Annotated in this window: 52 protein-coding genes and 2 pseudogenes (1 of these 54 running past the window's edge); 17 read left to right on the forward strand and 37 right to left on the reverse strand. The window is 65.5% G+C overall.

The genetic code is table 11. The annotated features are described in order from the left end of the window. The first annotated feature begins 132 nt into the window (after window positions 1-132). The 3 genes from HMPREF1316_RS13645 to HMPREF1316_RS04560 all read left to right on the forward strand — a co-directional run bounded on the left by HMPREF1316_RS13645 (window position 133) and on the right by HMPREF1316_RS04560 (window position 1773). Complete coding sequence (locus HMPREF1316_RS13645; protein WP_021725768.1) at window positions 133-942, forward strand: radical SAM protein; 810 nt, start codon at window positions 133-135, stop codon at window positions 940-942. 179 nt (window positions 943-1121) lie between these two features. Beyond that, window positions 1122-1376, forward strand: coding sequence for a hypothetical protein (locus HMPREF1316_RS14390; RefSeq protein WP_198009588.1), 255 nt, complete (start codon window positions 1122-1124; stop codon window positions 1374-1376). Continuing rightward, window positions 1369-1773, forward strand: coding sequence for a hypothetical protein (locus HMPREF1316_RS04560; protein ID WP_040651419.1), 405 nt, complete (start codon window positions 1369-1371; stop codon window positions 1771-1773). Before HMPREF1316_RS14390 ends, HMPREF1316_RS04560 begins: the two co-directional genes overlap by 8 nt. 155 nt (window positions 1774-1928) lie before the next feature. Here the strand turns inward: HMPREF1316_RS04560 and yedF are convergent, their stop codons facing one another. The 7 genes and pseudogenes from yedF to rsxC all read right to left on the reverse strand — a co-directional run bounded on the left by yedF (window position 1929) and on the right by rsxC (window position 7396). After that, the gene (gene yedF, locus HMPREF1316_RS04565) at window positions 1929-2534 is read right to left on the reverse strand and encodes a sulfurtransferase-like selenium metabolism protein YedF (RefSeq protein ID WP_021725820.1); all 606 of its coding nucleotides are present in this window, start codon (window positions 2532-2534) and stop codon (window positions 1929-1931) included. Between the two features lie 161 nt (window positions 2535-2695). Then, window positions 2696-3526, reverse strand: a complete 831-nt coding sequence (locus HMPREF1316_RS04570) for an RnfABCDGE type electron transport complex subunit B (protein WP_021725941.1) — start codon at window positions 3524-3526, stop codon at window positions 2696-2698. 9 nt (window positions 3527-3535) lie between these two features. Next, window positions 3536-4126, reverse strand: a pseudogene (locus tag HMPREF1316_RS04575) (electron transport complex protein RnfA). Continuing rightward, on the reverse strand, window positions 4126-4623 hold the full coding sequence (locus HMPREF1316_RS13650; RefSeq protein ID WP_021725894.1) for an Rnf-Nqr domain containing protein: 498 nt from the start codon (window positions 4621-4623) through the stop codon (window positions 4126-4128). The pseudogene HMPREF1316_RS04575 and the gene HMPREF1316_RS13650 overlap by 1 nt, the downstream one beginning before the upstream one ends. Next, window positions 4620-5183, reverse strand: coding sequence for an FMN-binding protein (locus HMPREF1316_RS04585; protein WP_021725810.1), 564 nt, complete (start codon window positions 5181-5183; stop codon window positions 4620-4622). Before HMPREF1316_RS04585 ends, HMPREF1316_RS13650 begins: the two co-directional genes overlap by 4 nt. Then, window positions 5176-6159, reverse strand: a complete 984-nt coding sequence (locus tag HMPREF1316_RS04590) for an RnfABCDGE type electron transport complex subunit D (protein WP_021725862.1) — start codon at window positions 6157-6159, stop codon at window positions 5176-5178. The genes HMPREF1316_RS04585 and HMPREF1316_RS04590 overlap by 8 nt, the downstream gene beginning before the upstream one ends. A 1-nt stretch (window position 6160) precedes the next feature. Then, window positions 6161-7396 carry an electron transport complex subunit RsxC gene (gene rsxC, locus HMPREF1316_RS04595; RefSeq protein WP_021725929.1) on the reverse strand — a complete coding sequence of 412 codons (1236 nt, stop codon included), beginning with the start codon at window positions 7394-7396 and terminating at the stop codon, window positions 6161-6163. A gap of 24 nt (window positions 7397-7420) precedes the next feature. On the opposite strand from rsxC, the gene HMPREF1316_RS14030 reads away from it, so the two are divergent. From HMPREF1316_RS14030 to HMPREF1316_RS04615, 4 genes and pseudogenes are all read left to right on the forward strand, one after another. Continuing rightward, window positions 7421-7885 (forward strand): NusG domain II-containing protein, encoded by a 465-nt coding sequence (locus HMPREF1316_RS14030; protein WP_021725878.1) that lies wholly within the window; start codon window positions 7421-7423, stop codon window positions 7883-7885. A gap of 1 nt (window position 7886) precedes the next feature. Then, window positions 7887-9098, forward strand: a complete 1212-nt coding sequence (locus tag HMPREF1316_RS13150; RefSeq protein ID WP_021725833.1) for a Gx transporter family protein — start codon at window positions 7887-7889, stop codon at window positions 9096-9098. Next, window positions 9095-10147: pseudogene (locus HMPREF1316_RS14690) on the forward strand (FAD:protein FMN transferase). Before HMPREF1316_RS13150 ends, HMPREF1316_RS14690 begins: the two are co-directional and overlap by 4 nt. A gap of 64 nt (window positions 10148-10211) precedes the next feature. Next, window positions 10212-11366 carry a toxic anion resistance protein gene (locus tag HMPREF1316_RS04615; RefSeq protein ID WP_021725849.1) on the forward strand — a complete coding sequence of 385 codons (1155 nt, stop codon included), beginning with the start codon at window positions 10212-10214 and terminating at the stop codon, window positions 11364-11366. Window positions 11367-11385: 19 nt separating this feature from the next. On the opposite strand, the gene HMPREF1316_RS04620 is transcribed toward HMPREF1316_RS04615, so the two are convergent. From HMPREF1316_RS04620 to HMPREF1316_RS04650, 7 genes are all read right to left on the reverse strand, one after another. After that, window positions 11386-12477 (reverse strand): 5-bromo-4-chloroindolyl phosphate hydrolysis family protein, encoded by a 1092-nt coding sequence (locus HMPREF1316_RS04620; RefSeq protein WP_021725791.1) that lies wholly within the window; start codon window positions 12475-12477, stop codon window positions 11386-11388. Window positions 12478-12647: 170 nt separating this feature from the next. Continuing rightward, the gene (locus tag HMPREF1316_RS04625) at window positions 12648-14162 is read right to left on the reverse strand and encodes an IMP dehydrogenase (RefSeq protein ID WP_021725808.1); all 1515 of its coding nucleotides are present in this window, start codon (window positions 14160-14162) and stop codon (window positions 12648-12650) included. Window positions 14163-14322: 160 nt separating this feature from the next. Further along, a complete protein-coding gene (locus HMPREF1316_RS04630; RefSeq protein WP_021725854.1) occupies window positions 14323-15612 on the reverse strand; it encodes a glycosyltransferase family 2 protein in 1290 nt (429 codons plus the stop codon). 20 nt (window positions 15613-15632) lie between these two features. Then, on the reverse strand, window positions 15633-16667 hold the full coding sequence (locus HMPREF1316_RS04635) for an RluA family pseudouridine synthase (protein ID WP_084620856.1): 1035 nt from the start codon (window positions 16665-16667) through the stop codon (window positions 15633-15635). After that, window positions 16661-17152 (reverse strand): signal peptidase II, encoded by a 492-nt coding sequence (gene lspA, locus HMPREF1316_RS04640; protein ID WP_040651464.1) that lies wholly within the window; start codon window positions 17150-17152, stop codon window positions 16661-16663. The genes HMPREF1316_RS04635 and lspA overlap by 7 nt, the downstream gene beginning before the upstream one ends. A gap of 125 nt (window positions 17153-17277) precedes the next feature. Then, window positions 17278-20085: an isoleucine--tRNA ligase gene (gene ileS / locus HMPREF1316_RS04645; protein ID WP_021725892.1), complete on the reverse strand. Its 2808-nt coding sequence runs from the start codon at window positions 20083-20085 to the stop codon at window positions 17278-17280. 403 nt (window positions 20086-20488) lie between these two features. Further along, complete coding sequence (locus HMPREF1316_RS04650; protein WP_156901005.1) at window positions 20489-21565, reverse strand: hypothetical protein; 1077 nt, start codon at window positions 21563-21565, stop codon at window positions 20489-20491. A 207-nt stretch (window positions 21566-21772) separates the two neighbouring features. On the opposite strand from HMPREF1316_RS04650, the gene ftsH reads away from it, so the two are divergent. Then, a complete protein-coding gene (gene ftsH, locus HMPREF1316_RS04655) occupies window positions 21773-23671 on the forward strand; it encodes an ATP-dependent zinc metalloprotease FtsH (RefSeq protein WP_021725901.1) in 1899 nt (632 codons plus the stop codon). 65 nt (window positions 23672-23736) lie between these two features. Here ftsH and HMPREF1316_RS04660 read toward each other — a convergent pair whose 3' ends face one another. Continuing rightward, complete coding sequence (locus HMPREF1316_RS04660) at window positions 23737-24567, reverse strand: TrmH family RNA methyltransferase (RefSeq protein ID WP_021725844.1); 831 nt, start codon at window positions 24565-24567, stop codon at window positions 23737-23739. A gap of 101 nt (window positions 24568-24668) precedes the next feature. On the opposite strand from HMPREF1316_RS04660, the gene HMPREF1316_RS04665 reads away from it, so the two are divergent. Further along, the gene (locus HMPREF1316_RS04665; RefSeq protein WP_021725835.1) at window positions 24669-26225 is read left to right on the forward strand and encodes a L,D-transpeptidase family protein; all 1557 of its coding nucleotides are present in this window, start codon (window positions 24669-24671) and stop codon (window positions 26223-26225) included. Between the two features lie 77 nt (window positions 26226-26302). On the opposite strand, the gene ffh is transcribed toward HMPREF1316_RS04665, so the two are convergent. From ffh to HMPREF1316_RS04710, 9 genes are all read right to left on the reverse strand, one after another. After that, window positions 26303-27694: a signal recognition particle protein gene (ffh, locus tag HMPREF1316_RS04670; RefSeq protein ID WP_021725896.1), complete on the reverse strand. Its 1392-nt coding sequence runs from the start codon at window positions 27692-27694 to the stop codon at window positions 26303-26305. A 3-nt stretch (window positions 27695-27697) separates the two neighbouring features. Then, window positions 27698-28603, reverse strand: coding sequence for a signal recognition particle-docking protein FtsY (gene ftsY, locus HMPREF1316_RS04675; protein ID WP_021725804.1), 906 nt, complete (start codon window positions 28601-28603; stop codon window positions 27698-27700). Then, window positions 28603-32133 carry a chromosome segregation protein SMC gene (smc, locus tag HMPREF1316_RS04680; RefSeq protein WP_021725767.1) on the reverse strand — a complete coding sequence of 1177 codons (3531 nt, stop codon included), beginning with the start codon at window positions 32131-32133 and terminating at the stop codon, window positions 28603-28605. The genes ftsY and smc overlap by 1 nt, the downstream gene beginning before the upstream one ends. Next, window positions 32115-32885, reverse strand: coding sequence for a ribonuclease III (rnc, locus tag HMPREF1316_RS04685; RefSeq protein WP_021725888.1), 771 nt, complete (start codon window positions 32883-32885; stop codon window positions 32115-32117). Before rnc ends, smc begins: the two co-directional genes overlap by 19 nt. A gap of 7 nt (window positions 32886-32892) precedes the next feature. Next, window positions 32893-33132 (reverse strand): acyl carrier protein, encoded by a 240-nt coding sequence (locus HMPREF1316_RS04690; RefSeq protein WP_040651471.1) that lies wholly within the window; start codon window positions 33130-33132, stop codon window positions 32893-32895. 65 nt (window positions 33133-33197) lie between these two features. Next, window positions 33198-34196, reverse strand: coding sequence for a phosphate acyltransferase PlsX (gene plsX, locus HMPREF1316_RS04695; RefSeq protein ID WP_040651473.1), 999 nt, complete (start codon window positions 34194-34196; stop codon window positions 33198-33200). A 103-nt stretch (window positions 34197-34299) separates the two neighbouring features. Next, the gene (gene rpmF / locus HMPREF1316_RS04700) at window positions 34300-34479 is read right to left on the reverse strand and encodes a 50S ribosomal protein L32 (protein WP_021725761.1); all 180 of its coding nucleotides are present in this window, start codon (window positions 34477-34479) and stop codon (window positions 34300-34302) included. Window positions 34480-34637: 158 nt separating this feature from the next. Then, window positions 34638-35213, reverse strand: a complete 576-nt coding sequence (locus HMPREF1316_RS04705) for a YceD family protein (protein WP_021725840.1) — start codon at window positions 35211-35213, stop codon at window positions 34638-34640. A gap of 5 nt (window positions 35214-35218) precedes the next feature. Further along, entirely contained in the window at window positions 35219-35716 is a 498-nt protein-coding gene (locus HMPREF1316_RS04710; RefSeq protein WP_021725781.1) for a hypothetical protein, read from the reverse strand. A 241-nt stretch (window positions 35717-35957) separates the two neighbouring features. On the opposite strand from HMPREF1316_RS04710, the gene HMPREF1316_RS04715 reads away from it, so the two are divergent. Together HMPREF1316_RS04715 and HMPREF1316_RS04720 are read left to right on the forward strand one after the other, a co-directional pair. Next, window positions 35958-36584 (forward strand): DUF47 domain-containing protein, encoded by a 627-nt coding sequence (locus HMPREF1316_RS04715; protein ID WP_021725843.1) that lies wholly within the window; start codon window positions 35958-35960, stop codon window positions 36582-36584. Then, window positions 36577-37566 (forward strand): inorganic phosphate transporter, encoded by a 990-nt coding sequence (locus HMPREF1316_RS04720; RefSeq protein ID WP_021725795.1) that lies wholly within the window; start codon window positions 36577-36579, stop codon window positions 37564-37566. Before HMPREF1316_RS04715 ends, HMPREF1316_RS04720 begins: the two co-directional genes overlap by 8 nt. A gap of 50 nt (window positions 37567-37616) precedes the next feature. Here HMPREF1316_RS04720 and coaD read toward each other — a convergent pair whose 3' ends face one another. From coaD to HMPREF1316_RS04745, 5 genes are all read right to left on the reverse strand, one after another. Beyond that, window positions 37617-38129, reverse strand: coding sequence for a pantetheine-phosphate adenylyltransferase (gene coaD / locus HMPREF1316_RS04725; protein ID WP_021725825.1), 513 nt, complete (start codon window positions 38127-38129; stop codon window positions 37617-37619). Beyond that, a complete protein-coding gene (rsmD, locus tag HMPREF1316_RS04730) occupies window positions 38122-38697 on the reverse strand; it encodes a 16S rRNA (guanine(966)-N(2))-methyltransferase RsmD (protein ID WP_040651475.1) in 576 nt (191 codons plus the stop codon). Before rsmD ends, coaD begins: the two co-directional genes overlap by 8 nt. A gap of 5 nt (window positions 38698-38702) precedes the next feature. Then, a complete protein-coding gene (recG, locus tag HMPREF1316_RS04735) occupies window positions 38703-40862 on the reverse strand; it encodes an ATP-dependent DNA helicase RecG (RefSeq protein ID WP_021725816.1) in 2160 nt (719 codons plus the stop codon). 17 nt (window positions 40863-40879) lie between these two features. Beyond that, window positions 40880-42541: a DAK2 domain-containing protein gene (locus HMPREF1316_RS04740; protein WP_021725868.1), complete on the reverse strand. Its 1662-nt coding sequence runs from the start codon at window positions 42539-42541 to the stop codon at window positions 40880-40882. 77 nt (window positions 42542-42618) lie between these two features. After that, complete coding sequence (locus HMPREF1316_RS04745; RefSeq protein WP_021725837.1) at window positions 42619-42966, reverse strand: Asp23/Gls24 family envelope stress response protein; 348 nt, start codon at window positions 42964-42966, stop codon at window positions 42619-42621. Between the two features lie 262 nt (window positions 42967-43228). Between HMPREF1316_RS04745 and rpmB the strand changes: the two genes are divergently transcribed. Next, on the forward strand, window positions 43229-43429 hold the full coding sequence (gene rpmB / locus HMPREF1316_RS04750; protein ID WP_021725919.1) for a 50S ribosomal protein L28: 201 nt from the start codon (window positions 43229-43231) through the stop codon (window positions 43427-43429). Window positions 43430-43575: 146 nt separating this feature from the next. Here rpmB and HMPREF1316_RS04755 read toward each other — a convergent pair whose 3' ends face one another. Further along, window positions 43576-44928, reverse strand: coding sequence for a thiamine diphosphokinase (locus HMPREF1316_RS04755; protein WP_021725863.1), 1353 nt, complete (start codon window positions 44926-44928; stop codon window positions 43576-43578). A 144-nt stretch (window positions 44929-45072) separates the two neighbouring features. Between HMPREF1316_RS04755 and HMPREF1316_RS04760 the strand changes: the two genes are divergently transcribed. The 5 genes from HMPREF1316_RS04760 to HMPREF1316_RS04780 all read left to right on the forward strand — a co-directional run bounded on the left by HMPREF1316_RS04760 (window position 45073) and on the right by HMPREF1316_RS04780 (window position 49890). Next, complete coding sequence (locus HMPREF1316_RS04760) at window positions 45073-45255, forward strand: FmdB family zinc ribbon protein (RefSeq protein ID WP_021725897.1); 183 nt, start codon at window positions 45073-45075, stop codon at window positions 45253-45255. Window positions 45256-45562: 307 nt separating this feature from the next. Then, window positions 45563-47008: a DASS family sodium-coupled anion symporter gene (locus tag HMPREF1316_RS04765; RefSeq protein WP_021725794.1), complete on the forward strand. Its 1446-nt coding sequence runs from the start codon at window positions 45563-45565 to the stop codon at window positions 47006-47008. Between the two features lie 79 nt (window positions 47009-47087). Beyond that, window positions 47088-48719 (forward strand): NAD-dependent malic enzyme, encoded by a 1632-nt coding sequence (locus HMPREF1316_RS04770; protein WP_021725889.1) that lies wholly within the window; start codon window positions 47088-47090, stop codon window positions 48717-48719. Window positions 48720-48957: 238 nt separating this feature from the next. Further along, window positions 48958-49479 carry a LysR family transcriptional regulator gene (locus HMPREF1316_RS04775; RefSeq protein WP_021725883.1) on the forward strand — a complete coding sequence of 174 codons (522 nt, stop codon included), beginning with the start codon at window positions 48958-48960 and terminating at the stop codon, window positions 49477-49479. A gap of 3 nt (window positions 49480-49482) precedes the next feature. Beyond that, window positions 49483-49890, forward strand: a complete 408-nt coding sequence (locus tag HMPREF1316_RS04780) for a LysR family transcriptional regulator substrate-binding protein (protein ID WP_021725869.1) — start codon at window positions 49483-49485, stop codon at window positions 49888-49890. 53 nt (window positions 49891-49943) lie between these two features. On the opposite strand, the gene HMPREF1316_RS04785 is transcribed toward HMPREF1316_RS04780, so the two are convergent. The 7 genes from HMPREF1316_RS04785 to malQ all read right to left on the reverse strand — a co-directional run. Further along, complete coding sequence (locus HMPREF1316_RS04785; RefSeq protein ID WP_021725773.1) at window positions 49944-50165, reverse strand: hypothetical protein; 222 nt, start codon at window positions 50163-50165, stop codon at window positions 49944-49946. Window positions 50166-50275: 110 nt separating this feature from the next. Beyond that, window positions 50276-51187, reverse strand: a complete 912-nt coding sequence (gene fmt, locus HMPREF1316_RS04790; protein WP_021725823.1) for a methionyl-tRNA formyltransferase — start codon at window positions 51185-51187, stop codon at window positions 50276-50278. An 11-nt stretch (window positions 51188-51198) separates the two neighbouring features. Continuing rightward, window positions 51199-51747 carry a peptide deformylase gene (gene def, locus HMPREF1316_RS04795; RefSeq protein ID WP_021725923.1) on the reverse strand — a complete coding sequence of 183 codons (549 nt, stop codon included), beginning with the start codon at window positions 51745-51747 and terminating at the stop codon, window positions 51199-51201. A gap of 376 nt (window positions 51748-52123) precedes the next feature. Then, a complete protein-coding gene (priA, locus tag HMPREF1316_RS04800) occupies window positions 52124-54457 on the reverse strand; it encodes a replication restart helicase PriA (protein ID WP_021725925.1) in 2334 nt (777 codons plus the stop codon). Continuing rightward, window positions 54454-55902 (reverse strand): glycoside hydrolase family 32 protein, encoded by a 1449-nt coding sequence (locus HMPREF1316_RS04805; RefSeq protein ID WP_021725853.1) that lies wholly within the window; start codon window positions 55900-55902, stop codon window positions 54454-54456. Before HMPREF1316_RS04805 ends, priA begins: the two co-directional genes overlap by 4 nt. 122 nt (window positions 55903-56024) lie before the next feature. Then, the gene (locus tag HMPREF1316_RS04810) at window positions 56025-57215 is read right to left on the reverse strand and encodes an ABC transporter ATP-binding protein (RefSeq protein WP_021725800.1); all 1191 of its coding nucleotides are present in this window, start codon (window positions 57213-57215) and stop codon (window positions 56025-56027) included. Further along, window positions 57203-57671: the end of a 4-alpha-glucanotransferase gene (malQ, locus tag HMPREF1316_RS04815; RefSeq protein WP_021725789.1), read on the reverse strand. Its footprint extends 1034 nt past the window's final position; 469 of the gene's 1503 nt are visible here — the last part of the coding sequence; the start codon falls outside the window, past its right edge — the gene reads right to left on this strand; it ends in the stop codon at window positions 57203-57205. Before malQ ends, HMPREF1316_RS04810 begins: the two co-directional genes overlap by 13 nt.

Below are 57671 nucleotides of genomic sequence, written 5' to 3' on the forward strand. Positions count from 1 at the left end.
GGAATATCACCGATCTCTCGACCTTCACGGCAAACGAGATGCCTCATATCCCCCTCTGTCTTGCCTATGCCCTTGGGATCGCAGTACTCAACATTCTTGTAATTCTCTTATTGAAAAAGAGGTGGCTTGAAAATGGTATTCGATAGCGTGGGACTCGTGCTAACCGATGACTGCAACGCACGATGCAAGATGTGTTGCGCTGGTAAGCCGGAGCTTCAGGAGCAACATCACACTCTTACGCATCAAGAACTCACGGCAGTGCTCAGTCAGATAAAAGAGGTAAGGTCGATCACATATGTTGGTATCACAGGTGGTGAGCCAATGATGCATCCAGATCTCGTACAAGCTGTGTGTGACTACGACTTCGGCCGCCCTATGAGAATATCACTCAAAACAAATGGCTTTTGGGGAAGAGACCCAAAAAAAGCAAGCTCGTTTCTTACCAGGAATAGTCAGCGAATCAAATATATATCGTTTAGCTATGACGAATTCCATTGCAAATACGTCGACCTAAATAGCATCAAAACGCTCATCGATCTCGCTTGGAACAAAGGAATACCCACAGATATCGTAGGATGCTTCCTGAAAGACTCCATGAGTGTTATTTTTCCCACATTCTATGTAGACACATCAGATAGCTATTTACTACCTACCTACAAACGTATGGCCGTATATCTCGCTGGCAATGCTGCTAATGCAGCACTCTTGCTCATAGTTTGCTTGGGAAAGCTCAGACTTGGGGGCGCATCAGATTTTGTTTTGCTCACGATGATTACGAATCTTGCACCAATCATGAAGAGCGACGGTTACTATGCAATAGCTGCAGCAACCAAACGCTACAATCTCTGTCAGGAAACTCCAAGGAGAATCCTTGAAGATTGCATCCGAGGCTTGGCGATCTTGTTGATCTCCTGTGTAGTCCTAAGGCTCCTTATCGGATAGAACCGCATGCTAGATAAGTTACATTCATCTTGATCAACGACCTAACGTACGGGTATACGAGTGTACATCTGATGGCATTTTGGACTAGGAATTCAGCTCGATGTGTCATCAGACGACACATCGCCCCTGGTTTTCAGCTATATGCCCAAAACAAGGGCACACTTGTGACAGGGCAGACCGTGTCCAAGCCATCCTTCGAAGACTTCAAGCAACAGGTTGCTGCAGGCCGGAACAGCATAGTATCAGCCATTTTCTACGGAAGCCCCATAGGACACTCGATGTGTGCACAAGGCTATGCAATCGCCACCAAGAAGGCAACCGGCCAAGCCATCAATACCCTTGTAGTCGCTGATGGATGGTATGATTCAGTAATGTACCTCTCATACGTTCCATCGGACTACAGTACGACCTACGGGGCTTTTGTCTATGCGTAGCGCACTCAAGTGGATCGTGTTGCTATCGGTTGCCCTCGCCGCTCTGGGGCTGGTAGCCTACACCCTCTATGAGCAGCCCCCCGACAAAGGGTTGGTGGGAGGCAACGTGTGGGTGCTCTACGAGTGCAGGGGGACAGTCCTCTCGATCGATCAGGAGAGGGGTCTCGTCACAGTGCACGTGGAAGAGACGAGTATGAGTTCCGAGGAAGACTTCGGGGTGGGTGACACCGTACTCTTCGACGTGGCTGCCTGGGGGATAGAGGATAAGCTGGATGACGTGGTAGTCGGCGACACAATCGCGATTGATTTCTTCAGATATAAGGATGAGCAGGGAGCCTACCAGGCTAGTAGAATCACCCTCGCTGCACAGGAAGAGGGTGAGGACACCCCGCGCTAACTTCCGACCATATCACATCCCACGACGCCACCCCTAGCCAAGCGTGCGTCTCAGCGACAGAACTGGCACTGAGACGCACGCTTTTGTCATACACACGCCCGACCAAGGTAGGGGAGACCGCCGTCTCGTGAACAACCGATACGATGGTACCGACCCTACAGCATGACGACGTTGGTGCGGCTCACGAGGATCTGCGCGATGTTGTACGGCTGGATGATGTCACCGACCTCCACCTGCTCCGTCAGGCCATATCCGTCAAGGCTCACGGCCTCGGAGTGGATGTCCGCCCCCAGCGCCTCGATCATCTTGAGCTGGTCGATGATGTCGCTACCCGTGGTGGTGAGCTTGACACCGCTGTTGACGAAGACGAGCTCCTGTGGTGCCACCTCCTGCAAGGCCATGTCGTAGATGATCTCGCCCATGAGAATGCGGCCGAGCTCCTTGTCGCCACAACCGACGGCCTCCGACCCAATGATGACCGTCGGCTGCTGATCGATCACATCCATGAGGGCAACGGCCCGCTCGATGGGCTTGTTCGTGACGATGGGCTCCGTGGGGGCAAGCGTGACCACCGTGTAGTCGCCCTCGTCTTCGCGCATGAACTTGCAGTGCTGCTCGTCGGCAAGCCTCACCAGGCTCTCCACCGCCATGCCATCATTGACGGAGACGGCGAGCGTCTCGCCCTCCCTGAGCTCCGACAGCGCCTCGAGTGCCATGATGACCGGCTTGGGGTTGAAAAGATCGCGTGCATCGACTTGCATGGCTCCTCCATCTCCGGCTTGGATGTGGCCGTTCCCCTCCTCTGACATTCACATGTGACTTGTACCTTAGTGCAGATGCGGCACAGCCATTGTTAACACTTACGAACGGCCCCGTTTTCGCTGTTTGCGGTCGGCCAGCGGAGCTGCGGGGCACGCGGGACCTAGACGAGAGCCCCCTTCTCCCGGCGCGAGAGGTCGATGGGACGGATGGCCTTCGCGGGGCACACCTCGATGCAGCTGCCACAGCCCGTGCAGCATGCGTCGTTGATCCGGGCGACGTGGTCCATGACCGTGATGCATCCCTCGGGGCAGGCCCCCACGCAGCGTCCGCAGCCGATGCAGGCGTTGGCACAGGCCTCCTGGGCGCGCTTGCCCATCATGGTGTTGCGGCACAGGACGACGGAGGAACTGTCCGTCTGCGAGCGCTCGTGAATGGCGATGACATGGCGCGGGCATACGTCCACGCAGATTCCACAGGCCGTGCAGCGCCCGACGTCGATCGCGGCGACGTGGTTCCCGTTGATGCGGATGGCGTCGAAGGGACACGACGCCACGCAGTCGCCGAGCCCCAGGCAGCCATAGGTGCACGACTCCGTCATGTACCCCATGAGGTCGAAGACGCGGCAGCTGGGGTCGCCCTCGTAGGCCTCCACAGAGCGCAGGCGGTCGGCGGCGCCGTTGCAGGTGACGACGGCCTTCCTCACCGTGGTGTGACCGGGATCCCTGCCGAGGTAGAGCGCGATGGCGTTGGCCGTGGCCTCCCCTCCCGGCCCGCAGAGGTCGCAGGGGGCGCCCGCGAGGATGGCGCTGGCGTAGCCCGCACAGCCCGGGTTGCCGCACGAGCCACAGTTAAGGCCGGGCAGCATGTCTATGACGTGCCACAGCCGCGAGTCCACCTCCACGGAGAAGAGCCTGGACCCTATCACGAGGATGACGCCGCCCACGAGACCGATGACGACGATGAGGAGGACGGAGTGGATGATCGTCTGCATGCCCTCCCCCTAGACGCCGAAGAGGTTCTCGATGACGCCCGCGAAGCCCATGAAGGCCATCGCCACGATGGCGGCGGCCATGAGTGTGATGGGCATGCCCTTGAAGGCCTCGGGAGGGTCGGCCTCCTCCACCCGCCGCCGCACGCCACAGAAGAGGACCATGGCAAAGAGGAACCCCAGCCCCCCGCCGAGCGCCGCCACGAGCGACTCCAGGTAGGTGTAGCCGTCCTCGATGGCAAGGATGGTGACGCCCAAGACGGCGCAGTTGGTGGTGATGAGCGGCAGGTACACACCGAGCGACGTGTAGAGCGGCGGGAACTGCTTGCGGATGGCCATCTCCAGCAGCTGCACGAGGATGGCGATGACGAGGATGAAGGCGATGGTCTGCAGGTATCCGATGCCCCAGAGGTCCAGGAGCTGCTAGATGGGCCAGGTGACCGACATGGCGACGACCATCACCAGCGTGACGGCCGCCCCCATGCCCACGGCGGAGTCAAGCCGCTTCGAGACGCCCAGGAAGGGGCACATGCCCATGAACTTCGCGAGCACGAGGTTGTCCGAGAGGATCATGCCGAAGAGAATCGCCGCGTAGGTCGCCATCAGGCCTCGCCCCCCTCCCCACTTCCGGCGAGCGCTCCCTCGGCCCGCACGAGGGAGGCCCCCACGTCAGGCCCGACGCACTCGCTGCCAGCCGTCGTGCAGCCCAGGCCGCATGACGCGCAGACCTCCTCCGCCGTGCGGGACGGACGGGCGGCCAGGCCCGCCCGGCGCTGCCGGGCCTGCTCCAGCCAGATGGAGGCCGCCATCACGACGGAGAGGGTGACGAAGCTCGCGACGATGGTGATGTAGGCCGGCAGGCGCACCGTGGTGGGGATCACCCGCCTGAGGAGCGACACCACGACCCCGGAGCACACGAGCACGAAGGTGGTGGCCGCCCCCATGCCGATGCCGTTCGTGACCGCCGTGGTGATGGCCAGCGTCGAACAGAGCCCGAGCATCTGGCGCAGGACGGGGTTGTCCTTGAGGATCCCCTGGGAGAACACCCCTGACAGGGCCGGTGTCCGCCCGTCTTTGGCCCCCTCGTTCCTCTCGCTCATCCCTGCACCTCCTGGTATGCCTCGATCGCCCGGTTGAACGCCAGGACGTATGCCTTCGAGGAGATAGTCGCCCCACTGATGGTGTCAACGTCCGCGAGGGCGACCTCCTCGGCGGGACGTCCCACGAACTGGTCGGAGAAGTCGGGCTCTGCGACCCGCTTGCCCAAGCCCGGCGTCTCCTCGTTGTCCATGGCAACGATGCTCCCGACGCTGCCATCGAGGAAGAAGGAGACGGCGATGGGAAGCTCCCCGCCATAGCCCTGAGCCTCGGCCACCACCACATAGCCGATGGGCGCGCCCGTCGCATCGAGCGCGCGCAGCGCCGTGGTGACGCCCTCGACCTCGCAGGGGACCTCCTCGAAGCGCGCAGCGTCGGGCATGAGAGAGCGGTAGGTGGCCTGGGCGCGCTCCCGCGCCGCATCGGCGATGACAGGGGCCGTCAGGGCATTGACGAGGGCGAGCAGCACGCTCGCCACGAGACAGATGGCAACGAGCACGAAGACAGGCCGGCCCGCCTTGAGGACGAGGGGGAGGATCGCCCCCTCCCGTGGCCTACTCATGGGTCTCACCTCCCCGGTCCCGCAGCCGCACGCGCAGGCTGGGCCTGGTGCCGCCGAGGGGCGTGTCCACCGTGAGCTCGTTGATGTAGGGGGCGAGGAGGTTCATGAAGAGGATCGCGTAGGCGCAGCCCTCGTTCATGTTGCCCCAGAAGCGGATGAGGCAGGTGATGAGGGCGAGGCCGATGGCATAGGCCACCTTGCCCTGGGGCGTGATCGTGGCAGTGGGATAGTCCGGCGCCATGAAGACGGCGCCCAGCATGAGGCCGCCCGAGAGCACCTGGGCCGGGGCGTCCAACCCCATGAGGGCCGAGAGGACGAAGACGAGGCCCACGTAGACGACGGGGATATGCCAGATGATGGTGTGGGTGGCCAGGAGGTAGGCGAGTCCCACCAGGATGGCCAGGGCGCTCGTCTCTCCGAGGGTGCCCATCTCGGTGCCCACGAACATGTCCCAGAGGGGGATCCTGGTCGCCGAGGGGGCGAGCATGGTGGCCGAGCTCACCGCGTCGACGGAGGAGAGCGTGACGCGCGGGACCACCCAGGTGGTCATGGCCGCGGGGAAGGCTATGGACAGCACGATGCGCCCCATGATGGCTGGGTTGGCGAAGTTGCAGCCGATGCCTCCGAAGAGCTCCTTGGTGAGGATGATGGCCACGAAGGCACCGACCACGACCATGTAGGTGGGCATGCCCGCCGGTATGTTGAAGGCCAGAAGGACACCCGTGACCGCGGCCGAGAGGTCGCCCACGGTGCTCGGGACCTTCCTGAGACGGCACCACAGCCACTCGAGGAGCACGCACGCGACGACGGAGGTCGCCGTGACGCGCAGGGCATCGAGGCCGAAGAGGACGAGGGACGCCACGAGGCAGGGTGCCAGGGCGATGAGGACGTTCCGCATGATGGTGCGCGTGGTGACGGGCGTCACGAGCTGGGGTGCCGGCCCCAGCGAGAGCGTTACGTTGGGTTCCCTCGACATGTCAGCCCCTCCCTTCCCTGCGACGCTCCGCCTTGAGCATCCTGCGGGCGAGCCCCACGGAGGGGGTGAGCGGCTGGTGGGAGGGGCACACATAGGAGCAGGTACCGCACTCCACGCAGAGGTCCACCATGAGGGCGTCGAGGGCGGCCACGTCCCTGCACCGATAGGCCCGCTGTATCTCCATGGGCGAGAGCATCATGGGGCACGAGTTGATGCAGGTCCCGCAGCGGATGCAGGCGGTCGTACGGGCGCTCGTGGGCGTGTGGTCGCCGAAGGCCAGAAGGCCGCTCTCCTGGCGCACGATGGGGGCATCGAGGTTCACCTGGGCCTTGCCCATCATGGGTCCACCGATGATGACCTTCGTGGGCTCGCGTGCGATGCCACAGTGCGCGAGCACCTCGCGGATGGGCGCACCGATGCACACCTCGAGGTTCTGGGGGCGCGCGACGGCATCGCCCGTCACCGTGATGCGCCTCCGTATGAGGGGCATGCCCGTCTGGAGGAACCCGCCGATGGCCGACATGGTCGTCACGTTGAAGAGCATGACGCCCACGTCGGTGAGATGGCCACCGCGCGGCACGGCACGGCCCGTGACCGTGCGCACCAGCACGCGACTGGCCCCCTGTGGGTAGCGGGAGGGCAGCACGTGGACGTCGATCTGGGGCCTGTCCGCGCAGAGCCGCCGCAGGAGCTCGATGGCCTCGGGCTTGTCGTCCTCGATGCAGATGAGCGCGCGGGGAACGCCCGAGAGGTCGAGACAGGTCTGGATGCCCAGGAGGATGTCGTGGGGGTGCTCGAGCATCTCGCGAAAGTCGCTCGAGATGAAGGGCTCGCACTCGGCGGCGTTGACGAGCCAGAGGTCGATGTTGGCGAAGTCGGCGTCCATCTTGAGGGCGGTGGGGAACCCCGCACCGCCCAGGCCGACGATGCCGCTGTGCTTGAGCGCCTCGACGAGGCTGGCATAGTCCGTCACCTGGGGCCTGCGCACGGACGCATCGACGGTCTGCCCGCCGTCCGGCTCGATCACCACCACCTTGTCCGCCCTGCCGTTGGCGTAGAAGGCGTCGCGGACCTCCATCACGGTGCCGGAGACCGGCGAGAAGATGTCGGCCGTGGTGCGCGCCTGGGAGTGGCCGACGCGGGTGCCCACGTCGACGTGCGCCCTGCGCTTGACGAGGGGCTCGCACTGGGAGCCCACATGCTGCTGCATGGGGAGCACGACCGACGAGCGCGCCATCCCACCACAGGGGGGGTATCCATCGTGAGGGCAGTCCATGTCGTTAGGACCTACTGGGCCACGTTCGTGGTCGGCATCGCCGTGACGGCCCTGCTCGTGGGTTCCCTCGTCGCGGGGGGCCAGGCTCGCCTCCCCACGGGAAGCGCCCCCGTCGCCGTCGTGCATGATGCGGACGGACACGTCTGGCGGCTCCCCTTGGACACGCCCACCACGCTGGAGGTCACCTCGTCCCTCGGATCCAATACCATCATGGTCGCAGACGGTGCCGCACGCATGACGGACGCGGACTGCCCCCACGGCTCGTGCCTGCGACAGACCCCCATCAGCGAGACCGGCCAGCAGCTCATCTGCCTTCCCCACCAGCTGTGGGTCGAGGTCGTGCCCGCGCGAGGCGAGGACACGGCACAGGACGGCACGCAGGCCGACGTCGACGCCGTGGGCTGGAAGGACGAGAGACAGGCCTCCGACGTGGATGTGACGGCCCGCTGACATGGGAAGGCACCGACAGAGGGAGGTCACGGACCATACGCTTCCCTGGGAGCGCGTGGGTGCCCTCGTCGCCCTCGCGCTCGTCCTGGGGTACCTCGAGTCCTTCGTCCCCCTGCCCATCCCCGGTGTCAAGCTGGGCCTCGCCAACATCGCCATCCTCGTGGCCCTCTATGAGTTGGGGGCGCGGGCGACCCTGTGCGTGTGCGTGGTGAAGGTGCTTGCCGTGGGACTCCTCTTTGGCAACCCTCTCATGATTGCCTACTCCGCCCTGGGGTCGCTCCTCGCCCTGGGAGGCATGGCCCCGCTCTCCCGCCTGCGGACGCTGCATCCCGCCATGACCTCGGTCGTCGGTGGCATCCTCCACGAGCTGGGACAGCTCTGCGTGGCCTGGTGGCTGCTGGGGACGTCCCTCGTGTGGTATGGTGCACCGCCGCTGTTGGTGGTGGGTGCGCTCACCGGGGGGCTGACGGGCATCCTGGCCGGTTGGGTCCTCGAGGCACTCGGGGACATGACGGAGCCTGGTGCCAGACCGGCGTCCTCGGCCTTGCGGCCCCCCGAGCGCCATGTCGCCCTGGCGACGGGCGCCGCACCCGCCCGGCATGCGGGCGCACGCCTCGCCCTGCTTGTCGCCTATGCCGTCGCTCTCGTGCGCCTCGGGTCACTCCCCCTGCTCCTTGCGGCCACCGGCGCCACTCTCGTGGCCTGCCTGGTCGCCCGCGTACGGCCGCGCCTGGCGGCGCGAGGCCTCGTCCCCCTGCTCCTCCTGGCGTTGCTCACCTCTGCCCTGCAGGTTGCCACGGTGAGCTCCGGCCTGGTGCTGGCCTCCCTGGGGCCCGTCCTCGTCACGAGCGATGGCCTGGCGCAGGCCGCTGCCATGACGCTGCGCATCCTTGCCATCACGCTCGCGAACGTCGCATTCGCCTCGCATGTTGGCCTGGAGGATCTCGTCCCCACCGTGCGGTGGGCCCTCTCACCCCTCGACAGGTTGGGCTTCGATCTCGAGGGGCCGCTCCTGGCGCTCTCCATCGCCACGGGCCTCGCCCCCCTGCTCGCCGATGATTTGGTCTCCTGCTGTGCCGACCGGGGGGCGCGCATGCTGTCGTGCACGTTCTGGCAGCGGGAGGTCGCCTCCCGCGTCGCCCGCGCCTACCTGCATGCCAACGGCGCGCCGCCGCTGACGGCCTCGCGTACGGATGGAGGTGCCCTCGGATGACCAGCCATGACGGCGAGCGTGCCCCGCGCGTCTGCTCCCGACGCGCGTTCCTGCGGTCCCTGGCCCTACTCCCCTTCGCGGCCAGCCTCCCCGCTTGCGCGGGGGGCCTGGCCACCCCGGGCGCGCCCCAGGAGCTGCAGACCACGACCTTCTGCTTCGATACGGCCTGCACCCTGCGTGGCGTGATGACCCAGGACGTGCTCGACGGGGTGGTCGAGCTCTGCCGGACCTTCGAGCGGCTCCTCTCGCGTACCATAGACGGGAGTGACGTGGGGCGCATCAACGCCACAGCCGGCACCTCCGTGGAGGTCGATCCCAGGACGGCGGAGCTCATCCGCCTGGCGCTGGGCTACTGCCGGGAGTCGGACGGACTCTTTGACATCACGATCGGCAGCGTGAGCGAGCTTTGGGACTTCAAGGGGGGCATCGTGCCGGACCCCGCCCAGATAGAGGCGGCGCTCCCCCACGTGGACTACACCAAGGTCCAGGTGGAGGGGAACCTGGTGACCCTCCTCGATGCCGACGCCAGGTTGGATCTCGGCGGCATCGCCAAGGGCTACATCGCCGATGCCCTCATCGCACAGCTGCGTGAGGCAGGCGTCACGAGCGCCTTCGTGAACCTGGGCGGTAACGTCATGGTCATGGGTGGCAGGCCCGACGGCAGTCCCTGAACGATTGGCGTCCAGGACCCTGCGACAGACGCCGGCGAGGGGATCGTCGCCGAGGTCTCCCGCAGCGATGCGTCCGTGGTCACGAGTGGCCTCTACGAGCGTTGCTTCGAGCGGGCCGGCATCACCTACTGGCACATCCTCGACCCCAGGACGGGCTACCCCGTACGCGGTGACGTGGTGGGGGCGACCATCCTCTCCGAGCGCTCCCTCGATGGCGACGGGCTCACCAAGCCCCTCTTCATGCTCCCCGTACCCGATGCCCTCGCCTACCTCGAGTACCACGGTGTCCAGGGGCTCCTCGTCACCGGCGGGGGCGACATCCGCACGACCGGGGCGAGCGACTTCGGGCTGGTGGGCAGCCGCACGCGGAACGAGTGATGACCAGTCGCGAACCTGCGCTAGAATTCCCTTGTATGTGCACCCGACCACGGTGGGAGGAACCATGGCAGACGGCATGCAGGACCTTGGGATGGAAGCGCCCGAACCACAGCTCGAGTTTGGGGATCTTGCCCCCCAGGCACCCGAGCCCTCCCCCATCACCGAGCCCGCCCCCACCGACGCGGCTGCGACGCTCACGTCCCAGGAGCGCGAGCAGGTCTCCGCCTTCGTCGAGAAGATCGACGTGAGCGACACCGCGGGCGTCCTCGCCTACGGCGTGGGGTCGCAGCGCAAGGTCTCCGAGTTCTCCGAGCGTGCCCTCTCCGGAGTACGGGGACGCGACCTCGGCGAGGTGGGTGACGACGTCACCTCCCTCATCGTCACGCTCAAGAACTTCAGTCCCGACCAGGAGGAGGCCAAGGGCATCCGCAGCCTCTTCCGCAAGGCCAAGGGCAGCCTGGACGCGCTCAAGGCCCGCTACAGCGAGGTGGAGAAGAACGTGCGCGCCATCGCCGAGGTTCTCGAGGGGCACCAACGCACCCTCATCAAGGACATAGCCCTGCTCGACCAGCTCTACGCCCTCAACGAGGCCTACTTCAAGGAGCTCACCATGTACGTGGTGGCCGGCAAGGAGAAGCTGGAGCAGGTGCGCACGGGCGAGCTTGCCACCCTGCAGGCCAAGGCTCGGGAGTCGGGGCTCGCCGAGGACGCACAGGCCGCCCGCGATCTCGCCCAGAAGTGCGACCGCTTCGAGAAGCGCGTCTTCGACCTGGAGCTCACCCGCCAGGTGGCCCTGCAGACGGCCCCGCAGATTCGCCTGGTCCAGAGCTCCGACGCCGTGATGGCCGAGAAGATCCAGTCCACCGTGGTCAACACCATCCCGCTCTGGAAGAACCAGATGGTCATCGCCCTGGGCATCGAGCACGCGACGCAGGCGGCCCGCGCGCAGCGCGAGGTGGCGGACATGACCAACCAGCTCCTCAAGAGGAACGCCGACCAGCTCAAGGTGGCGACAGTGGAGTCTGCCCGCGAGGCCGAGCGCGGCGTGGTGGACATCGAGACGCTCCGCCACACCAACGAGCAGCTCATCTCCACGCTCGACGAGGTCGCACGCGTGCAGTCCGAGGGCCGCGAGAGGCGTCGCCAGGCCGAGGCCGAGCTCACCAAGATCGAGGGCGAGCTCAAGGCGAAGCTGCTGGAGGCGTCGCAGGCCTCCTAGCCCACCACGACCAGGCACCCTATGCCCGTATGCCCCCGTCCTCCGTCAGGCCGTCCTGCGCGAGCATGGTGCTCATGACCTTCAGGTCGCCCTCGAGGTCCCATGCCTGCTGGCGGATGAGCTCCTCCGAGAGCTTGCTGAGGGCCGCATCGAACTGGGTGAACGCCTGCCGCAGCTCGGCCTTGGTGGCCTCGGACTGGGGGCTCGACGCGCGTCCCTCGATCTCCACGTAGGCATCCACCAGCTGCGTGGCGGTAGGCAGATAGTATGTGACGGCATGGCGCAGCTGCGGGGCCACCTCAGGGTGGCGCGCGACGAAGTCGGAAAGGTTCGAGACCTTGGTGGCGACACCGTCGAGCAGGAGGTAGACCTGCCCCTCGCCCAGCCTGGGCACGGCCGCATGCACGCGCGAGACGAAGGCCGAGCAGGCATCCATCACCTCGTGGGCCTCCGTTGAGAGCGTCTGTTCCCATGAGGCGCGTTCGGCAGCCTGACGCAGGGAGGCATCGCGAGCCGCACAATCCGCCTCCCACGGGGCATCTGTCAGATAGAGCGTCTCGGTACCCAAGGGGGTGTCAAGGTGGCCGCGCGGAATGAGCCCACGCTCGATGGCCCCACGGACAAGGGGTCTCAGGCGCTCGACGGGCGTGGACGTGAGGGTGGCAAGATCCGTGAGGGTGACCATCTGGCGCTCGCCCAAGGCAGCGGCCGCGCGCGAGAGGGCCTTCGTCATGCGGCGACGCTGCACCCCCTGGCATATGAGCATCACGGCGCCGATGGCAAGGACGATGCTGACGAGCCCGAACACGATCGACAACACCGCACGGCCAAGAGCCAGAAGGACGATGGCAGGAATCCCCAGAGCGGGAACCAACGTGGACAGCAGCAGGACGCCCGTGACCATCCTCACGACGGCACCGGTGCTCCTGTCGCAGACGATGTAGGGCGAGGGCGCAGGTCCCATGAGCCCCAGCTGCCGGGCAACCCCACGAGCCGCCTGGCCCAGCGAATGGGCGGTGCCCTCGAAGTCTATCTTCGAGACCGCCTGGCTCACCTGCCGCACGAGCTCGCTGCCCTGCTGCTGTAGATCGCGCATGTCCTTGTCGCCCATCGTCACTCCCTGGAAGAGTCCGTGCACGTCCCCTCGCCTGGCATCTGATTCTAGCAGTAGCGCAGGGCAGGGGCCTTCCCCCACACCCCATGGGAGCGCCTCGCCAGGACGTGCCGCCCACCTTGCCTTTCGGGGCGGGGCACGGGCGCACGATGGGTGCGATCAGCTCCCTACGACCTGAAGTTGGTGCTGGAGTCGGATTCCTTGAGGATGACGTCGTGCGCGCCACCCTCCACGAGCGAGGTGGCGGAGACGAGCGTGATCTTGGCCTTCTCACGCAGCTCGCAGAGATCAAGCGCGCCGCAGTTGCACATCGTGGAGCGCACCTTGGTGAGTGACCCCTCCACGTTCTCCTTGAGTGGGCCGGCGTAGGGCACGTAGGAGTCCACGCCTTCCACGAAGGAGAGCCTCTTGTCACCGCCGAGGTCGTAGCGGGCCCAGTTGCGCGCGCGCGCCGAGCCCTCGCCCCAGTACTCCTTCACGTAGGAGCCATTGACGTTGAGGCGGCGCGTCGGGCTCTCGTCGAAGCGGGCGAAGTAGCGGCCCAGCATGAGGAAGTCGGCACCCATGGCCAAGGCGAGCGTCATGTGGTAGTCGTACACGATGCCGCCATCAGAGCACACGGGCACGTAGACGCCCGCCTCCTCGAAGTACTCGTCGCGAGCGCGGCACACGTCGATGAGCGCCGAGGCCTGACCGCGGCCGATGCCCTTCTGCTCGCGCGTGATGCAGATGGAACCACCGCCGATGCCCACCTTCACGAAGTCGGCACCCGCCTCCGCCAGGTAGCGGAAGCCCTCGGCATCCACGATGTTGCCCGCGCCCACCTTGACGGTATTGCCATAGTGCTCACGAATCCAGTCGAGCGTGAGCTTCTCCCATTCGCTGAAGCCCTCGGAGGAGTCGATGCAGAGCACGTCCGCACCAGCCTCGACGAGCAGGGGCACGCGCTCGGCATAGTCGCGCGTGTTGATGCCCGCGCCGACGATGTAGCTCTTGTGCTCGTCGAGCAGCTCGTTCGGCAGGCTCTTGTGCGAGTCGTAGTCCTTGCGGAACACGAGCGACACGAGCCTGCCTTCCCCATCGACGATGGGCAGCTGGTTGAGCTTATGGTCCCAGATGATGTCGTTGGCGGCCTTGAGGGTGGTGCCCTCCTGCGCCGTGATGCACTGCTGGGCAGGGGTCATGAACTCGCAGACCCTCTTGCTGGGGTCGTCGCGGGAGACGCGATAGTCACGACTCGTGACGATGCCGCAGAACAGGCCATGCGCACTGCCGTCCTCCGTGACGGGCATCGTGGAATGGCCCGTGCGATTGCGCAGCTCGAGCACGTCGGCCAGGGTCATGCTCGGCGTCAGGGTGGAGTCGGAGACCACGAAGCCCGCCTTGTACGACTTGACCTCGCGCACCATCTTGGCCTCCTGTTCGGGGGCCTGGGACTGGTAGATGAAGGAGATGCCGCCCTCCTGCGCAAGTGCGATGGCAAGGCGCGGACCGGAGACCGCCTGCATGACGGCGGATGTCAGAGGGATGTTCATGGTGAGGGCAGAGTGCTCGCCACGCCTGAACTTGACGAGCGGCGTCTTGAGCGAGACGCCCTGAGGCACGTTCTCATGTGAGGAATAGCCCGGCACCAACAGATACTCGGAAAAGGTGTGGGACTCTCCCTCGAAGAAATGTGCCATGGAACGCTCCCTCTGTAGACGCTGATACCCGCAGCCATAAACTGTAGGCGATTGTAGCATCACTGGGGCATGCCACGGGAAGCCGCCGTCTCCTCCCCCTGAAGCCCTGCCGCCGCTCACGAGGCGAGGCCGCACCGACGGCCTCGAGGGGGCGCCGACGTCAGACGTCCTCACTCATGACATCGTCGAAGTTGACGGCGATGTCATGCTTCGTGGGCACCCACTCGACCTTCTTGAACAGGGCCGCAACCGTGATGGGGATGTAGGTCATCATGAAGATCGGGAACGTGAAGAGGTTGGTGACGATGCGCCAGCGCCTCTTGGCGTGGATGTGCTTCCGCTCGCTCACGGTGGTGATGACCGCCAGGATGAGGAACACGACGTATATGGAGCCAAACGTCATGAGCAGCGACCCGATGCACATGGCGAGTTCGGCATTGGTGGCGATGAAGCCATGGCTGAGCGAGCCGATGATGAGGTAGGCGGCGTTGACGAAGAACGAGAGCAGCGTGAGGATCATGCCGGGCGCCACCGTCATGAGCATGTCGTACGAGGAGAAGTTCCCCTTGCGGATGCCGTGGAGCAGATTGTGGTTGTATGAGAAGAACACCTGGTAGAAACCCTTGGTCCAGCGCATGCGCTGCGTCCAGGACGCCTTGAAGGTGACGGGCTGCTCGTCGAAGAACTCCGCCGGGGCGTAGCCGATCTGGATGCCGTGCGAGCAGCAGAACGTGGAGAACTGGATGTCCTCCGTGAGGGTATGGAATCGCCATCCGTGCATGCCGCGGATGATGCTCGCCGACACGAGCCATCCCGAGCCGGAGATGGCACAGCTCGTACCAAGCATCATGCGGGCGTTGTTGAGGAACTTGGCCTCGCGCAGGAACCATGTCGCATAGGCGGAGCTGATCCAGCTGGAGTCGAAGTTCTTGGAGTTGCGGTAGCTCGTACACACCAGATAGCCGGCATCGAAGGCCCGGTTCATGATCTCCACGTAGTTGGGCGCGATGATGTTGTCGGCGTCCATGACGAAGAACGCCTCGTAGCGGTCGCCGTACTCGTTGAGGATGCGGTCGAAGGCATAGTCCAAGACCCAGCTCTTGCCCTTGCGGGCGAGGTCGTTGCGTTCCCAGGTGATGGCCCCCGCCTTGCGTGCCTCCTCGGCCGTTGCGTCGGTGCAGGCATCCGCCACCACGAAGCAGTCGGCGAGGCCGTCGTACTTTTGCGTGAGAATGGAACGCACGAGGTTGCCAATGACGGGCTCCTCGTTGTGCGCGGCGATCACGAAGGCATAGCTGTGATCCCTCTTCGCCTTGGGCAGCACGACCGTACCGCGCACCGACACGCGGATGATGTAGACGAGCTGGTAGAAGTAGGCCAGGGTGAAGAAGAGCCACACGATGCCATTGAAGATGACGATGGGTGTGATGCCGAGCCTTTGCAAGTCCACGAGGACTCCTTCCCTGCCGACTACGCCGTGGGGCCATCGACGCCAAGCTGTGGACAGATGCGTACGCCCGCCTCGGTACGTCCCATGGAGCTGTCTCCAAGCCCCTTCAGTATATCGAGTAGGTCAGGGGGGAGCACGTCAGCCCGCACGATCGGCTCGCCGGTGGCGGGATGGTCGAAGGCGATGCGCCACGAGTGCAGGAACTGTCGGACGAGCCCACGGTTGCGCCGGGCGTCCCCGCGCCCATAGGGCTGGTCGCCCACCACCTGGTGGCCGATGTGGCGCATGTGCACACGAATCTGGTGCGTGCGTCCGGTGTAGAGGTGGCATTCGAGCAGGCTGTACCCCTCATCATAGCGGCCTGCCTCAAAGCGCTCCAGCGTGGTGAACGTGGTGATGGCCTCGCGCGCCAAGGGGTCGTCGGAGACGGTCATGCGCAGGCGGTCGCGCGGGGAGCGGGCGATGCCCGTGGTGATGGTCCCCTGGTCCGGTGCCACATAGCCATGCACCAGCACCACGTAGCGCCGGTCGAGCACGCGCAGGCGGATGAGATCCTGCAGCGCGCGCTGCATCTCGTCGTCCTTGGCCGCCACCATGAGGCCCGAGGTGTCCCGGTCGAGCCGATGCACGATGCCCGGTCGGTCGTCTCCCTGGAGGGTGCCCAGATGGTCGTAGCCACAGTGCGCGACGAGGGCGTTGGCCAGCGTGTCATCCACATGGCCGGGGCTGGGATGGCACACGAGCCCCGCCTGCTTGGAAAGCACGATGAGGCGATCGTCCTCATAGCGGATGTCCAGGGGGATCGCATGGTTGGGGACGAGGGCGCCAGGTGCCGCAGGCTCTGGCTCCTCGATGCTCGCACGTATGCGATCGCCGAGAACGACGCGCTCGGACTTTGACGTGGCGTCCGTGCCGTTGATGGTGACGGCACCCGCCTCCACCAGCCGGGTACAGGCAGAGCGCGAGGGCATGCCCTCCTGGGCGGCAAGGAAGGCGTCGAGGCGCGACCCCTCCCCCTCGGGTCCTACAAGAAGCTCAAGGATACGCGTCACGATGCCGTGCCCCTCCGGGTGGGCGCCCCCTTGAGCTGATGGCGGGCATCCCACATGAGCCAGACGACGAAGGCCACGACGATGCCCACGGTCACGAAGCAGTCGGCCACATTGAAGATGGGAAAGCTGACGAAGTCGAGGGACAGGAAGTCCGTCACGAACCCCTGGCCGAGGCGGTCGATCATGTTGCCGATGCCCCCGCCCACGATGCAGCCCAAGGGCACGACGAGCGTGAGCGGCAGCCAGCGGCGCCACACGATGACGGTACAGATGATAGTGACCACCAGCGCCACCGCCACGAACACCAGGCCGGCGCCCTCCCCCATGCTGAAGGCCGCCCCGGTGTTGCGCACGTGGACGAGGCCAAGCAGATGCGGTATGAGGCCCGTGTGACGTCCGAGCGGCAGGTTGTCGCGCACCCAGGCCTTTGAGAGCTGGTCGAGCGCCACCGCCAGGACGGCAGCGAGCCCGAAGCCACGCATGCGCATGGGCCGCGACGCCATAGTACCTCTGCTCGTTCCCAACTCGCCTCCCTCACGGAGGGGAACCGTCCCGCGCAGGCGGGACGGTTCCCATAGCTCGCAGGTACCAGGCTACTACAGACGGGCGTTCCCTACAGGCTCTCCACCACATCGTGGCAGCGCGCACACAGGCCATCTGCGCCCAGCTTGCGCCAGTTCCAGCAGCGTGGGCACTTGTCGCCCTCGGCGGGCAGCACCTCACAGGCAAGCTCGTCGCCCTCGTGCGCGCAGACGTCGGAACACACGAAGGCCTCCGCCAGGTCGGGCGCCCCCCCGCCGGTCAGCAGCGCAAACGCCCCATGCGGCAGCGTCAGCTCCGCGTGCGTCGCCTGGGTGGTCTTCTCCGTGACCACACCGTTCGCGAGGGCCGCGTCGTAGGCCTTGGTGAAGGCGGAGCGCGCCTCGCCAAGCGCCCTGTAGGTAGCCAGAAGCGGCTCGTATCCCTCGGGAGCCAAGGGTGCCTCGAACCAGTCGAGCAGGGCCGCATGGGTCTGGCCGTCTCGCAGGGACCGTGGCAGGTAGGCCATGACCTCGTCGCAGGTGTAGGCCAAGATGGGCTGGAAGTCGTGCACCAGCATCTTGAGGATGTAAGACCAGGCGGTCTGCACGCTCCTGCGCGCCGTGGAGCCCTTGCCCTCGCAGTAGGCACGGTCCTTGGTGGCATTGAGGTAGTCGTTGGAGAGCTCGGTGATGATGTAGTCGTACAGCGTGCGGTACACCACGTTGAAGCGGTAACCCTCATAGGCACGGCTCACCTCGTCGTGCACCTGGCTCATGCGGGCCACGGCCAGCCGGTCGAGTGGCTCGAGCTCGCCTGCGGGCAGGCCATCGGTGGCGAGGTCGAACTCGCCCTCCAGTTCACCCAAGAGGAAGCGGAAGGTGTTGCGGATCTTGCGATAGGCATCGCCCACATGGGCGAGGATGTCCTCGTCACAGGGGACGTCAGTGGAGGTGTCCACCGAGGCCACCCACAGGCGCAGGATGTCGGCACCGCGTTCGGCACAGACCTCGTTGGGATCGATGACGTTGCCGAGCGACTTGGACATCTTGCGACCCTTGCCGTCGAGCGTGAAGCCCTGGGACACCACGGACCTGTAGGGGGCGACGCCATAGGCGCCCACGGACGTCATAAGGGCGCTCATGAACCAGCCGCGGTGCTGGTCGGACCCCTCAAGGTACATGTCAGCTGGGAACTTGAGGTAGTCGCGATGCCTGCACACGGCGGTATGTGAGACGCCGGAGTCCCACCACACGTCCAGGATGTCGCCGTTGGCCTTGAGGTTGTGGCTGCCGCAGGAGGGGCACACACAGGCGTCGCCCAGGTAGCTGGCGGGATCGTCCGTGAACCACGCATCGGAACCCTTCTGCCGGAAGAGCTCGATGACCTTGTCGAGCGTCTCGTCGCTCATGACCGTCCCACCGCAGTCCTGGCAGGTGTAGGCCGGGATGGGCACGCCCCAGTTGCGCTGGCGCGAGATGCACCAGTCAGGGCGCTGCTCGACCATGGAGCCGATGCGCTTGATGGCGTGGGCGGGATAGAAGTCCACGTGCGCGAGGGCCTCGAGCGCCTGCCGCCTGAGCCCCGTCCTGTCCATGGAGACGAACCACTGGTTCGTGGCGCGGAAGATGACGGGGTTCTTGCACCGCCAGCAGTGCGGATAGCTGTGCGTGATGTCCTCGTACAGGATGAGCGTGCCGCGCTCCCGGAGCCACTCGATGATCTCGGGGTTGGCCTCGCTGACCTCCATGCCACCCCAGGGACCACCTGTGCCGATGCCCTCGCCCCGGTAGAAGCGGCCGTCATCGTCCACGGGCATGATCACGGGGATGTCGAACCTCATGCCGGCGATGTAGTCATCCACGCCGTGGCCAGGGGCGCTGTGCACGATGCCGGTGCCATCGTCGAGCGTGACGTAGTCCGCATAGATGAACTCGCCCGTCTCGCCCGCATCGCCGAAGATGGGCTGCCGGTAGCGATTGTGCGCCAGCTCGGCGCCGCTCGTGCGCCAGATGGCACCGCTGGCGTCTCGGGCCAGCTCGTAGCGCTCGTAGCCAAACTTGGCACAGCACGTCTCCACAAGCGCCTCGGCCATGATCTCCGCACGGCCGTCGACGACGACGGCCACATAGTCCGCCTCGGGATGCAGGATGACGGCATCGTCGGCGGGCAGGGTCCACGGCGTGGTGGTCCAGATGTCCACCCAGAGCCTACCCTTGAAGGCCTCGAGGCCCTCGGGTACGGTGGCCATCTCGAAGCGGACGAAGATGGCGGGGCTGACCTCGTCGGCGTACTCGATCTCCGCCTCGGAGAGCGCCGTATGGCAGTGGCTGCACCAGTGCACGGGCTTGCGACCGCGGTAGATGGCGCCCCTGTCGAAGATGGCCTTGAAGATCTCGATGTCGGTGGCGTCGTAGTCGTGCGTGTAGGTGAGGTAGGGATTGTCCCACTCGCCCAGCACGCCCAGGCGCTTGAAGCCCGAGCGCTGCGTGTCCACCTGCTCGACGGCCACCCTGTTGCAGATCTCGCGAATCTTGACGGTGGGGAGCTGATTGAACCTCTCGGTGCCCAGATCCTCCTCCACCTTGTGCTCGATGGGCTGGCCATGGCAGTCCCAGCCGGGCACGTAGGGCGTCTGGAAGCCACGCATGGACCAGTAGCGGTTGATGATGTCCTTGGAGATCTTGTTCTGAGCATGCCCCAGATGGATGGGGCCATTGGCGTACGGGGGGCCGTCGTGCAGCACGAACCTCTCGTGCCCCTCGTTCTTGGCGAGCATCTGCTCGTAGACGTGGTTCTCCTCCCACTGGGCGAGGCGCTTGGGCTCGTTGGCCGCAAGGTTCGCCCGCATGGGGAACTTCGTCCTGGGGAGATTCGTCGTGTCCTTATACCTGTTCGCCACGCGTTCCCGTCCTTTCATGGGCACAAAAACATGCGCCCGTCCCTCTCTGCTGGGACGAAGCGCACGGTTGCATGCTTCGCTTGTGACCACCCAGCACGCGGCCAAGGCCGCAACTCGGCTGGCCTGTCTCGGCGGCCACTCCGGCGACGCCTACTTGCGCGCGAGGCGCTTTGGGGTCGCGGCTCTGGGGTGATCTTCGCCCGGACGCGCCTGCGGTCTCTCAGCCTTCCCGCTCTCTGTGAGGCGTGCTCCCCGAGGTACTCTCCCCTTCCTCGCTTCGAGTTGGCATCATAGCACGCGCGTCGAGGCCCGGTGCGCGCGCCCCCAATTGTTCACACACGGCCCCCACGGAGGACGCTCCGTGGGGGCCGTGGCACCGTCGTGTGGCAGCGGACAAGGACGACTAGATGCGCTTGGTCATCGTAATGCTCGAGAGGGCATAGCTGTTGCTGTCATAGAAGCCAAGGTTGAGGCTCGTGGTGTGGTCGCGGGAGTCAAAGGTCATGGTCTGGTAGTTACCGCTGTTGGACTCGTTCGAGGGGGCATCCGAGATGGCCGCCTTGGCATCGTCGTAGCCCGTCTGCCCCAGGGTGACGCCGCCCGCGATGATGACCGTCGGCGCCTTCTTCGCGCTGGCGCTGTACGTCACGCTGAAGGCCGAGAGCTTGCAGTCCTTGATGTCCATCTGGTCCTCGCTGTCGTTCGTGACGGCGATTCCGATGTAGAGGTAGCCGTAGTCGTCGTGCTTGAGGGTGATACCCGTCAGCGTCTGGTCGGGGTTGACGACATAGCCGTCGTCATAGCTGGCGTTCTCGAACTCCCAGCCCGCCTGGCTCATGAGATCGCCCAGCGTGGACTCGCCGAGCCTGAACTTGTGGTCGTCGATGGAGAATTCGCAGTCCTGCCAATCGGAGGACACCTCGCCCGTGAGCTCGGTGCCCGTGGAGCCGCTGTCGGAGTTCCTCTTCGAGTTCGTCTTGCCCTTGGTCGAGCTGTCGCTGGAGGGGATGTTCTCCTGGCGCACATAGCCAAACTCGCTCTTGAGGTCGCTATCGCTCAGGTTGCGGATGCGACCGTTCTCCCTCGAGGCGCCCACGTAGCCTCCCACGACCAGGCAGACGATGGCGACGACGACAGCCACGATGATGAGGATGGTCTGCTTGGAAAGCGGCTTCTTGGGCGTGGCCGCCTCCGTCGGCCCCACGGGGCCACCTGGGGCCGCACCAGGCTGTGCGCCTGCGGTCGGCGGGTACGGCGCAGGGGCTGCAGCGCCTCCCTGCGCCCCGGCGGGCACCGCCGTCGACGGCTGCCCCGGCGCTGCCGTCGGGCCCTGCGCCGCCGGCTGCTGGGGCGCTCCCGGCGGCACCGGTGCCCCCGCCTGGGGGACGCCCCGTGGGGCCTGGGGTGGTTGAGGTTGGCGCTGCTGGGGCTGGGATACGCCGCCAGGTGCTCCTGGGGTCTGAGGGGTCTCGTCTGCCATGAATCCTCCTTGCGTTGGGTAACAAGAATATTGGGACGTGTCCACATTCTAATACAAATGAGGCACCCTGTGGAAAACGTGGTGGACGGTGATGATAGAAGACGCGTGACTCCGATTCATCATGTAAAGAATCGTTCTAGGTGGGGTATCTTAGTGGCATTGCAGCGTGGCGGGTGTCGTCACGTCGACAGAAGAGGAGCCTCCGTCATGGAGATGGATAACCGCAAGAAGCACCAATCGATGATCATGTACGTCATCATTGCCATCGTCACTCTCATCGCCCTGCGTGCCTATGCCTACCCAAGCATCATGGCAACGCAGATCAAGGACGTGAGCTACAGCCAGCTGGTGGACGACATCAACAACAACAGGGTCAGGCAGGTGCACCTGGACACCAGCAACAGCCAGCTCACCTACACCACGGGAGAGGGGGCGGATTCGCAGGAGTTCCGCACCACCGCCTGGCCCAACGATACCGACCTGGTGAGGAGGCTCGAGGCCCACAACGTCGAGATGAACGCCGAGATTCCCGATCAGAGCTCCAACTTGTGGCTCTACCTGCTCATCAACCTCCTGCCCCTCATCCTCATCTTCGGTGGCGGCTGGCTGCTCAATCGCAGGCTCAAGAAGGCCATGGGCGATGACACCCCCTCCATGAACTTTGGTGGTGGCCTGGGCTTCGGCTCGGGCGGCCTGGGACGCTCCGGCGCCAAGGAGGTCAAGGGCGAGGAGACCGGCATCACGTTCAGTGATGTGGCAGGCCAGGATGAGGCCAAGGAGTCGCTCGAGGAGATCGTGAGCTTCCTCGAGCATCCCGACAAGTACAATGCCATCGGCGCCCGCTGTCCCAGGGGAGCCCTGCTCGTAGGTCCCCCGGGCACGGGCAAGACCCTCATGGCCAAGGCCGTCGCCGGCGAGGCCAAGGTCCCCTTCTTCTCCATCTCGGGCTCCGAGTTCGTGGAGATGTTCGTGGGCCGTGGTGCCGCCAAGGTGCGCGACCTCTTCAAGCAGGCCAAGGAGAAGGCCCCCTGCATCGTGTTCATCGACGAGATAGACACCGTCGGCAAGAGGCGCGACACGGGCCTCAACACCAACGACGAGCGCGAGCAGACCTTAAACCAGCTGCTCGCCGAGATGGACGGCTTTGACAACCACAAGGGCATCGTGGTTTTGGCCGCCACGAACCGGCCCGACTCCCTCGACCCGGCACTCCTGCGTCCCGGCCGCTTCGACCGTCGCATCCCCGTGGAGCTTCCCGACCTCGCAGGTCGTGAGGCCATTCTCAAGCTGCACGCGAACGATGTGAGGATGGAGCCCGGCGTGGACTTTGGCGTCGTCGCCCGCCAGACCCCTGGTGCCTCAGGCGCCGACCTCGCCAACATGATAAACGAGGCGGCCCTACGCGCCGTGCGCATGGGGCGTGCCTGTGTGACCCAAACGGACATCGAGGAGTCCGTGGATGTGGTCATCGCCGGCGAAAAGAAGAAGTCCGCCGTGCTCTCCGAGCACGAGAAGGAGGTCGTGGCCTACCACGAGACCGGCCACGCCATCGTCGCCGCCGTGCAGGACGGCCACATGCCCGTCTCCAAGATCACGATCGTGCCGCGTACCTCGGGAGCCCTGGGCTTCACCATGCAGACCGAGGAGAGCGAGCGCTACCTCACCACGCGCGAGGAGTACAAGCAGCAGATTGCGGTGCTCTGCGGCGGACGGGCGGCAGAGGAGCTCATATTCGGCCAGATAACCTCCGGCGCCGCCAACGACATCGAGAAGGCGACCAAGATCGCCCATGCCATGGTCACCCAGCTGGGCATGTCCGAGAAGTACGGCATGATGGCGCTGGGCGAGCAGCGCAACCGCTACCTGGGCGGCGACACCGAACTCACCTGCTCCGAGGGCACCGCGCGCGATGTGGACGAGGAAGTCAAGGCGCTTGTGGAGGAGGGCCATGAGACGGCCCTCAGGACGCTGCGCGACAACCGCTTCAAGCTGCACGAGATCGCCCACTACCTCCAGAAGAAGGAGACCATAACGGGCGAGGAGTTCATGCGCATCCTCAAGCGCGACGATGGATTTGCGCCCGTCATCCCCGCACCCGCCACCTAGCGCCGGTGCCCATGACCCGGCACGGGCACCGGCGCAGCATCATGGCTGTGGCCCCCTGTGCTCACTCACCGGACATCCCCGCGCGCGAAGAGCTCCCACAGTGCCACGGCGGACGAGGCAGCGACGTTGAGGGAGTCCACGCCATGCGCCATGGGTATCGCCACAGGGCAGTCGCAGGCGGCCAGAGCCTTCGCCGAGAGGCCCCACCCCTCGCCACCGAAAAGCAGCGCAAGCCGCTCATGCCTCTTGAGCGTGGGGTCATCGAGCTTGAGCGCCCCGTCCACGAGGGCCATGCCAGCACGCAGGTAACCCCACTGCCCGAGGGCGTCCAGTGCGACCGCGGGCCATGGCGTCGGCGCAACACACCATGGAACCTGAAAGACCGTTCCCATGGAAACGCGGATGGACCTGCGATTGAGGGGGTCCGCGCACATCGGTGCCAGCACCACGCCATCGGCACCCAGGGCGGACGCGGAGCGGAACAGGGCCCCAACGTTGGTGACGTCCGTGAGCGCCTCAAGCACCACGAGACGGCGCGCGCCAGGGGCAAGCTGCCAGAAGTCATGCGGACGGGAGCGCTGGGCCTCGGCAAAGTACCCGCGGGACACACGGAAGCCCGAGATGGCGCTCAGCGTCGCACGGTTGGCCACATAGACGGGCGTCCCGTCCGTGGCAAGCACGGGGATACGCTCGAGCAGCGTCTCGAGGTGGCGCTCGTCCACCAACACGGAGCGCAGGACGACGCCCTGTCCCACCGCGGCCTCTATGACATTGAGGCTCTCAAGGATCATGGTCGCGGCAGGGGGATCGCCCAAGCAGCGCAGCTTGCGATCGCTGAAGGCATCGTAATGGGCAACGCGCTCGTCGCTTGCACGTTCGATACGTGAAATTGCCATAAAACACCCCCTTGACACCGTCACAGACGGCTTACTGGCTAAAATAATAAGCTACTGAAACAGGGCATAACAAAAGCTTGAGAGTGAATGGGGACAGACCCTTGGCTGACACACCACAACACGACGACCTGCAGCAGCCATTCGATGTCATCGGACGGACCGAGACTGTCAGGCATGGTGCTGCACATTTCCGTACCCCCACCGAGTCCGCAGAGACGCCTCCCATCGATCCGGAGGGCAAGGGGGAAAAGCGCCATCGCACCGCCAAGGGGTGGGCCATCGCGCTCGGCATCATCGCCGCCCTCTATCTTGTGGGTGTTGCGGTATGGTCGAACATCTATCTGCCTGGAACCACCATAAACGGCCGCGACGTGTCCCTCAGGACGCCTGCCGCCGTCTCACAGGAGTACAACACCAGCAGCGCAGGCTATACCCTCACCGTCTCGGGGGATGGCGTTGCCATGAGCATCAAGAGGGCGGACATCAACCTCGTCTATAGCTATGACGATTCGCTCAAGGCGGCACTCGCCCAACGCTCCGCCTGGGCGTGGCCCGTGAGCATCTTTCAGCCCGAGGACCTCGAGGCAGACTACGCGCCCACCTTTGATGCGGACATGCTCAAGAGCGCCATCGCCTCGGCGGTGGCGGGCGTCAACGCCAATGCCACCCAGCCCAAGAGTGCAACGCTCGCCTATGATTCCGGCTCGCAGACCTACCAGATCCAGGCGGAGCAGTATGGGACCGCCGTTGACCCCGATGCCGTCTTCGCTGAGATCTCCTCTGCCCTGTCCGGCTATGCCGAGACGCTCGAGCTGGGTCAGGAGTCCCTTGTCAAGCCCGCCATCGTCTCGGGTGACGAGGTCCTCACGAATGCCCAGCAGACGGCGAACGGCATGCTCGCAGCCACCCAGACCCTCACCACCAACGGATCGACGGTCGATACCGTTGGCCCCGACCTCATCTCCCAGTGGATCGACTTTGCCAACGACATGACCCCCTCCCTCAATGACACCAAGGTTGCCAACTGGGCACAGAACGACTTCTCCAAGAAGGAGGACAGCGTGGGCGCAAGTCGTACGTACACCACCCCCTATGGCAAGCAGGTCTCGGTCAGCGGTGGCACCTATGGCTGGAACGTCAACGGCAACGAGCTGGCCTCGAGCATCTCCGCCAACATCAAGGCGGGCACGGCGGCATCGATAGACATCCCCTGGAAACAGACGGCGTCCACGGTCAACCCCGGCGGCGCCGACTGGGGCAAGCGCTATATCGACGTCGACCTCGCCGAGCAGCACGCCCGCATGTACGACGAGTCGGGCAGCCTCGTGTGGGAGACGGACATCGTCTCGGGCAACTCCACCAGGGGCCATGGGACCCCCGAGGGCGTCTACTTCATCAACAACAAGGCCATGAACCAGACGCTCATCGGCCTGGATGAGAATCACGATGGCGACCCGGATTACAAGACCCCCGTCACCTATTGGCTGCCCTTCGTGGACAACCTGGTGGCCTTCCACGACGCGTGGTGGCGCGGCAGGTTCGGCGGCTCCATCTATCAGTCCAACGGAAGCCACGGCTGCATCAACCTTCCCTCCGAGAAGGCCAAAGCCCTCTACGGCCTCGCGCAGGTGGGTGATGTCGTGGTGGTGCACAAGTAGCACGAGGGGCACGGGAAGGGTCCTGCGAGACAGCGCCTCGCAGGACCCTCTGACCGCATCCCGCCTGCACGCAGTTGCTAGAAGGGCATCCTTCCGCCTGACATGCCCCCGCCCATGCCGAGGTTGCGCATCATGGTGCGCATCTGACGCATGGACTGCTTGGAGGGCGAGCCCATCATCTGTCGCATCTTGCCCATCATCTTGTTCATCTCGCCCCACTGCTTGAGGAGCAGGTTGACCTCCTGCACGGTGCGACCGGAGCCCGCCGCAATGCGGCGACGGCGCTGGCCATTGATCAGCTTGGGCCTGAGGCGCTCCTCCGCCGTCATGGAGCGGATGATGGCCTCGATGCGGCCGAGCTGGGACTCGTCCATGGTGCCGCCGGCCTGGCGCATGATGCGATCGCCACCAGGCAGCATGCCGACCATCTTCTTGACGCCACCCATCTTGCGCACCTGCTGGAGCTGGGAGAGGTAGTCGTTCATGTCGAATCCCTCGCGCAGCATGCGCTCGGCGTCGGCGGCCTGCCTCTCGTCGGCCGCCATCTTCTGGGCCTGCTCGATGATGCCATAGACATCACCCATACCCAGGATGCGCTTGGCCATACGGTCGGGATGGAAGGGCTCCAGCGAGTCGGGCTTCTCGCCCATCGAGACGAACTTGATGGGCTTGCCGGTGACCTTGCGTACGGAAAGCGCGCCGCCACCCCGCGCGTCGCCGTCGAGCTTGGACATGACGACGCCGTCGAAGTCCACCCGCCTGGCGAACTCCGTGACCACGTTGACCACGTCCTGGCCGCCCATCGCATCCACGACCATGAGGATCTGATCGGGCTTGACCGCCTGCTTGATGTCGACGGCCTCCCGCATCATCTCCTCATCCACCTGAAGGCGGCCGGCCGTGTCCACGATCACGATGTCGTTGAGGTGATCGACGGCCTCCTGTATGGCGCCCTGCGCAACCTTGACGGCATCCGTGCCGTCGCCACGATAGACGGCAACGCCGATCTCGCCGCCAAGCGTGGCGAGCTGGTCGGCGGCGGCGGGACGATGCGTGTCGCAGGCGGCCAGAAGCGGGCTCCTTCCCTGCTTCTTGAGCAGGTAGGCAAGCTTGGCCGCCGCCGTCGTCTTGCCCGAGCCCTGCAGGCCCACGAGCATGATGACGTTGGGGATGCGGTTCTGGGCGAGGACGAGGCCGGAATCGCTCGTGCCGAGGAGCTCCGTCAGCTGGTCGAGCACGATGGCGACCACGTTCTGTGCCGGAGAGAGGGAGTCCAGGACCTCGGCGGTCATGCACCGCTCCTTGCAGGTGGCCACGAACGCCTTGACCACGCGGTAGTTGACGTCCGCCTCAAGCAGGGCCAGGCGGATCTCACGCATGGCATGGTTGATGTCGTCCTCCGTGAGGCGCCCCTTGCCCCTGAGGGAATCGAACGTCGCTTGGAGGCGGTCTGAGAGACTGTCGAACATGCGCTACTTCCCTTCGTCCACGCCCACGAGCGCACCGCAGAAGGCGCGCGCATCGAAGGACTGGAGGTCCTCCAGGCCCTCACCCACGCCAATGCGGTAGATGGGCAGGCCCATGTTGTGTGCGATGGCGACCACGATGCCCCCCTTGGCGGTACCGTCGAGCTTGGTCACGATGAGGCCATCCACATCGAGGGCCCCGTTGAACTCCTTGGCCTGAGCAAGGCCATTCTGCCCCGTATTGGCATCGATGACCAGCACCACCGAGACCGGCATGGTGGAGCGCCTGCGCGTGACGCCGACCACCTTGGCAAGCTCGCGCATGAGCTCGGGACTCGTATGCAGGCGCCCCGCCGTATCCACGAGCACGAGGTCCGCACCCTCGCGCTCCGCGCGCTCGCAGGCGTCATAGCACACGCTCGCGGGGTCGGCCCCGCGCTCACGGGTGACGACGGGCACGCCGGAGCGCTCCCCCCATACCTCGAGCTGCTCGATCGCCGCAGCGCGGAAGGTGTCCGCACCCCCGATGAGGCAGCGCTTGCCCTCGCCACGCGCGACATGGGCAAGCTTGCCCACCGTCGTCGTCTTGCCGGCACCATTGATGCCCACGAAGAGCACGCAGGAGGGCGTGTCCTCGAAGGGGTCCCGCTCGCAGGCGGGAAAGACCTGTGCCAGGCGCTGCGCCAGGGCGCGCTTGAGCTGTGGTGCCGTGCGCAGGCTCTCGCGGGCGGCCTGCTCGCGCAGGTCGTTGCCCACCTGGAAGGCAACCTCCGCGCCCATGTCACCCATCACCAGACGATCCTCGAGGTCCTCCCAGAAGTCCTCGTCGACCTCGCCACCCATATAGAAGATCTCCGAGAGCGCCTCGCGCGAGCGGGAGAGACCCGCCCGCAGCCTGTCACCAAGACCCATCAGGCATCAACCACCCTTCCCGTCGCGTGATCGAGCCGCTGGCTCACCACGTGGCTTACGCCATCCGCCTGCATGGACACACCATACAGGACATCGGCCTGCTCCATCGTGCGCCTCTGGTGGGAGATCACGACGAGCTGCGTCGTCTTCTTGAGCTCCTCGATGGCATCGAGGAGCTTGGAGAGGTTGGAGTCGTCGAGCGCCGCCTCCACCTCATCGAACACGTAGAACGGCACCGTACGTGTCCGATACACGGCAAAGAGCAGGGCAAGCGCCGTCAGCGACTTCTCGCCACCGCTCATGAGCGTCATCTTCTGGATCCGCTTGCCGCGTGGCTGCGCCTGGATCTCGATGCCCGTCTCGTCGAGGTGGTCGGGGTCAAGGAGCTCGAGACGGGCGGTACCACCGGGGAACAGGAGCGAGAATATCTCCGAGAAGTTGGCGTTGACCTTGTCGAACACCACCACGAACCGCCTGCGCATCTTGCGCTCGATGGCCGTGATGATCCTTTTGAGGGAGGCGCGGGCACGCTCGAGGTCCTCCACTTGCCCGCCGATGAAGTCGGCGCGTCGCCTGAGCCGGTCGTACTCGCTCATGGCCACCTCGTTGACGGGGCCGATGTCGGCGAGCTCCGCCTCCAGGCGCTCCACGTCGCGCACCATGGCGTCACGGTCATCGGGGGCGGGGAGCCCAAGGGCCTCCTCGAGGATGGCACCCGTGTCGGTGATCTTGGTGATGGCGTTCTCAACCTGCACCTCAAGGCGTCCCTTGGCCACCTTGACCTCGCTCGCCTGGCCACGCGCACGCTCCAGCTCCTGGGAGGCGGCATCGACCGCCGCACGGGCGTCGCCGATGGTCCTCTTGAGGGAATCGGAGTCCGCCTCGGCGAGCGACGCACGGTCCTTGAGGCGCGCCGCCCATGCCAGTGCCCGCTCGCGCACGCCCTCGTAGCGCCTATGCAGCGGATCGATGCGCAGGCGCAGCACGTCCAGGGGGCCGGCGGAGCTCACGGCCTCGTCGATGCGACGGTCGGCCTGCTCGAGCTGGCGTGCGAGCTCCTCCTCGCGCCGGACGAGGTGACTCCTGCGCTCCGACACGGTGGCCAGCTTGAGCTTGGCGTCCGAGAGCTTGGACTCGAGGGAACCCTCCTCCCGTGACGCCTCAGAGCGCTCGCGGGAGACACGCTCCAGCTCGTCCGACAACGCCTCCGCCCTGTGCGCCGCCTCGTCGGCCGCAGCCTTGCGCCCCGCAATGTCATGGCGGGCCTGCGCCATCCGCTCCCCTGCGGCAACGCGGCTGCCCTCCACCTGGGCACGCTCGGACGCCGCCTGGTCTATCTGGGCCCTCAGGCGCGTGACCTCGGACGTCGCCGAGGAGACCTCGCCCGTGAGGCGTGCCACCTCCCCCTGCGCCCCAGCGTGTGCGTCGCGCGCCTCGGAGAGCTCGCGCTCGCTGCGAGCAAGCTCCTCGCTGGCCGCCCTGAGCGCCGCCTCGAGCGCGGCCATGCCCTTGGTCATGCGGCGGATGCGACGCTTCCGCTCAAGCATGCCCTGCTCAACGCCGCTTGCGAAGCCCACGCTCGTACGGCCGTCCGGCCACACCACCACGCCATCGCGGGTGGCGTAGGTGGCCTGAGGCTCACGGGCATGTGCCGCAAGGGCCTCGCCCACAGTGCCCACCAGGCGCACCCCCGCGAAGAGCGAGGAGACGAGGCTGTCATCGCCCTCACGGGCGCCCAGGAGCCCCACGAGCGACTCCCCCGCACCCTTGGACCCAGCCGCCCCCATAACCTCCTGGGAGACGACGGTCGCACGGCCGCGCTCGTGTGAGGACAGCGCGGCGTGAACGAGCGCATGGACGCCCTTCGCAGTGGGAGACACGAGCGCGCCCACATCGGAGCCAAGAAGCGCCTCGACGGTGGCATCCAGCCCCTCTGGTACGTCGATCAGGTCCGCGACGCGTGCCGAGACCAGCTCGGGGCTATCCTTGGCGAGGCGCGCCGCCAGCCTGTTGGCACCCTCTGCCTGCTCGTCCATGGCCTTGAGGGCCGAGAGCGTCGCCCGGGCACGCGCGAGCGACTCGCGTGCCGCATCCTGCCGTGCGCGACATCCCGTCAGCTTCCCCTGCAGGCGTCGTATGCCCTCGTGCGCACGTTCCGCTGACGTCCGTGCGACCTCAAGCTCGCGCCCCAGGCGCTCGCGATCGGCCGCGCGGGCCTCGAGCGCCTCTCGGGTCGTGCGCTCGCCGTCCTCTATCTGGGCGAGACGGCTCTCGAACATGCGGTCCTCGACCTCGGCATTGGAGATCTGGTCCTGGAGCTTGGCATAGGCCAGGGTCTCCTGGTCGGCCGTGCGCTGCAGCCTACGCTGCTCGTCCGTCAGGCGCGAGAGGTGGCCCCCCAGCGTACGGCGGCGCTCCGTTGCCGCACGGACCTTGGGCTCCAGCTCCTCGACCTGTCGGCGCAGCTCCCCGTCCTCGCCCTTGGCCTCCTCAAGCTCCGTACCCACGCGTTCGTGCTCCTGCCGTGTGGCGCGACGCGTGCGCTCCATGTTGGAGAGGCTCATCCTGAGGTCCGAGAGGCGGGAGAGCATGTTCTTGCCCTTCTCCTCCAAGAGGCGCATGTCCGAGTCCATGCGGCCCAGCTGGTCGGAGAGGCGACGGCGCTGCTCGCCGAGATCCCCCACGAAGATGCCCTTCTCCTCGAGGAGGGCCTGATACCTGTTGAGGTCCGCCGTCCTCTCGTCCAGGCGGAACTGCGCGAGCTCTATGGCGGCGTCGGCCTCGCGTGCGCGCTCCTCCAGCACGCCGTAGTGCTCCTGGAGGCGACGCAGGTCGTCCACCGCAAGGATGCGTGCGAGCCGATCGAGCTCGTCGGAGACGGCACGCTGGCGCTTGGCCTTGTCCACCTGGCGCTCCAGGGGCCTCAGCTGGCGGTGTATCTCACGCTCGATGTCCTTGGCGCGCAGGAGGTTGTCATGCATGGCCTTGAGCTTGCGCTCGGAGCGCTCCTTGCGGCGGCGGTGCTTGGAGATGCCGGCCGCCTCCTCGATGAGCTCCCGGCGCTCCTCGGGGCGGCTGGCCAGGATGGAGTCGAGCTTGCCCTGGCTGATGATGGAGTGGGTGTCCTTGCCGAGACCGGAGTCGTGCAGGATGTCCGTGATGTCACGCAGGCGGCTCGGCGAGCCGTTGATGAGGTACTCGGACTCGCCCGAGCGATACATCCTGCGCGTGATGGCGATCTCGGCGAAGTCGATGGGAATGATGTGGTCGGCGTTGTCGAGCGTGAGCGTGACCTCGGCGAGGGCGACGGCAGAGCGGCCCGAGGAGCCCGAGAAGATGACGTCCTCCATGGCCTGTCCGCGCAGCATCTTGGCGCTCTGCTCCCCCAGGACCCACAGGATAGCATCGGAGATGTTGGACTTGCCCGAGCCGTTGGGGCCCACCACCACGTTGAGGCCGGAATCGAATGACATGACCGTACGATCGGCAAACGACTTGAAGCCCTTGAGCGTCAGCGACTTGAGATACAACGCATCCCCCGCATCCTAGCCCGAGACGCGTCCGCGTCAGCGTCCGTGGCTGCCAAGGGCCCCTCGGCAGCGAGGCGCTCGAGCGCGTCGCACGCGGCCTCGGTTTCGGCCTCCTTCTTGGAGGACCCGGAGCCCCTGCCCATGCGCCTCCCACCCACGAGCACCACGGACGTGAACGTGGGGCTGTGCGCCGGACCCTCCTCACCCACCAGGCGATACTCGGGAGCGCAGTGGGCGTCGCGCTGCGTGACCTCCTGCAGGCGCGACTTGGGCGAGACGGGGCGCCTGGCCAGCGTGGGGGTGATGCGCGCTGCGAGCGTGCGCATGACGAACCTGTGCGCCGCCTCATAGCCCCCGTCGAGGTAGAGCGCCCCCACGATGGACTCGTAGACGTTCTCGAGCGCGGAGTGCATCCCACGGGCACCCGTGCCCCGCTCCGACTCGCCCAGGATGATGTGCTCGCCGATGCCGAGGTCCTGGGCGGCCTCGCTCAGGGTCTTGCCCGACACGAGCGAGATCTTGAGGCGCGTGAGCTCGCCCTCGTCCATGGTGGGGAAGCGCTCGAACACCTCGGTGGCGATGATGGCCCCGAGGATGGAGTCGCCGAGGAACTCGAGGCGCTCGTAGGAGGCCGAGACGGACCGGCCTTCCACGGCGGAGGGGTGGGTGAGGGCGTGCTCCAGGAGCTCGCGATTGGAGAACGTATGGCCCACGATCTTCTCTACGGCCGTGATGTGCGCGGCTATCTTCATGTATGCCCTACCCCTGTGAACGCTCGATAGCCACGACCGCATCCCCGATGGTGGCGATGCCTGTGAGGTCCCCGTTGCCCAGCCGTGTGCCAAACTCCTCCTCGAAGGTGGTCACCAGCTCAAGCAGGTCGAAGGAGTCGGCGCCCAGCTCCTTGAACTCGGTCGCGGTCGTAAGCTCCGAGCGATCGCACTCCAGCTCGTCTGCCACCAGGTCGAGCACCCTGTCGAGCAGCTCCTCATGGGACATGCACACCATCTCCCATCTCGTCCTCCAGGACAAATCCCATCCCTCTGATTGTAGCAATTGACGCGTTACGGCTCCGCCTGCACCTCGGCGGCGAGACGCTCCACGAGCTTGGCGGCGCAGGCCCTCTGGGCGGCCAGGACGCCGTTCTTGACGGCCTCGGGGGACGTGGCGCCATGGCCAATGAGCACGGGCGCCTTGAGGCCCAACAGCATGGCCCCACCATACTGGTCACCCGAGAGCTTGGAGACGAGCCCCTTGAGGCCGGGCTTGAGCAGCCAGGCGCCTGTGGCGTAGCGCGGGGAGGATGCGGCGATCTCCCTGAGCTGGCTCACGATGAACTTGGCACAGCCCTCCACGGACTTGAGGGCGATGTTGCCCGAGAAGCCGTCCGTCACGATGACGTCAAAGCGGCCGGCAAGCAGGTCCGTGCCCTCGCAGTTGCCAACGAACCAGCCGGCGTCGCCGGAAGCGGCGGCGAGCGCCTCGTGCTCGGCAAGGGCGGCCTGGGAGCCCTTGGTCTCCTCTGCACCATTGGAGAGCAGGGCAACCGTGGGGTCGCCCACACCCAAAACGGTGCGCGCATAGGCACGTCCCATATGGGCAAACTGCACCATCATGTCCGGGCGCACGTCAGCGTTGGCGCCCATGTCCAGAAACACGGTGCTCCTGCCCATGATGCCCGGCACGGCCGTGGCGATGCACGCACGCTTGACGCCCTTGGTGCGACCGACACCCAGACTGGCCGCAGCAAAGATGGCACCCGTCGAGCCAGCGGAGAAGAAGCCGTCCGCCTCGCCCGTGCGCACGGCCGCCAGGCCCCGCACGATGCTGGAGTCCCTCTTGGAGCGCACGGCGTTGGTGGGATGCTCGTCCATGGCGATGACCTCGGTGCTCACCAGCGCACGGGTTCGCTCGTGGTGGGCGCAGAAGGGTACGACCACGTCCTCGTCGCCCACCACCAGAACGCTCAGATCGTCGCTTTCGGCAAGGGCGGCCTCGATGCCGGCGAGCACCACCTCGGGCCTCTCGTCGCCGCCCATGGCATCGACACAAATGCAACTCATGCGGATCATCCCCACCCTTCTGGCTCGAGCCCGGGTCGTCCAAACACAAAGGGAGACCGACCCCCAACGGAGCCGGTCCCCCAGGCCTCATGCGCTGTTGGGGCTACTCGGTGACAACGACCTCACGATCCTTGTAATAGCCGCAGCTGGGACACACATGGTGCGGAAGCTTGGGTGCTCCGCACCGGGGGCACACGGAGCGTGCCGATGCGGCGAGCGTGCCGTTGGCGGAGCGGCGCGTGTGCGTGGCGCCGCGGCCCTTCTTCTGCTTGGGAACTGCCATCTTGTACCTCTCTTACCCTCATGCACGCCCCTGCGGATACGGGCGATCATTCCATCAAACACACAGGCGATAACTATACCACGCGTCCTGGGTCGGGCCATCGAGACCCCAATCTTCACGCAAATACACGAGAAGGGAACACGTACGGGCGGCAGGCACTACGTATCCTCCCCCTCCAGCCTGAGGTCCCTGAGCGCCGCAAAGGGGCTCGATTCCATCCGCTCCCGTTCGCGCCGTGCCTCCACCTGGGCAGCGTGGCTACAATCGGTGTGGTTGAGGTTGGCTCCACAGATGGGACACAGCCCCTTGCAGCCCTCATGACACAGCACCACAAAGGGCGTCTCCATGAGGATGGCGGAGGCGAGGGCATCCGTGAGGTCGATGGTATGGTCATCCCCCACCAGGGAGAAGTCCACCTCATCCTCGTCATCGCCCAGTTCGACACCATCATCGGGCGCCTTGAAGAGATAGTACTCATCCACCTCGCCCGCGATGTCGAATGACGCCTCGTCCAGGCAGCGGTCACAGGTGCTCAGCACATGGGCGCACACGATGCCCGTCGCCAGGATGCCATCGCCCGCATTGGTGAGCATGAGGTCGAAGTCGAATCCGTCGGGAAGCGAGAACTCCTTCTCACCCAACACATAGGCGTGCTCGTCACCGTGCCCCTTAAGGGGCACACAGCCACCTGCGTCGGCGAGACGGTCATCTATGATCGTGAGAACCTGCCGCACGCCTGCTACCAGGGGACGTTGTTGGAATCGTTGCGGGAGCCAGCGTTCTCGTCGAGCGTCTGGCGCACGCGCGTGACGGAGTTGGTGAGCGACTTGAGATTGTCCTCCAGGTGAGCGAGCACGGTGTCGGCATATTCCTCCGCGTTATAGCGGGTGTCACGCTCATACTGCTGAGCCTGGTCGCGCACGTCATCCGCCTTCTGCTGGGCGAGGCGCACGACCTCCTGATCGCCGGCGAGAATCATGGCCTGCTGCTGGGCGTCGGCAATGATGGAGTCTGCCTGCTGCTGGGCACGCTCGAGGGTCTCGCCCTCCTCCTTGACGATGCGACGGGCATCGGCGAACTCCTGGGGGAAGCGACTGCGCACCTCATCGAGGATCTCATAGATCTCCTGGGCATCGACGATCCGCTTCTGGCCACCGCCGGTCAGGGGGGTCTTGCCTTCACTCACGACCTGTTCGAGCTCATCGAGCAAGCTCTCGATTTCCTCACCCGGCTGCATGCAGGGCTCCTTTCGTCTTCCAAAGACCCAAGAGTCGTGCCACGCGGCACGGCGGTGCTCATTTCACTGCATTTTAGCAGAATAGCGTTGAGAGCCCCTCTCCCACCAAGAGCACCCAAAAAGCGCAACTGGATACCTTCCTGACTCGATTTGGCCTTTCCATCATCTTCCTTGACGTACTATATGCGTGTTGCAACAAAGGGCCATCGGATAGCAAGGTTCCCAACACGAAGGGACTGCCATGAGTCGCGTACGCAAGAAGGAAGACCTCTTCTACTCCCTGCTCGAGGACCTCTGCGCCGAGCTCGACCGATCCGGCAAGGCATACCTTGACATATTCGAATCCTACCCCGATGGCGTCGAGAGGATCCGTGCCATGAAGGACATCGAGACCGAGTGTGACGACAAGGTGCACAACCTGCTCACCAGGCTCTATGAGTCATTCATCACCCCGTTCGACCGCGAGGACATCAACGAGCTCGCGCTCAAGATGGATGACGTGGTGGACGGCATGGAGAACATCTCCCGCCGCCTCGAGATCTTCCACGTCGGGTCCATGCGCCCTGAGGCCGTCGAGCTCGCACGCCTCACCGACCAGGGCACCACAGAGCTCCGAAAGATGTTCGCGCACCTCTCCAACTTCAAGAGGGATCCCGTCGTGATGGAGCAGACCCACAGGATTCACGAGATCGAGGACCAGGCTGACGATGTCTACCACGATGCCATCGCCCGCCTGTACAACGAGAATGACGCCCCCGCCACCCACCTGCTCAAGTGGAACACCATATTCAACCACATGGAGGACACCATAGACGCCATCAAGCTCGTGTCCACCATCGTGAGCGATGTGGTGCTGAAAAATGCCTAACGCACTGCTTATCGGTGTCGTGCTGACGGCGCTCGTCTTCGAGTTCATCAACGGCTTCCACGACACGGCCAATGCCATCGCGACCACCGTCTACACCAGGGCCCTCACGCCCCGCGTCGCCATCCTCGCGAGCGCCGCCATGAACTTCCTGGGCGCCCTCACGCACGAGGGTGTGGCCATGACGATCGCACATGGCCTGGTGAACGTGAGCCTCGACCTCTCGGTCATTCTTGCCGCACTCATCGGCGCCATCATGTGGGATCTCCTCACCTGGTGGCTCTCCATCCCCTCAAGCTCGAGCCATGCCCTCATCGGCTCGCTCATCGGCGCGACCATCATCTACACGGGCACCACGGAGCACGTGATGTGGGACGGCGTCCTCGAGAAGGTCGTCATCCCCCTCTTCACCTCGCCCCTTATCGGTCTGGTGCTGGGATTTTTCCTCATGAAGGTCGTCTTCGAGCTCTTCGCCAACTGGACCTGCCACCATACGACCACGCTCTTCCACCAGCTGCAGATCGTCTCGAGCCTGTTCATGGCCTTCAGCCATGGTTCCAACGACGCCCAGAAGACGATGGGCATCATCACGATGGCGCTCATCGGCGTGGGCATGCTGCCCGGGGGAGCCGGTGTGCCCCTGTGGGCAAAGGTGTTCTGCGCGACTACGATGGCCCTGGGCACAGCCATCGGTGGGCGGCGCATCATGAAGACCGTGGGCAGCGGCGTCACCAGGCTGGAGCCCGTCATGGGCTTTGTCTCTCAGACGTCGAGCGCCATCGCCATCCAGGTCATGACGGCGCTGGCCGCGCCTGTCTCCACCACGCAGGTGGTGACCACGGCCGTCATGGGCTCGGGTGCGGCGAAGGGCTTCAAGAAGGTCCACTGGGGCCTCGCCAAGAGCATCGTACGGGCGTGGTTCGTGACGCTTCCCGCCACCATGCTGCTCGGCGCCGCGGTGGCATTCATCGTCCTGCATGCCTAGGACAGACACGATGGATGGGCCCACCACGTTCGTCCATCCTAGGCCCTGCACTATCTGCCATAGTGTGCCATGAGCGTCTCGCGGACGCAGTCCGTGACGAGGAAGGACACGTCGCCACCCATGGACGCCAGCTCGCGCACGATGGAGGACGAGACATACCCATATCTCGGGTTGCTCATCACGAAGATGGACTCGATGTCGGGCGCCAGGTGATAGTTGAGGTCGGCCTGCTGAAGCTCGTACTCGAAGTCGGTCATGGCGCGCAGGCCCTTGACCACGCCGCCCACATCGAGCGTGCGGCACAGGTCCACGAGCAGGCCACCAAAGGGAATCACCTGGATGCCGCTCTCGATGCCCACCTCGCGCACGGAGCGACGCACGAGCCCCACCCGCTCGTCGAGCGAGAAGGCCGTACCCGTGCCATGCTTGGCGACCGATTCCGCAACGGCAACCGTCACCTTGGGAAACATGCGCCTCGAGCGCGCGATGACATCGAGGTGCCCCAGCGTCACGGGATCAAACGTGCCCGGAACCACCACATGACCGATCAGTTCCTCACTCATGCGCTTCCTTCCTGTGAAACAGCGTGACGGCGGTGATGCCATGCGTCCGTTCCCTCAGCACCGAGAACCCCGGCAGACTGAGGCCCGGGCGCGTGCCCTCGTGCTCATAGGCCACGAGGGCACGCCCCGTGAGTGCGCCCGCCTGCACGAGATCCCCCACGAGCCGCGAGACCACATCCGCATCCACGGCATAGGGCGGATCGAGCACCACAAGCGCAAAGGGACCGCCCTCGATGGGCCCCGACGCCAGTCGTGTGACGTCCGCACAGACGATCGTGGCAACGTCGAGCGCACCGAGGGAGCGCGCGTTCGAGCGCACGACGTTGGCCGCCCTGCGATCGCGCTCCACAAAGGTGCAGCGTGCGGCCCCGCGCGAGAGCAGCTCGAGGCCTACGGCGCCCGAGCCCGCAAAGGCGTCCAGGACTCGCAGGCCCGAGAGGTCGAGTCCACAGGCCGAGAGTACCATGGAGGCGAGCGACTCGCGCATGCGCTCCGTGGTGGGGCGCGTATGCCTGCCCTCGGGGGCCGCGATGGCCCGACCACGCCATGCGCCCCCCACGATGCGCATCCTGATCACGTCCGCTCGACCTCCTCGAAGTAGGCGCCAAAGCGATCCTGCACCTCAAGGGAGAGGGCCACATGCTCGTCCTCGCGCAGGGTGGGGTCATGCTCCACGATGGCGGCGGCATCCTCGTGTGCCCAGGCGATGAGGTCGCCATCCTCGGCAAGGTCGGCGATGCGCAGCGAGACGCCGCCACTTTGGCGGTACCCCAGCACCTCCCCCTCGTGACGGATCTTGAGGTCGAGCTCCGCAAGCTCGAAGCCATCGCTCGTCGCCTCGAGTGCCGCAAGGCGCCTGCGGGCGGGCGTGTCCCGCCTGGCTGCACAGGAGAGGAACACCCGCCCCGCCTGATCCCCCCTGCCCACGCGGCCGCGCAGCTGGTGCAGGGTGGCCAGGCCAAAGCGATCGGCGTCGAACACGAGCATGACGGTGGCATTGGGCACGTCCACACCCACTTCGACGACGGTCGTGCAGACCAGCACGTCTATCGCCCCCGCACGGAAGTCGCACATGATGGCGTCCTTGTCCGCAGCGGGGAGCCGTCCGTGCAGCAGCCCCACGCACAGGCCCGCAAGCGTACGTCTCAGCTGCCGCTGGGTGGCAACGGCGGAGTGAAGGGTGCGTGCATGGGAGAGCGACGCATCGGGGACGTCGTCGAGCCCCGTTCCGTCATCGTCGTCATCGACGAGGGGGCAGATCACATAGGCCTGTCTTCCCTGCTCGTGCGCCTCGCGGATGGCGCCGTAGGCAAGGTCGAGGTTCTCGGGGGCAATGCAGGTGGTGCTCACGCCTGCGCCGGGGTTGGGTCGGTGCACGATGCGCGAGCAGCTCATGTCGCCATAGAACGTGAGGGCCATCGTGCGCGGGATGGGCGTGGCCGTCATGGCCAAAAGGTCCGCGCCAGCGCCCTTGTGCCTGAGGGCCGCTCGCTGGTCAACGCCAAAGCGATGCTGCTCGTCGATGACGACGAGGCTCAGGCGCGCAAACGCGAGCGCATCCGAGAGGATCGCCGTGGTGCCGAAGACGACGCTCGTCCTCCCGGCGGCGATGTCCACCTCGATCCGCGCCCGCTTCCCCTCGGGCGTCGAGCCCGTCACGAGTGCCCAGGTGACGCCTGCCGCATCCAGCAGGGGGCCGAGACGTTCGGCATACTGTGCCGCCAGCACCGAGGTGGGAGCCATCATGGCAGCTTGGGAGCCGGTGTCGGCCGCTGCGGCGAGCGCCACGGCGGCCACGGCCGTCTTGCCCGTGCCTACGTCCCCCAAAAGGAGCCGGTTCATGGGGTGGGGAGCCGCCATGTCCGCCAGGATCTCGTCTTCCGCCTGGCGCTGCTCGTCCGTGAGCGCGAAGGGCAGGGCGGCGCGCAACGCCCGCACATGAGCGCCATCCGTCACATGGCTCGTCGGCGTGATGCCACGCTGCTCCAGACTCTGGCGCGTCATGAGCGCCAGCTGCAGGCAGACGAGCTCATCATAGGCGAGGCGACGGCGGGCCTCGTCCTTAAGGGCCATGGTCCTGGGAAAATGCACCTCGCGCAGGGCGCGTGCGAGCGTCATGAGGCGGCGGCGCGCCACAAGGCGCGCGGGCAGGACATCGCACACGTCTGCGTGCTCGGCGACGGCCGCCGAGACGATACGTCGCATCCACGCGGCGCTCACGCCCTCGGTCGTAGGATGCACCGGGAGGATGCGCGCATAGGAGGAGGAATCGTCCTTCCCACCCAGACACTCCATGAACGGCGCCCTCATCTCCTTGAAGCCATAGGAGAACGTAACCTTGCCCGAGAGCGCAAGGAGGTCCCCCCGCTTAAGCTGGTCGGCAATCCACGGCTGACGGAAGAAGGTCACCTGCATGACCCCCGTCTGGTCAAGCACGAAGACCTCCACGACCTGCATGCGGGGCCGCGGACGCTTGAGCTTGACCCGATCGACCGTGGCGATGATGGTTGCCTTTGATCCCACGTCGGCATGGGCGATGTCCACGACGCTGGAGAAGTCCAGGTAGCGATGGGGCACGTTGAGCAGCACGTCGCGCACGCGCGTGAGCCCCATGCGCCCAAGCGCCTCCGCGCGCGTGCCGCGCACGTAGCGGAGCATCGACGAGCTCTGTGCAAGCGAGGTCGTCCGATGCAGGCGCTCGGCGACCTCGGATATGGTTGGCCCCTGCCTCACGGGACGTGCCCACAGACCTACTCGATCGAGAAGACCACCGGGTACAGCGGTTGCTCGCCACGGTGGGAGTCGATCTCGAGGTCGGGCTGCGCCTGCTCGATGGCGGCCAACAGAACGGAGAAGGCCTCGTCGCCCATGTCGGCGCCCGCGAGGATGGTGAGGGTGTCACCCTCCTCGTCATCCTGCATGCGATTGATGAGGTCGAGCGTCACCTGCTGCACGTCGGAGCCGACGACCTGGATGGCACCACCCTCGATGCCCATGACATCACCGACGTGGATGGGACTGCCGTCGACCGCCGAGGAATCACGCACGGCCGTGGTCACCTCGCCATCGCGTACCTCCTTGATGGCCTCGCCCATGGCCTCGATGTTGTCCTCCAGGCTCGCCTCCACGTCCGCCGCAAACATGGCGGCAAAGCCCTGGGGCACCGTCTTGGTGGGAACCACACCCACCCGAACGTCATCACATGCGGAGACGGCGGCCTCTGCCGCCATGCGGATGTTGCCGTTGTCAGGCAACACGATGACGGACCTGGCATGTGCCCTGTGAACGGCGTCCACGATGTCCGCCGTGGAGGGGTTCATGGTCTGGCCACCGGAGACGATGACGTCGACACCCAGCGACGTGAGGATGTCCGCCTCGCCGGAACCAGCGGCGACGGCCACGAAGCCCAGCTCCTTCTGGGGCCCATCGGATGCCTTGTCCTCGCGGATGGACTCCGTGCGCTCCTGCGCCTCGATGTCCATGTTGTGCACGAACACGTTGTAGACCTGGCCATGGTGCAGCATGTGGCGCAGCACGCGGTCGGGGCGGTTGGTGTGCACGTGGCACTTGTAATCGGGATTGGTGCCCACCAAGAGCTCGCAGTCGCCCATGGTCGTGAAGAACTTGAGGCAAGCCTCCTCGTCAAACTGGGGGCTGTCCGCACGGAAGAGGAACTCGGTGCAGTAGCGGTACTCCGAACCCTCCCAATCGTCATTGATCTCTATGTCCACCACATCGGCCACATGCGCCTTGGCGCCACCCGCCTCTACGGTGGTCTTGAAGTCGGTGAGCTCGCCGGACTTGCCCTCGAAGGCGTTCACGAAGGCCTCGATGAAGACCGCCAGGCCATAGGCGCCGGAGTCCACCACGCCATTCTCCTTGAGGACGGGCAGCAGGTCGGGCGTGCGTGCGACGGACTCGTAGGCCTCCGTCACGATGGCGTCGAGCGCCTCGGCGGGCGTCGCCTTGGCCTTCTCCATCTGATCGGCACGGGCGGAGACATCCTTGAGCACGGTGAGGATGGTACCCTCGACCGGCTTGCGCACGGCCTTGAAGGCGACCTTCACCCCCGTGCGCAGCGCAGCGGCGATGTCCGCCGCCGTCGCATCGGGACCCTTTGCGCCTACGAGCCCCTCGGCGATGCCCCGCAGGATCTGGCTCGTGATGACGCCGGAGTTGCCACGCGCCCCCATGAGCGACCCATGCGTGATGGCCTTGGCCACAGCGGCCATGGATGCGCCCTCGGGAAGGGACTGAATCTCCTTCACCACGGTGCCCAGCGTGAGTGACATGTTGGTGCCCGTGTCGCCATCGGGCACGGGAAAGACGTTGAGCTTGTTGATCTCGTCTGCCTTATCGGCCACGACCTGCGCCGCCGCGGGGAAGCACGCGCGAATGGAGTTAGCAATCATGATGGGTGAGATCCTCGGTTCCTTGGGGTGGTGTTGCTCGGACAAGGGACGCTCTGTGCCCCTGCAGAGCCCGTCGGCTAGCTAACGGAACGCATGCCCTCGATATGGACACGCACATCGACATCCGTGAGCTCGGCAATTCGTGCAAGCACAAACTGCACCGCGCTCACGAGGTTATCCGCCACGGAGGTTATGTTGACGCCAGAGACCACGATGACATGCAGGTCGACCACGACCCTGCCCTCCTGCGTGGAGACGTCGATGCCCTTGCGCAGGCGATAGGTGGGAAGCAGGCGATAGGCGCCCTCCACCTGATCCCCCAACGCCATGCCCACGACGCCATAGCATTCAAGGGCGGCGAACCCCACGAGATCGGCAATGACGTCGTTGGATACCTTGAGGCTTCCGGGAATGTCCTGAGCCATACAGTTCTCCTCTCGCCGGGCTGACAGCGTGCTCAGCCGGTACATACGCCATGTATCATAGCCCACCAATGTGCAGGGCACGGCGAGAAGAGGTCGACTTTGCCCCTCTCGGACGCCCCGCAGGCCACGCCGCCCGCCGTCCTACCTACAAAACCAACACACCAACTCGCGTTGCGCATTCGAGGATCCCCCTGGCTGTGCTATAGTTGCGCAGCTTTGGAAATTGCGGGCGCCCCGCGCGTCGCCCTTTGGAGGTCGTAACATGTCGAAGGTCTGTGATATCTGCGGCAAGCACGCCGTTGCCGGTCGTTCCGTGAGTCACTCCCACCGCACCGTCAACCGTACGTTCAAGCCTAACATCCAGCGCGTCACCGTGTATGAGAACGGTCGCGTCGTCAAGAGGAACGTCTGCGCCCGCTGCCTCAAGAAGGGCACCGTCGCCCGCAGCGCCCAGCAGGCGTAGGCGTCTTCCCCCATAGCTCGATCGGGGGAGCCTTCGGGCTCCCCTTTTGGTGGGTCTGGCGGACCTCATCAGCTCGCAGGGACGCGAACCGGGGGAGAGCCTGCGGGTTCCATGAGCGTCCACGGCTCTCCCGCATCCGTATGCCGCTATGCGAGCAGGAACACCGCCAACGTGCCCGCGTGGCACACGACCTCGGCCGCAGCGGAGGTCACGACGTTCGAGACGCCCTCATCGCCCAAAGGCGGCAGCTCCCGCTGGTCAAGCTCCCACTTGAGCCCCCGCTCCGAGAGCATGCTGTCCGGTTCCAGGGCAATGGCAGAGAGCGTCCTGCCCCGCGCAGTCGCATCCAGCCGCCAGCGGTCGCATCCCCCCGCACGCAGCACGCGGCACTCGAAGCCATCCTCCACAAGCCTCACGGACGCATGTCTCTCGCGCGCCAGGCAGGCAAGCTGCCCCAGCACGGCCAGGGCGTGGTCGGGCCGACCCCCCGAGGCACAGGTGAGCGTGAGCATGAGCGCCGTACCCCGTCGTGCGGCCTCGTGACGTGCGCAGTCCAGGGACAGGGCGAGGTCGGTCGCGTACTTGTCCCTGGGAAACTCGATGATGCGCCGTGCGGCGTTCCGCGCCCACGCACCCGTCTCGGGCGCCACGGAGTCGGCATCGCCACAGAACGCATCGGGCGTCCCCCCCGCCGCCCGCAGCGTCTGCGCGCCGCGATCGACGGCGATGACGTAGTCGCTCTCCCCCGCCAGGCGCCGCACGAGCTCGGGGCTGCTGGGCTGGGGTGACCCATCCACCACCAGCACACGCGTGACGCCCCTTGGCCTGGCAGCGGGCCTCTCGTAGTCCTCGAGCAGCGACAGTGACAGCTCGCCATACCCATGCACGAGGATGTCCGCAGGGGCGGACGATGCCACCAGGCTGCGGGTGCCGCCGTCGTCGAAGACGCAGACCGTGGGAAGGCCCGCCGCATGGGCGGACGCAAGGCCAACCGGCGAGTCCTCAAAGACCCAACTCGCTCCCAGGGGCGTCCCCAGGCGACGGCAGGCCTCGAGGTAGATGTCCGGCTCCTCCTTGCCCACCCCCACCTCATCGGCACTGATGACGAACTCAAAGAGGTCATCGATGCCCTGGGCCACAAGGGCGGCCGTCACCTCAGGGACGCTTGTGGCGGATGCGACGCAGAGCCTCACGCCCGCCGCCTCGAGCTCCCGCAGGAAGCGCTCGCACTCCGGATACAGGTGTACGGAGGTGCGGTAGGCATCGCGCACGCAGGCGAGCAGCCTCTCCTGCATCACCTCGGCGGAATCGGGCGCCCCGTACACGTCGTGGAAGTGACGGCACATGATCTCCACTGGCTCGGGCTCCGTCCTGTCAAAGACGGCCTCCTCGTCGGGGACGCCCTCCTGCCGCAGCAGTTCGACGGTGACGTCATGCCACACGTCCATGGAGTCGACGATGGTCCCGTCCAGATCGAATATCGCACCCTCTATGCGCACGGCAGTACCACCTTGACCTCGTCATCTCTCGGACGCCGAATATGATAGCAGCATGGTGGGCGCCATCGACCACCCACCCACGAGGCACAACGGGTACAGTGGCTACGGAACAGGCGGATGCGACAGGCAAGGGAGACTGGTTCGATGGCTCTGTACGACTACCGGTGCACGACGTGCGGCAAGCGGTTCGAGGTCGAGAGGCCCATGGGCATACATCCCACGGCGACCTGTCCCGACTGCGGGAACGAGGCCGAGCTCACGATCGTGCCCTCCGACATCGTGCTCTCGGGCCCTGGCTTCTACAACACCGACCAGAAGAGCAAGTGACAGGCTGCGCGCAGCCGCACCGGCAGAGCCTCGGCAAGGCACGGCCACGATCGCATCCCCGGGAGCCCGAGGACGTCGGGCCGAGTCCCCGACGGCGTTGCGCCGGACATGACCGCTCGCCAGCCCATCGTTCCCTTTCACGGGAAATCCTCTGCCCCACCCTACCGCTCGCGCCGAGCCACAGGACGGTCGCAGGCATCTTTATGGGGGCATAACGAATCAATATTTGTGGGATCGATCGACCAGGCTGATAGTCATAGGCAATCGGGCGGCACACGGCAGCCGCCTCCCTCGGAAAGGGGTGCATATGACTGGTACGGCAGGCAGATGGTCGACGGGCACGGGACGCACGGGCCTCATCAAGGGCATCGTGTGCGTCGCCCTTGGTCTCATCCTCTTCTTCCTCCCCGTTCCCGCTGGGGTCGACCCGCGTGGCATGCACATGCTCGGCATCTTCATCGGGACGATACTGGCGCTCATCCTGCAGCCGTTGCCCACGTCCGCCGTCGCGATCATAGGACTCGCGCTGGCTATGGCGACCGGATCGATGAGCACCAAGGAGGCCTTCTCCGGTCTCGGCAGCGGGTCGGTGTGGCTCATCGTCGCCGCATACTTCATCGCCCAGGGCTTCGTCAAGACGGGACTGGGTCGGCGCATCGCGATCTGGTTCCTCTCCAAGCTCGGGGGATCGTCACTGGGCACGGCCTATGGCCTGGCCGTCACCGACCTCATCCTCTCGCCCGCCATGCCCTCGAACACGGCACGCCTGGGGGGTGTGCTCTTCCCCATCATCACCTCCATCGGCAAGCTGCAGGACTCCACACCCGAGGGCGGCGATGCGTCGCGCAAGCGCATCGGTGCCTATCTGTGCGCGACCGCCAACAACGTCAACGCCGTGACCTCCGCGATGTTCCTCACGGCCATGGCCGGCGGCCCCATCTGCATGGGCCTGGCGGCCGAGCAGGGCATCACGCTGGACTGGGTCACCTGGGCGCTCGGCGGGATCGTCCCCGGCCTCGTCGCCCTTGCCCTCCTCCCCCGCGTCGTGCACGCGATCTTCCCGCCCACCCTCAAGGACACACCCGAGGCACGGCAGAACGCCATCCAGGAGCAGAGGAGCATGGGCAGGATGAGTGTCCAGGAGCGCATCATGGGAATGACCTTCCTGGCTATGCTCGTGCTCTGGTGCCTGGGCTCCACGCTCGACATGGCTGCCGTCACCGTCGCGTTCCTCGGGGTCTCAATCCTGCTCGTGACCCACGTCATCGACTGGAAGGACATGGCCGCCAACAAGTCCGCCTGGCAGACGCTGATCTTCTTCGGCATCCTGATTGGGATGGCATCGCAGCTCAACACGCTCGGCGTCATCAGTTGGATCGGTGGCTTTCTGGCAGGCGGCATCGAGGGGATGTCGTGGCCCGTCGTTCTCGTCCTGCTCACCATCTTCTACTTCGTGCTCCACTACCTGTTCGCATCCGAGCTCTCCCAGATCAGCGCCCTCTACACGCTCTTCCTGACCGTGGCCATCGCGGCGGGCGTCCCTTCCCTGCTGGCCGCCCTCATGCTCGGTGCCGCCTCGGCGCTCATGGGTGCGATGACCCACTACGCCTCCGGACCCGCGGCGCTCATCTTTGGCGCAGGCTACCTCACCACCCCCGAGTACTTCAGGATCGGCGCCGTCTGCGGCGTGGTCATGCTTGCGACATGGCTCACCGTGGGTCTCGGCTGGTGGCATATCATTGGCCTCTGGTAACCGTCCCGACGGGAGGGCGCTGCCCAAGCACCACGACGTTCGGCTCTCGGCTGCAACACCTAGGGGATAGGAGCATGTCATGACCAAGCAAGGCTTTGCGGTACTCGACGATTCGCTGCTCAACAAGGGATGCGCCTTCACGCCCGATGAGCGTGAGGAGCTTGGCCTCACGGGGCTTCTGCCCGCGGCCGTGCTGACCATCGACCAGCAGGAGGCCATGGTGTACGAGCGCTTCCTCGCGCAGCCCACCGACCTCGCACGGCGCATGTACCTCATGAGCGTCCGCGACGACAACGCCCGTCTGTTCTTCTACAGCATGTCCAAGCACCTCACCGAGTACATGCCCATCGTCTATGCGCCCACGGTGGCACAGTCCATCGAGGGCTACAGCGACCACTACTTCGGCTCGAAGGTCGCCTACATCTCCATCGACCATCCCGAGGAGATCGAGCGGTCCCTGAGGGCCTTCGCAGGGGAGCGCACCGACATCCGCCTGGTGGTCGCCACCGATGCCGAGGGCATCCTGGGCATCGGCGACTGGGGTGCCAACGGTGCGGAGATTCTGACGGGGAAGCTCGCCGTCTACACAGCGGCCGCCTCCATAGACCCGGCCCAGATCCTGCCCGTCATGGTGGACGTGGGCACCAACCGCAGGGAGCTGCTCGATGACCCACGCTACATGGGCAACCGGTTCGAGCGCGTGCGGGGACGGCGCTACGACGACTTCATCCAGCGGTTCGTGGACGTCTCCCTCGGGCTCTACCCCGATGCCCTCATGCACTGGGAAGACTTCGGCCGCCCCTGCGCGGCACCCATCCTCGAGCGGTACCGCGACAAGATCCTGACCATCAACGACGACATCCAGGGGACGGGCGTCACGGTGCTCGGCGCGCTCATCGCCGCGACGAAGGTGGCCGCGCGGGAGCTTGCCGACACCAAGGTCGTCACCTTCGGCGCGGGCACCGCCGGCATCGGCATCGACGACCAGATCGTCGATGGGCTCGTGCATCTCGGTGGCCTGAGCCTCGAGGAGGCCCGCAGCCGCATCTACCTGGTCGACCGCCAGGGACTCATCCTCAAGGGCATGGACGGCCTCACCGACGGCCAGCGGCTCTATGCGCACGGGGCGTCCGAGTTCCCGCAGGGGCTGGACACCCATGACCTCGCCGCCATCGTGGACGCCATAGCGCCCACCGCGCTCATCGGAACCTCCACGGTCCACGGCGCCTTCACCGAACAGGTCTGCAAGAACATGGCGGCGCAGTGTGACCGTCCCCTCATCGCGCCCATCTCCAACCCCACCAAGCTCGCCGAGGCGACCGCCAAGGACGTCGTCACCTGGACCGCGGGCAGGGCCCTCGTCGTGACGGGCACGCCCTCGGCATCCTTCGAGTACGGTGGGCAGACCTACCACATCGGCCAGGGCAACAACGCCCTCATGTATCCCGGGCTCTGCCTGGGTGCCCTGATTCCCCGGTCCAGGATCGTGAGCGACGGCATGCTCCTCGCCGGCGCGTCGGCCCTCGCCGACATGGTCGACCTCGACACCCCTGGCGCGGCAATACTGCCTTCCATGGCCGAGCTTCCCAAGATCACGCGCACCGTCGCACGCGCCGTCGCACTCGAGTCCATCGAGGAGGGACTCAACCGCATCGAGGTGGCTGACGTCGACCAGGCCATTGCTGACGCCGCCTGGGACCCAAGATACTAGCCCCGGACAGCCTCGAGCCACCCACGTCACCCGTCCTATGCCCCATGCCGCCACGTGGAAGCGTGACGGCATGCCTCTCGAGGCATCACGGACGACCCGCAGGGCATCTCGCGACCATGGGCGGCACGACATGATGACCGATGGGCGAACGTGCGGTGCATCCCCCCGATTCATGAACACTCATTAAGTGACGAGGGTCTACCGTTGGGCCATGCAGGCAGGGAGCTGGTGAGAAGCCATGCCGGAAATCGACAACCTGCACGACATCGAGATCTTCTTGGAGGCAGTGCGCACGGGGAGCTTCACCGAGGCGGCACGGGCCTTTGGTATCTCTCAACCGACCATCTCGCACGCCGTCAAGCGCCTGGAGCGGACGCTGGGCACCGTGCTCTTCGAACGGCAGTCGTTTGGGACAGGCGGCATCAGGCTGACAAGGTCGGGCCACATCTTCGAGGCGCATGCGGAGAGGATCGTGGAGGAGCTCCGCAAGGCCCGCAGAACGATCGATGACCTGGAGGGGCGTCGCACCATCTATCTAGGCATACCGCCCATTCTCCTGTCTCGCTTCTACAAGGGTGCCATCGTCACGCTGCAGAGGACCTACCACAAGAACAAGTTCGTCGTGCAGTCCCTTGGCTCCTCCCGCACGCTGCACGAGATCTCGCGTCACGCGCTCGATGCCGGCGTCGTGGCCTGCACCGGCTCGTTTCCCACGATTCCCAACGTCAGGGCCCGCAAGGTGGGTTCGTTTCCCTTCTGATTCGTGACGCCAGCGGGACACCCATTCCTCACCGGCAGGCCGATAGAGCCCGCGGCCCTCGAGTGGTTGCCCCAGTTTCCCCTGGTCACCTTCACCAGTGACTACCTCCAGCGCACGACGCTCGAACGCCTCTTCGACGCGTATGGGCGCGACATCAGAATCGTCGCCGAGATAGACCAGCTGCCGCTGCTCAAGGCACTTGTCGCCGCCGAAGTGGGCATCGGCTTCATGTCCACCGTCTCGCTGGGCGACAACGACCACGAGGTGACCATGACACCCATCGTGGGAACGGGCGCCCCCTCCTTCAACGTCTACGCCTTCCAGGACCTGACGCGCCCCTACTACCGCGACGACGCATGCATCAACGCCATCAGGGAGTTGCTGAGGGAACCGTTACCCAGGGTGGAGTAGCGCGGACAGTCGTGCGGCACGGTACGGATACCCGACGTTACAGGGGCTCGGGGCTAGGCTGTGCGCACGAGCAGGGAAAGGTAGTGCGCGTCGGGGCCTCCACGCCGCTGGGCAAGGCAGAGCGAGCCTTCGGTGGAGGCGGCGTCCTCGTCCACCACGGTGTCGAGACGGGGCAGGGGCGCCCTCTCGAAGCCCCTGCCGGCAGCGCTTGCGAGGAAATGCCTCCGTCCCCAGGGAAGGGGACGCACACAGCAGATCGCACATACGCGCCGCATGGCGCCGCTGCTCTGTCAGGAGCCCGAGGGCGACCCGCGAGGCGCATCGAGCACCCGTCCTCGCGCCACCCTCCCTGTGCGGGCCTGCCGCCCTGCCCGTGCCGGCCATGCTAGAGGGTATCCCAGGACATGGCGCCCCTCAGACCGGATGCCCAGGCGGAGGCGGCCATCTCGCGCTTGCCGTCGGGCTTCACGCGCGTGAGCTCCAACGCACCGTCCACGCAGCCCAGGTACACATGCCCCCCGCGCACGAGCACACGGCCCTCGGCAACGGACGCGTCCGCGACACGCGCATCGAGTGCGCGCAGTCCCCTGCCGCCAACCGAAAGACGCGCCGGGGCCTCGTCAAGCGATGCCTGGACGCGCCGACGATTCTCCCATGCGCGTGCCGCGGGATCCAGGTGCATCTCCACCTTCTCGATCTTGGGCGCATAGGTAACCCGCAGGGGATCCTGCTCCACCCACACGGCGGTGCCTGCCGCGATCTCGCCGAGTGCGCCCGCCAGCTCATGGGCTCCCAGCCGCGCCAGTTCGTCCATGAGCTGGGGGCACGTCTGATCCGTGAGCGCAACGGACGCCTGACGGCAATACGCGCCGGCGTCCAACTCGTGGACGATGCGCATGATGGAGACGCCCACCCGCTCATCCCCCGCCAGCACGGCACGCAGGATGGGCGCGGCGCCACGCCAGCGCGGCAGGAGTGACCCGTGCACATTCACACAGCCCAGGGGGGCCATGTCGAGCAGCTCGTCCGGCAGGATGCAACCGAAGGCCGCAACGGCAAGGGCATCGGGCTGGGCGGCGCGGATCCGGGCGAGCAGCTCTGACGTGATGCGCTTGGTCTCCACCACGGGAAGGCCAAGTTCGAGCGCCGCCGCCTTGACGGGGGAGGCCACGAGCTTCCTACCGCGTCCTCGCACGGCATCCGGCCTGGTCAGCACCAGGGTGACCTCGTTGGTGCACGCGAGCTCGCGCAGGGATGGCACGGCGAAGTCGGGAGTTCCCATGAAGACGATGCGCATGACGTTCCCCCCTATTCTGTCGACGTCTCGCCTGGAAGCGCGCCTGCAGCGACCGCCTCCTGATAGTCACGCAGGGCGGCGATGCGCTTGGCGGGAGACAGATGGTCGACCATCGTGATGCCATGCAGGTGGTCGATCTCATGCTGCAGGCACACGGCAAGGAGGTTGTCCTGGGCCTCATAGCGCATGAGGTCGCCATCGAGGTTGCGCGCCTCCACCACCACGTGGCTGGGACGGCTCACCTCCACACTGATGCCGGGGAACGACAGACAGCCCTCACTCGTGGTGCGTTCGGGACCATCCGCCACGACCACCTTGGGATTGACGAGCACATAGGGGTTCTTGGAACCCTCGCCATCAGCATGGTCCACGTCGATGACCACCAGCTGCACCAGTGCACCCACCTGCGGTGCGGCAAGGCCGCAGCCGTCGGAGGCATACATGTCCTTGAGCATGCGCTTAGCCAGGGCCTTCACACTGCCATCCACCCTCTCGATGGGAGCGCACTCGGTCATGAGCCGATCATCCGGCGCACAGACGATATCCTTCATTCCAGACATGGAAAGTTCCTTTCAGGCGAGATGGGCACGCCGTCACGCCATGGCTTGGACAACCTTTCCCATACTACCCAACAAGGGCGGGATCCTTCCACCGCATCGCAAGACGACGATTCATGGAAGGGCATGCCAGGCTGCACGTGCGGAGGGCTTCGACACCCTGCGGCAGGCCAATGCGGAATGAGATCCCGTGCGCTGACGTGCCGCACAACGCCATGTTTGCGGTGGGGTGACACAATCCTTGTCATTTGCCCGCCGGACATGCGAAACCTCATGCAACGGAGTGTCCGCCCGTGGCAGAATGCCTCGGTGTGCGAGTCTTCATTCCAGATGCGCCACCCAGACCGTCACGTGGGCTGCGCTCATCGCCCACGCAGCGCTACATCGTGTCGTAGGCATCCACGTCGATCGCCATGCTCACGCCCCGCGGCACCCTGAGGGTGCGCACGCACGCCATGAGCAGCTCACCGGGGCCGCTGCCAAGCGGCGACTTCACCATGAGGTGACGTCGCACGCGATCCTTCACGCGTCCCTTGAGACAGTCGGTGGGGCCCAGCACCTCCCAACCAGGCTCCTCGCCGATGCGCGCGCGCACGGCCCGTGCCAGCTCGTCACCCACCTGTCGCACTGCCTGGACATCGATGCCCCAGAAGGTCACATTGGAGAGCCGGGAGAACGGCGGGTAGCCACCCTCCTGGCGATCCGCCAGCTCGGAGGCGAGGAACACGGAACGGTCATGGAGCAGCACGGCCTGGATGGCCGGATGCGAGGCCCAGTAGGTCTGAATGACGACCTCACCAGACACGTCTCCGCGTCCGGCACGGCCTGCGACCTGCTCCAGCAGGTCATAGGTGCGCTCTGCCGCACGAAAGTCGGGAAGCTTGAGCGTGGTATCGGCATTCACGATGCCCACGAGCGTGACCTCGGGAAAGTCGAGTCCCTTGGCAATCATCTGCGTGCCCACGAGCACTGCGCACCGAGCGGCGTCAAACTGCTCGAGCAGGCGCTGGTGGGCACCCTTGCCTTTGGTGGTATCCGCATCCATGCGGATGACCTCGACGTCCTCACCCAGCAGCATCCTCAGCTCGTCCTCCACACGCTGCGTGCCTACGCCAAAGGCGCCCAGGTAGCGGCTCCCACAGTTGGGACAGCGCGTGGACGGGTCGGGGTAGGCCCTCACGGGCCAGTTGCGTCCACAGCTGTGGCATACCAACATGTGGCCGCGCTCGTGGTAGGTGAGGGCACACGAGCAGTGGGGACACTCGGGCACCGCACCACACTCGCGGCACATGAGGAAGTTCGCAAAGCCACGCCGGTTGAGCAGAAGCACTGCCTTACGGTGTTCGTCCCTGACTCTCAACAGGGCATCGACGAGAGGCGCAGAGAAGATCGAGCGGCTCCCTTGGGCAAACTGTCGCGTCATGTCCACGACACGCACCGTGGGAAGGGCTGCGCGTCCCGGACGCTCCGACATGGAGACCCGCGTCCAGCGCACGCCGAGCGCACGCCCTTCCTCACAGCGGGCAAGGCTCTCCAGCGAGGGAGTCGCAGAGCCCAGCACGAGCGCACAGCCGCGCTCCCGCGCAAGCCGGCAGGCCACCTCGCGCGCATGGTAACGCGGCGCGGAGTCCTGCTTGTAGGAGGCCTCGTGCTCCTCGTCGATCACGATGAGCCCCACCCGCGAGAACGGCGCGAACAGCGCCGAACGCGCTCCCACCACCACATGCACCTCGCCACGGCGCACGAGATCCCACTGGTCGAAGCGTTCACCGACGGAAAGGCGCGAGTGCAGGATGGCCACGTCACCGCCAAAGCGCGAGCGGAAGCGTCCCACCGTCTGTGCCGTGAGGGAGATCTCCGGCACGAGCACGATGGCGTTCGTGCCTGCAGCGCGCGCATGCTCGATGGCACCGAGGTAGACCTCGGTCTTGCCCGACCCCGTCACGCCATCCACGAGCACCACGTCACCGGAGGCGGCCCCACGCGCCTCATCAATGGCGGCGAGCGCCTCCCGTTGGCCCACGGTGAGCTCCTGGGGTCGCGCGGCCTGGGCGGACGAGAGCGAGGTGCCCGCGCCCCCGCGCACGCGTCGGCGCGACTCTACCGCCACCACGCCGTGCCCTTCCAGCGCTGAGACGGCGGCCCCGGCCCCAGGCATGGTAGCCGAGAGCTCCGCCATGCGAATGGGACCGTGCGTCAGCACCTCGAGCACCTGGCGCTGGCGACTCGCATTCTTGCGGGGCTCGAAGCCCTCCGCCGCGGGCACGCGAAAGACCCAATGCTCGTCCACGGGACCGGAACGCTCGCACACGAGCGTCCAGCCCCCCTCGTCCGCACGCTCCACACGCATCGTCTGTCCTGGCGCAAGGAAGGGCCTCACGGCCTCGGGCAGCGTACAGGCATACTCGCGGGCCATCCAGCGGATGACGTGGGCGGCGCCCTCGTCAAAGGCAGGCTCCGCCAGCACGCGCTCGATGGGGAGCAATCGGGAGACGTCGACCCCCGGCTCGGGCACAGGGCCCACGTCCAGCACGTAGCCCACCACATCACGATGGCCAAACGACACGAGCACGGTGACGCCCACCGTCACCTCGCCCGAGAGCTCGGGCGGGATGACGTAGTCATAGGTGCCGTCGAGGGCGCGCGTGGGAACGTCGGGGACGACCGCAGCGAAGCGCGCGGGCGCATCCGGCGTACGGCCAGCCTCCGTCATGCCAGCAGGTCCCAGAGCGTGATGCGCGTGCCGGGCGCCTCCACGTCGACGCCGTATGCAGTTGGGTAGTAGCGCGTGGAGAACGTGAGCTCGCCATCGTTCACGAAGACCTCCACCGAGGAGACGTCACCGACGATGCGAACGTTGCGCAGCTCGTCCAGACGCTCGAAGCGCACCTTGCGGCCCGCGCCCACGGATTCCATCGACTCGTCGAGGAAGCGCATCTCGAAGATCCCGCTGCCCCAGCTGAGCATGAGCTCCCGTCCCACATGGGCGCGCATGACATCGATCCTGCCGGTGAGGCCCTCGACGGTGAGGTCGAACTCCTTGCATCCGTCAACATCGAGCTCTTCCTTTGCGCTGCGCTCGTTGGTGCGCAGGGCGTCCAGCTCGCTGACCGGCCTCTGCAGGACGCGTCCATCGAAGGCCGTCACCTCGCGCGCGATGGTGAAGCAGTGCTGCCAGCCATCCCGCAGGGTGAGGTTGGTGTACTCCTTGGTGTCGGGCATGCCCATCCAGCCGATGAGGATCCTGCGGCCGTCGGAGGCTTGGAAGGTCTGGGGCGCATAGAAGTCAAATCCCGCGTCCCACAGGGCGAAGGGCGACAGGTAGTTCTCGCCCAGAAGGTCGCCGCGCATCACGAAGTAGCCGCTCTGATATACGTTGCGATGCTCCCAGTCGCTGCCCCTGAGCCCCTGTGGCGAGATGCTCAGCACCTTGACATGCTCGCTTGCGGTGAGGTCGCCATCATCGGCAAGCTCGAAGTAGTCGGGGCACTCCCACATGTAGCCAAAGGGATACTCCGTGCTCACGCGGTTGGCAAGGCTCCAGTGCCTGAGGTCGTCGGAGCGAAACACCAGCACCTCGCCCTTGTCGTCCGTGCGTCGAGCCCCTTGGACCATGAGGTACGTTCCATCCTGGCGCCATACCTTGGGATCGCGCACGTGCTCGGTGTCATCCGCGGGATAGTCCGCGTTGGTCATGATGAGGCGCTTGGGCCCAAAGGTACGACCGTCGCGACTCGTCACATAGATGGTGTTGGCCTCACGCCCGCTGGTCACGTAGTCGTAGTGATCCTCGTCCTCGCGCTTTACGTTGCCCGTATAGAAGATGTGCATCAGGTCGTTCTCGACATAGGCGCAGCCCGAGTACACACCGGAGACGTCAAAGGGCTGGTCAGGGTAGATGGCCGTGCCCTCATAGGACCAGCGCACGAGGTCCTTGCTCGTGCTGTGGCCCCACATCTTGACGCCACCCTCGGGATTGAAGGGCGAGTACTGGAAGTAGGCATGGTAGGTGTCTCCCATCTGGCAGAGGCCATTGGGGTCATTGAGCCAGCCCACAGGCGGAACCAGGTGGAAGGATTGGGCATAGTGCCCCGGCGTGGCAAGGCGCTCCATGGCCTGCCGAAGCGCATTCAAGTCTGAGCTCAGTGGATTTCCCATGATGCCCTCCCCCTTCGCCACCGCCCACCCCGCTGGGCAGGATGGGCGGCAGACGGCACATCGCTCTCACGTCCTATGATGATAGTAGTGCATGCTGGGGCGGACGCGGATGCCACATCCCGCTATGAGGACAGCAGGCTTGCGCCTGAGCCCTTGTCAAACAGGTGCAGCGCGTTGGGGGCAAACGTGAAGCCGATCGCGTCACCTGGGTCATAGCTCCTACCACCCAGGTCAACCGAGGGAACGATGAGCACGAACTGACCATCGTCCGTGCTCACGTGCACATGGACGGTAGAGCCCATGAGTTCCGTCACCTCAACGGTGCCGCTCATGGCATCGGGCACGCCGACGTCAGCGAGCAGGAGCTGCTCGGGGCGCACGCCCGCCACCACGCTCGTCGCATCGGAGACGTCCTGCATCTGGGCGAGCTTGGCGCTCGTCTCCGCAGAGAGCGCGATGGAAAGGGAGCCCGTCTCCAGGTGGTACTCCTTGCCTGTGCGCATGAGGCGGGCGTCGAAGAAGTTCATCTGTGGGACGCCGATGAAGCCGGCCACGAAGAGGTTGGCAGGATGGTCGAAGACCTCCTGCGGGGTGCCCACCTGCTGCACCACGCCATCCTTCATGACCACGATGCGATCGCCGAGGGTCATGGCTTCGGTCTGGTCGTGCGTGACGTACATGAACGTCGTGTCGATGCGCTGGCGCAGTTTGATGATCTCGGCACGCATCTGGTTGCGCAGCTTGGCATCCAGGTTCGAGAGGGGCTCGTCCATGAGGAGCACCTTGGGGTTGCGCACGATGGCGCGGCCGATGGCCACGCGCTGGCGCTGACCACCCGAAAGCGCCTTGGGCTTACGGTCGAGATACTCGGTGATGCCCAGGATCTGTGCCGCCTCGCGCACCTTCCCGTCAGCCTCGTCAGCGGGCGTCTTGCGCAGCTTGAGGGGAAAGGCCAGGTTATCGTAGACCGTCATGTGCGGATAGAGCGCATAGCTTTGGAAGACCATGGCGATGTCGCGATCCTTGGGAGCCACATCGTTCATGCGCTTGCCGTCGATGCACAGGTCGCCCCCCGAGATCTCCTCGAGACCGGCAACCATGCGCAGCGTCGTCGACTTGCCACATCCCGATGGTCCCACGAGCACCACAAACTCACGATCGGCCACATCGAGGTTGAAGTCGTCCACCGCAACGACGCCCTCGTCGGTCACCTTCAGGTTGCTCTTGCGCTCGGCCTCCCCCTTTCTATGGCGACGCTGTCTCTCGGTCGTGGGATAGACCTTCCTGATATGCTTCAGGTTTACCTCTGCCATGAGCTTCCTTCCTTTCGTCCGTACAGTCGGACCATCTTGGCCATGCGCATGGCCAGCTGGTCCGTGAGTTGCCCCTCCGTGAGGCGCCATTGCCAGTTTCCACCCACGTACCCCGGCGTGTTCATGCGTGACGCGCTGCCGAGTCCCAGGTAGTCCTGTATCTGTGCCATGAAGAGATCCGCGACGCTCGCCATGCCGCCACGTATGACGCCCCAGTTGAAGCCCTCATCACTATTGAGGCCCAGGTAGTCTATGGCCGTCTGGACATCGGCTGGGGCCGCCTCATCGCGCCATCCCATGATGGGCGCGTTATCGTGCGTGCCGGTGTAGCACACGCAATGCCGGTCATAGAGGTGCGGAAGGTAGCTCGTGGCCTCGCGGGAATCAAAGGCCAGCTCAAGCACCTTCATGCCGGGTAGTCCCGAGTCCTCGAGCAGGCGCGCGACCTCGGGGGTC

It is taken from the genome of Olsenella profusa F0195, from assembly GCF_000468755.1.
GTDB lineage: Bacteria > Actinomycetota > Coriobacteriia > Coriobacteriales > Atopobiaceae > Olsenella_F > Olsenella_F profusa.

Bases quoted from the DNA above. Each gene is read 5' to 3' on its own strand.
- lspA (WP_040651464.1), bottom strand. From the start codon at position 17,152: ATGCGCATGCGTGGCTTCGGGCTCGCTGCCGTCCTGGCGGTGGCGCTC.
- HMPREF1316_RS04590 (WP_021725862.1), bottom strand. From the start codon at position 6,159: ATGTCGAGGGAACCCAACGTAACGCTCTCGCTGGGGCCGGCACCCCAG.
- HMPREF1316_RS04760 (WP_021725897.1), top strand. From the start codon at position 45,073: ATGGCTCTGTACGACTACCGGTGCACGACGTGCGGCAAGCGGTTCGAG.
- fmt (WP_021725823.1), bottom strand. From the start codon at position 51,187: ATGCGCATCGTCTTCATGGGAACTCCCGACTTCGCCGTGCCATCCCTG.
- HMPREF1316_RS04585 (WP_021725810.1), bottom strand. From the start codon at position 5,183: ATGAGTAGGCCACGGGAGGGGGCGATCCTCCCCCTCGTCCTCAAGGCG.
- def (WP_021725923.1), bottom strand. From the start codon at position 51,747: ATGTCTGGAATGAAGGATATCGTCTGTGCGCCGGATGATCGGCTCATG.
- HMPREF1316_RS04650 (WP_156901005.1), bottom strand. From the start codon at position 21,565: ATGGCAGACGAGACCCCTCAGACCCCAGGAGCACCTGGCGGCGTATCC.
- HMPREF1316_RS04560 (WP_040651419.1), top strand. From the start codon at position 1,369: ATGCGTAGCGCACTCAAGTGGATCGTGTTGCTATCGGTTGCCCTCGCC.
- rpmB (WP_021725919.1), top strand. From the start codon at position 43,229: ATGTCGAAGGTCTGTGATATCTGCGGCAAGCACGCCGTTGCCGGTCGT.
- HMPREF1316_RS04660 (WP_021725844.1), bottom strand. From the start codon at position 24,567: ATGGCAATTTCACGTATCGAACGTGCAAGCGACGAGCGCGTTGCCCAT.
- rsxC (WP_021725929.1), bottom strand. From the start codon at position 7,396: ATGGCGCGCTCGTCGGTCGTGCTCCCCATGCAGCAGCATGTGGGCTCC.
- HMPREF1316_RS04715 (WP_021725843.1), top strand. From the start codon at position 35,958: ATGAGTCGCGTACGCAAGAAGGAAGACCTCTTCTACTCCCTGCTCGAG.
- HMPREF1316_RS04805 (WP_021725853.1), bottom strand. From the start codon at position 55,902: ATGGGAAATCCACTGAGCTCAGACTTGAATGCGCTTCGGCAGGCCATG.
- yedF (WP_021725820.1), bottom strand. From the start codon at position 2,534: ATGCAAGTCGATGCACGCGATCTTTTCAACCCCAAGCCGGTCATCATG.
- HMPREF1316_RS04775 (WP_021725883.1), top strand. From the start codon at position 48,958: ATGCCGGAAATCGACAACCTGCACGACATCGAGATCTTCTTGGAGGCA.
- ffh (WP_021725896.1), bottom strand. From the start codon at position 27,694: ATGTTCGACAGTCTCTCAGACCGCCTCCAAGCGACGTTCGATTCCCTC.
- HMPREF1316_RS04770 (WP_021725889.1), top strand. From the start codon at position 47,088: ATGACCAAGCAAGGCTTTGCGGTACTCGACGATTCGCTGCTCAACAAG.
- HMPREF1316_RS04810 (WP_021725800.1), bottom strand. From the start codon at position 57,215: ATGGCAGAGGTAAACCTGAAGCATATCAGGAAGGTCTATCCCACGACC.
- HMPREF1316_RS04740 (WP_021725868.1), bottom strand. From the start codon at position 42,541: ATGATTGCTAACTCCATTCGCGCGTGCTTCCCCGCGGCGGCGCAGGTC.
- HMPREF1316_RS13645 (WP_021725768.1), top strand. From the start codon at position 133: ATGGTATTCGATAGCGTGGGACTCGTGCTAACCGATGACTGCAACGCA.
- rnc (WP_021725888.1), bottom strand. From the start codon at position 32,885: ATGAAGATAGCCGCGCACATCACGGCCGTAGAGAAGATCGTGGGCCAT.
- HMPREF1316_RS04785 (WP_021725773.1), bottom strand. From the start codon at position 50,165: ATGCGGCGCGTATGTGCGATCTGCTGTGTGCGTCCCCTTCCCTGGGGA.
- HMPREF1316_RS13150 (WP_021725833.1), top strand. From the start codon at position 7,887: ATGGGAAGGCACCGACAGAGGGAGGTCACGGACCATACGCTTCCCTGG.
- HMPREF1316_RS04710 (WP_021725781.1), bottom strand. From the start codon at position 35,716: ATGCAGCCGGGTGAGGAAATCGAGAGCTTGCTCGATGAGCTCGAACAG.
- coaD (WP_021725825.1), bottom strand. From the start codon at position 38,129: ATGAGTGAGGAACTGATCGGTCATGTGGTGGTTCCGGGCACGTTTGAT.
- plsX (WP_040651473.1), bottom strand. From the start codon at position 34,196: ATGAGTTGCATTTGTGTCGATGCCATGGGCGGCGACGAGAGGCCCGAG.
- ftsY (WP_021725804.1), bottom strand. From the start codon at position 28,603: ATGGGTCTTGGTGACAGGCTGCGGGCGGGTCTCTCCCGCTCGCGCGAG.
- HMPREF1316_RS04620 (WP_021725791.1), bottom strand. From the start codon at position 12,477: ATGGGCGACAAGGACATGCGCGATCTACAGCAGCAGGGCAGCGAGCTC.
- HMPREF1316_RS04625 (WP_021725808.1), bottom strand. From the start codon at position 14,162: ATGGCACATTTCTTCGAGGGAGAGTCCCACACCTTTTCCGAGTATCTG.
- HMPREF1316_RS04745 (WP_021725837.1), bottom strand. From the start codon at position 42,966: ATGGCTCAGGACATTCCCGGAAGCCTCAAGGTATCCAACGACGTCATT.
- HMPREF1316_RS13650 (WP_021725894.1), bottom strand. From the start codon at position 4,623: ATGAGCGAGAGGAACGAGGGGGCCAAAGACGGGCGGACACCGGCCCTG.
- rpmF (WP_021725761.1), bottom strand. From the start codon at position 34,479: ATGGCAGTTCCCAAGCAGAAGAAGGGCCGCGGCGCCACGCACACGCGC.
- ftsH (WP_021725901.1), top strand. From the start codon at position 21,773: ATGGAGATGGATAACCGCAAGAAGCACCAATCGATGATCATGTACGTC.
- priA (WP_021725925.1), bottom strand. From the start codon at position 54,457: ATGACGGAGGCTGGCCGTACGCCGGATGCGCCCGCGCGCTTCGCTGCG.
- HMPREF1316_RS04720 (WP_021725795.1), top strand. From the start codon at position 36,577: ATGCCTAACGCACTGCTTATCGGTGTCGTGCTGACGGCGCTCGTCTTC.
- rsmD (WP_040651475.1), bottom strand. From the start codon at position 38,697: ATGCGCATCGTGGGGGGCGCATGGCGTGGTCGGGCCATCGCGGCCCCC.
- HMPREF1316_RS04615 (WP_021725849.1), top strand. From the start codon at position 10,212: ATGGCAGACGGCATGCAGGACCTTGGGATGGAAGCGCCCGAACCACAG.
- HMPREF1316_RS04690 (WP_040651471.1), bottom strand. From the start codon at position 33,132: ATGTCCCATGAGGAGCTGCTCGACAGGGTGCTCGACCTGGTGGCAGAC.
- HMPREF1316_RS04570 (WP_021725941.1), bottom strand. From the start codon at position 3,526: ATGCAGACGATCATCCACTCCGTCCTCCTCATCGTCGTCATCGGTCTC.
- HMPREF1316_RS04765 (WP_021725794.1), top strand. From the start codon at position 45,563: ATGACTGGTACGGCAGGCAGATGGTCGACGGGCACGGGACGCACGGGC.